The organism is Cryobacterium sp. TMT3-29-2 (assembly GCF_004564305.1).
Classification (GTDB): domain Bacteria; phylum Actinomycetota; class Actinomycetes; order Actinomycetales; family Microbacteriaceae; genus Cryobacterium; species Cryobacterium sinapicolor.
Genome location: NZ_SOGK01000036.1, coordinates 1 through 57,196 on the forward strand (window position 1 = coordinate 1; position 57,196 = coordinate 57,196).

Below are 57,196 nucleotides of genomic sequence, written 5' to 3' on the forward strand. Positions count from 1 at the left end.
CACTGGAGCATCATCCGAACCGGCACCCAGTACTGGCTCCGGCCACCGGGCGAGGTCGCCCCGGAACAGACGCTGATCGCACTGCCCAGCAAGCGAGCGAAGCTGTAGGTTTCGGGGCTTATGGTTCGGTCCCGGGGCTCAGGGCTAGACGGGCTCGACCACCGGGGCTGAAACCACCGGAACGACAAAAGGCCCCCGATCGCTCGGGGGCCTTCCTGTCCGACTGGGTTGTTGGCAATCAACCCATGTTGTTCACTGTGCGCGAGGGGGGACTTGAACCCCCACGTCCTTTCGAACACTGGCACCTGAAGCCAGCGCGTCTGCCAATTCCGCCACTCGCGCGAACTTAGGAAGATTAGCACTTTCCGAGGGCCCTCCGCCATTCGAGGCAGGCAGGCCCCGCAAACACGGGTCTGCACGGCGTGGCGAACACCCTGAACCCACGCTGGATATGCGCCCGACGTGGCGACACAGACTCGCTCCCGTAGGATGACAACCCTCGCCGGGTATTGCCCGGCGGGTGAGTTAACACTTGAGACAAGTAACATGCTCATAGCCGAAAGGATCGGATCGGGAGACCTGTGGGCATTCTGGATAGTTTTGAAAAGGGTCTCGAACGCGCCGTCAACGGTGCCTTCGCCAAAACCTTCAAGTCGGGATTGCAGCCGGTGGAAATCACCTCGGCGCTGCGTCGCGAACTCGACACAAAAGCAGCGGTCGTGTCCCGCGATCGAATTCTCGCGCCCAATCGGTTCACGGTGCGGATGAGCCACGCCGACTTCCAGCGCATGTCAGCCCTTGGTCCAACCCTCCTTGATGAACTCACCGAACTCGTGCAGCAGCACGGTCGCGAGCAGCGCTACCAGTTCGCCGGCGGCGTCTCGATCACCCTCTCCGCGGATCGAGGCCTCAGTGAGGGAATGGTCCAGATCGACTCCAGCACCATCAAGGGCAGTGTCGCCTGGATCCCCGTGATCGAGGTCAACGGCAAGCGTTACCCCCTCACGCAGTCGCACACTGTCATCGGCCGCGGCAGTGACGCCGACATCACCATCGACGACTCCGGCACCTCCCGCCGCCACGTCGAAATCCTCTGGGACGGCTCCCGCGCCCAGGTGCGCGACCTCGGCTCGACCAACGGTTCCCAGCTGAACGGCTCGCCGGTCACCCAAGCCATCCTCGAACCCGATTCCGTCGTCACCATCGGCCGCACTCGCATCGTCTTCCGGGTCATCGCGCAGGCCTCCTCGTCGTCCGAGCCCGTCACCGAGCGTCGTCGCGACGGCGGTCGTGAACGCCACGACATGGACGGCTTCTGGGGGCCCACCGCATGAGCGTCAGCGAACTCACCCTGCTGGTGCTGCGCCTCGGCTTCCTGCTGTTGCTGTGGCTCTTCATCTTCGGCATCGTCTACGCCCTGCGCAGCGACCTGTTCGGCCAGCGCGCGCGCAAGATGCAGGCTGATGTTGCGGCTCCGGCCGGCGCGCCCGCCGCGTTCCCGAGCGGCGCACCTGTTCCATCCGCCACCCAGCCGCCTGCCGCCTCGGCCTCCGCACCGACGGAGCAGTTCACGGCCCGGCCGAGCCCGGTGTCCACCGCCGTGGACGACAAGGCCACCAGCCAGAACGCGACCCGCCTCGTGATCACCTCCGGCCCGAAGGCCGGCACCGAGTTCCCGCTCACGGGCGACTCGATCACGATCGGCCGGTCCGGCGACTCGAGCCTCGTCATCCGTGACGACTACACGTCCACCCACCACGCGCGTCTGATGCTCTGGCATGACAAGTGGATGATCCAGGATCTCGATTCGACCAACGGCACCTTCCTGGACGGCAACCGCCTGGTCGTGCCGACCCCGGTCCCCCTGAACACCACCGTCAAGATCGGCGCAACCAGCTTCGAGCTCCGGCGGTAGCTCATGGCGACAGTCAGTCACAGCGCGGCCACGTCCCACGTTGGAAAGATTCGGTCCAACAACCAGGACTCCGGCTACTCCGGACACCATCTTTTCCTGGTAGCCGACGGCATGGGCGGCCACGCCGGAGGCGACGTCGCCTCGGCGATCGCCACCAAGCGCATCATCGAGGCTGACCGAGACTTCCAGTCCCCGCAAGACGCCGAGTTCGCTCTGCAGGCGGCGCTGATCGCGGCGAATTCACAGCTCGCCGAGACCGTGTTCGAGCACGCCGAACTCACCGGCATGGGCACCACCGTCAGTGCGCTGATCGTGCTGGAAGACGAGGTGGCGATTGCCCACATCGGCGACTCCCGCATCTACCTGCTCCGCGAGGGTGAACTCTCGCAGATCACCATCGACCACACCTTCGTCCAACGGCTCGTCGACAGCGGCCGCATCACGGAGGCGGAAGCCATGGTGCATCCGCGCCGCTCCGTGCTCATGCGCGTGCTGGGCGACGTCGAATCGTCGCCGGAGATCGACACCTCCATCCTCGCGACCTTCCCCGGTGACCGCTGGCTGATCTGTTCCGACGGGCTCAGCGGCGTGGTTTCGAATTCGGGAATCGCCGCGGCCCTCCTCAGCCCTCTCAACGCCCTGGGCGTCGCCGATCGCCTGGTCAAGGAAAGTCTCGACGGCGGGGCCCCCGACAACGTCACCATCGTCGTCGTCGACATCGGCTCGCCCGCCGAACGCACCGACCTGCCGACCGTGGTCGGGTCGGCATCCGCTCCCCTGGCCTTCGGCGAAGAGCCCACCCGCGGCCGGGCACTGCGCATGTCCAGCCTGCGCCTGCACCCCGTGCGGGAGACGCACTTCGAACCTGACTCCCAGGACTACCTCTCGGAGCTGATCGAGGAAGACAACCGCCGTGCCCGCCGCCGCAAGCTCACCTGGCTGGTCGGCATCATTCTGCTGGTCCTGACCATTGTCGGCGCCGGCTTCCTGGGCTATCGGTGGACCCAGTCCCGCTACTTCGTGGGGGTCGAGGGCAGCACGGTCGCCATCTACCAGGGTGTCCAACAGGACCTCGGACCCGTCTCCCTGTCCTCCGTCTTCGAGGACACCGACCTGGAGCTGTCCGAGCTGCGGGTCTACGACCGGCAGCAGGTCGAACAAACCATCAGCGCAACCTCCCTCGCGGACGCGTTGCTCATCGTCGAACGGCTCCAAGATGCCAGCATCCAGTAACCGGTCCACGACGACGGATGCGCCGCCTCGCACAGGTCGCGTGCGCCGCCTGCACCTGCCGCAGAAGCTGCGCAACCTCGAGTTGTTCCTGCTGCTCATCGCCTGCGGCATCAACGCCGCCAGCGTGGTGCTCGTTCAGCTCGGCGCACTCGGACGCATCGACACGACTCTGGTGTTCCTCGGCGCGGGCCTGTCGGCCCTGGTGCTGGCCATGCACGTGGTGCTGCGCGTCGTGGCCCGGGAGGCCGACCCGTTCATCTTGCCGATCGCCACCCTGCTCAACGGCCTCGGCATCGCCATGATCTACCGCATCGACCTGGCCAACGGAGAGTCCGGCTGGGCCAGCGCCTCCGTGCGTCAGACCGTGTGGAGCGCCCTGGCCATCGGCTGCGCGATCGCGGTCATCTTGATCATCCGCAACCATCGGGTGCTGTTCCGCTACACCTACATCGCGGGTTTCGTCGGTGTGGCCCTACTCCTGCTCCCGCTCGTGCCCGGCCTCGGCCGCGAGGTCAGCGGGGCGCGCGTGTGGATCGGCGTCGGCTCCTTCGCCACCTTCCAGCCGGGCGAGATCGCGAAGATCGCCCTGGCCGTCTTCTTCGCCGGCTACCTCGTGCGCAACCGCGACAGCCTCTCCATGGTGGGCAAGAAATTCCTCGGCATGCGATTCCCCCGCCTGCGCGACCTCGGCCCGATCCTCGTGGTCTGGGCGCTGTCCATGTCGGTGATCATCTTCCAACGCGACCTCGGCACCGCCCTGCTCTACTTCGGCCTGTTCCTGGTCATGCTCTACCTGGCCACCGGCCGCCTCAGCTGGGTGCTGCTGGGCATGTCCCTCTTCCTCGGCGGCGCCCTCATCGCCAGCCAGACCCTGGACTACGTCAACGGCCGGTTCCGGAACTGGCTCGACGCGCTCAACCCGGATGTCTACGGGGCCGACGGCGGCAGCTACCAGCTGGTGCAGGGTCTCTTCGGCCTCGCCAAGGGCGGCCTCCTCGGCACGGGCCTGGGCCAAGGGCGTCCCGAGATCACCCCGGTTCCGCAGAGCGACTACATCATCGCCAGCCTCGGCGAGGAACTCGGCCTGGCCGGAGTCTTCGCGATCCTCGCGCTCTACCTGCTCCTCGTCGCGCGCGGCTTCCGCATCGGCTTCGCCGGCAATGACGACTTCGGCAAGCTGCTCGGCGTGGGCCTCTCCTTCGTCATCGCCCTGCAGTGCTTCATCGTGATCGGCGGCGTCACCCGGGTGATTCCCCTCACCGGTCTGACCACACCCTTCCTCGCCGCCGGCGGGTCCTCCCTCGTCGCGAACTGGATCATCGTGGCCCTGCTCCTGCGCCTATCCGACACGGTGCGCAACCAACCCAGGCTGGTGGTCTGATGAATCGTGAACTCAAACGGGTGAGCATCGTGGTGCTGCTCATGTTCGTGGCACTGCTCGCCTCGACCACGATCGTGCAGGTCTTCCAGGCGGACAGCCTGTCCGCGGATGCCCGTAACACCCGCACGCTCTACGACAGCTACTCCGTTGAACGCGGACCGATCCTCGTCGCGGGCCAGCCGATCGCCCAGTCGATGCCCGCCGGCGATGAATACAAGTTCCAGCGCACCTACAGCAACGGACCGCTCTACGCCCCGGTCACCGGATTCATTCCGCTCAACGGTGCGCCCACCGGGCTGGAGCACGCCCTCAATGGCGTTTTGAGCGGAACCTCCGACGCCCAGTTCTTCGACAAGATGAACGCCCTGATCACCGGCCAGAACCCCACGGGAGCCTCCGTGGAGGTCACCATCGACCCGGTCGCGCAGCAGGCCGCCTGGGATGCCCTCGGCGACCTCACCGGCTCCGTCGTCGTCTCCGAGCCGGCGACCGGTCGCATCCTCGCCATGGTCTCCAAGCCCAGCTACGACCCGAACCTGCTCACCGTGCACGACAACCAGCAGGTCACCGACAACTACCAGGCGCTGTTGAACGACGAGAACGACCCGCTGATCAGCCGGGCCACCAAGACCCTCAACCCTCCCGGCTCGGTGTTCAAGCTGGTCGTGATGACGGCCGCCCTGGAATCAGGCAAATTCACCCCGGATAGCACCTTCCCCAACCCGGCCACCTACCAACTGCCCGGATCGTCGGCGATCGTGATCAACTCCGGCGGCGGCACCTGCGGCGGCGGCGACACGGTGACCCTCGCCACCGCACTGCGTCTCTCCTGCAATATCCCGATGGCCGAACTGGGTCTGCAGCTGGGGAACGAGGCCATCCGCGACACGGCCGAGAAGTTCGGCTTCAACACCGACTACTCCGTCCCCCTGGACGTGTCCCAGAGCGTGTACCCCACGGTTCTCGACGACGCCCAGACGGCATTGTCGGCCTTCGGCCAGACGGATGTCCGCGCGACGGCCCTCCAAATGGCGATGGTTTCCTCCGCCATCGCCAACGGCGGCCAGCTGATGACGCCCAACCTCGTCGACAAGGTGACCGCGCCGGATCTGAGTCCGATTCAGGTCTTCGAGCCGGAGGCGATGGAACGCGTGATGAGTGCGGAAACGGCGGCGACACTGACCCAAATGATGGTCAATGGAGTCCAGGACGGCGCCGCCAGCAATGCAACAATAGATGGGGTCAAGGTGGCAGGTAAAACAGGCACGGCGGAGAACGCCGAGGACGAGCCTTACACTTTGTGGTTCACCGGATTCGCTCCTGCGGAGGATCCGAAATATGCGATCACCGTTCTCGTTGAAGATGGCGGGGGACTTGGCCAGACGGGGTACGGCAATCTGCTTGCCGCACCTATTGCAAAGGATGTACTAGAGGCGGTGCTGAACAAATGAGACCCACATCAGGGCTCACCTTCGGGGGACGATACGAGCTGCAGTCCCGGATCGCCATTGGCGGTATGGGCGAGGTTTGGAAGTCCGTCGACCTCGTAATCGGCCGCACGGTCGCCATCAAGATCCTGAAGGACGAGTACCTCGGTGACCCTGGGTTCCTCGAGCGTTTCCGCGCCGAGGCCCGTCACGCCGCGCTCGTCAACCACGAAGGCATCGCCAACGTGTTCGACTACGGCGAAGAAGACGGCAGTGCCTTCCTCGTGATGGAACTCGTACCCGGTGAGGCGCTCTCCACCATCCTCGAGCGCGAGCATGTCCTCCCCGCCGACACGGTGCTGGACATCGTCTCCCAGACGGCCGCCGCGCTGCACGCAGCGCACGCCGCGGGACTCGTGCACCGCGACATCAAGCCGGGAAACCTGTTGATCACGCCCGAAGGCCGGGTCAAGATCACCGACTTCGGCATCGCCCGCATCGCCGACCAGGTTCCGCTCACCGCGACCGGCCAGGTCATGGGCACCGTGCAGTACCTCTCCCCCGAGCAGGCCAGCGGCCGCTCCGCGTCGCCGACCACCGACATCTACTCCCTCGGCATCGTCGCCTACGAAAGCCTCGCCGGCCGCCGCCCGTTCACGGGCGAGTCCCAGGTCGCGATCGCCATGGCGCAGATCAACGAGACCGCCCCCGACCTGCCCGAAACGGTGTCGGAGCCGGTGCGCAACCTGGTGATCTCCTGCCTCGCCAAGAACCCCGCGGACCGCCCGGCCTCCGCCGCGCACCTGTCCCGTGCCGCCGCAGCCCTCCGCCGCGGCGACATCGCGGCGGCTGCGGCATCCGTGCCTGCCATCATGAACGGCGTCACGCCCACTTCCGCGACCATGCTGATGCCCGGCGCCGGCGGAATGCAGGCCACGACCGTGCTCCCCACCGGAGCACCAGTGACACGGACCGCCACGACGGAGACGGACACCGAGGAGAAGAAGCGCAGCCCGTGGACCTGGCCACTGATCGGCCTGATCGCCCTGCTCGCGCTCGTGCTCACCGGCACCCTGATCGCCCTGTTCACACAGGACAACACGACGCCGGCCCCGACTACGACCCCGACCACATCGGCGCCGGCGGCACCGAGCCAGACCACGACGCCCACCCCGGCCGTGACCCCCACGCCGACGCCGACCCCCACCAGCAACACCGTCGAGGTCAGCCTGGCTGATTTCCAGGGACTGACCAGCGCGGAGGCCCGCGACAAACTGGCCACCATGGAATTCGTGGCAGATGTCCAGACCGGGAACGCGGCCACCACCCCGGACCAGATCGCCGACACCGTCTACGACGTGAACCCCACCGGCCCGGTGACGAAGGGCTCCACGATCACGGTCACGGTGTACGGCGCCGCCGCCACCCCCGACGACCCGACAGCCGCTCCCACCGTCGCGCCGGCGTCAGTCGCCTCCGGCGCCGAGGTGACGGCCACCTGGGCAGCGCAGACCTGCCCCAGCGGCCAGACCCTCTCCGGCTACGAGGTCGTGGCCGACGGCGCCGCCGAATCCCCCGGCCCGGTCGGCCCGGACGCCACCTCGGCCAAGATCACCGCGGGTCCCGCTGCCGGAACCTTCACGGTCAAGTTCCGCTACTTCTGCGGCCAGGTGGAGTCCGCCTACTCGGAGTCCAGCAACATCGTCACCGTGACGCCGGCGGCGTAACGGAGGCCCGGACGGTTTCCGCTAAAATACGAAGAACTGTGTGCGCGAGCTGGGAGTACTGCTTTGACTGATGAAGGCCGTCTGCTCGCTGGTCGTTACCGGGTGGGCGCTCTCCTCGGGCGTGGCGGCATGTCCGATGTGCACATCGGCACGGATTCACGGCTCGGCCGCACGGTCGCGATCAAGCTGCTCAAGTCATCGCTCGCAGCCGACCCGGCCTTCCGCACCCGCTTCCGCCAGGAGGCGCAGGCGGCCGCCCGCATGGCTCACCCCACCATCGTGCGCGTCTTCGACGCGGGCGAGGAGTCCGTCTCCGAGGGCGGCCACGAGTCCCAGATCCCGTTCATCGTGATGGAATACGTCGACGGGCGTCTGCTCAAAGACATCATCAGCGAGGGCCCGGTGCAGGCCGACGAGGCCGTGCGCATCATCGACGGCGTTCTGACCGCCCTCGAATACTCACACCGGGCGGGCGTCGTGCACCGCGACATCAAGCCGGGCAACATTATGATCACCAAGACCGGCCAGGTCAAGGTGATGGACTTCGGCATCGCCCGGGCCATCTCCGACTCCTCGACGACCGTGGCGCAGACCACGGCCATCCTCGGCACGGCCTCCTACTTCTCCCCCGAGCAGGCCAAGGGCGAATCAGTGGATGCCCGCACCGACCTGTACTCCACGGGCGTTGTCCTGTTCGAGATGCTCGCCGGGCGCCCGCCGTTCCGCGGCGACTCGGCCGTTGCCGTCGCCTATCAGCACGTCAGCGAGTCCCCGGTCAAACCGAGCTCGATCAACTCCAAGGTGTCCCCCGCCCTCGATGCCGTCGTGCTGCACTCCCTGGCGAAAGACCGCTTCGATCGATACCAGAGCGCCGTCGAGTTCCGTGGCGACGTCGACTTGGCCGGGTCAGGGCAGATTCCGAACTATCAGGCGGTCGATGATTCCAGCGCCGGGCTGTTCGCGGCTCCCCAGCCGGCGGTATCCGGGTCCGAGCTTGCACTCAAGCAGCTCACCGAGGACGAGACAATGGTTCGCACGCAGCGTCGCCCACCCGTGATCTGGATCTGGGCCGGCATCCTCAGCGTCGTCGTCATCGTGCTCTCCGTCATGATCTGGGCCTTCAGCCTCACCCCGAGCAGTGATCTGCCCGACAATTCCCGCCGGGTGCCGTCGGTCACCGGATTCAGCTATGAGAACGCACAGAATTCACTCCTGGACCAGGACCTCGCCGCGATCCGCGCCGAGGAGGCCAGCGCCACTGTACCCAAGGACCAGGTGATCCGCACAGATCCGCCGGCGGGCACAATCGCCCAGCCGACCGACCTGATCGAGGTCTACGTCTCCACCGGCGCGCAGCCGGTCGACGTTCCGGATGTCACGAACCTGCCTCTCGCCGACGCCCAGACCGCGGTCTCGGACCTCGGCCTCACCCCGGGGTCCGTCACGCGGGAGAACTCCCCCACCATCGCCGCCGGTCTGGTGCTCCGTACCGACCCGGCCGCCGCGACGACGGAGAAGACCGGCGTCACAGTGAACTTCATCGTCTCCAGCGGACTCGTCCCCCTCCCCGACCTTGAGGGTCAGCTCCTGAACGCGGCAATCGACATGCTCGCCGCTGCCGACGTGCAGCTGTTTCCCGTGCCCACGCCCGATGCCACCTGTCCCCAGCAGGACGGCCAGCCGGTGACCCAGCAGTCCCTGGCTCCGGGCGACGTGCCCCAGAAGTCCGAGGTCACGCTGGTCTACTGCACCGGCCCGGCTGCCGACTGAGACCCCGCCCTACGGCTCAGGGCCAAGCCCACAGCTCAGCTCAGCTTGAGCATGGGAGTGAGGCTCTTGGCCGTCTCCGGTGCGCCAGGCAGCCCGGCCAGCACCAACCAGTTCGCCACCATCAGGTAGCCGCCCTCGGTCAGCACCGACTCGGGGTGGAATTGCACACCCAGAATGGGTGCGCTCACGTGCCGAAGCCCCATGATCACTCCGCCCCGTGTGCGCGAGGTGACGATCAGGTCGCTCGGCACGGTACCGTCCACGACCGCAAGCGAGTGGTACCGCGTGGCCGTGAACGGCTGCGGCACGCCGGCGTAGAAGTCGCTGCCATCGTGAGTGATCACGCTGGTCTTGCCGTGCATGAGTTCCTCGGCGTTGGTGACCGTGCCGCCGAAGGCTTCCGCGATCGCCTGGTGCCCCAGGCAGACGCCGAACAGAGGCAGCCCGGATTCGAGGGCGGCCCGCACGATCGGAATGGAGACGCCTGCATCGGACGGTTTGCCGGGGCCGGGCGAGATGAGCACGCCGTCGAATTCCGCGATGCGGTCCGCGGCTTCCTCCGGCTCGAAGGCGTCGTTACGCAGCACGACCGTTTCGGCGCCGAGCTCCATCAGGTAGCCGTTAAGCGTGTAGACGAAACTGTCGTAGTTATCGATGACGAGGATACGGGTCATGGGCTTCCCACCGTGACTTCCTGATTGTTGACAATGGCATCCACCCATGGGAACACCCAGGTGGCAAGCGTGAACAGCACGACGGCGATCAACAGGAACACCAGCACGACCCGGAGCCAGATCGGTCCGGGTAGAATCCGCCAGAGAGCAGCGTACATCCGAGCCTCCTAGCCCTGAGCCTGAGCGTTGATGACGGCCGCGACTTCGGCCGGTGGGCCGGCGGATGTCGGCTGCCACGCCTCGAGCACACCGTACGCGATGATGCGCTCGGCCGTGGACAGCAGGGGGTTGCAGCTGGTGAGGGTGATGAACCTGTCCACAGGCGCGGCGTCCGGATCGTGCGGCACCGGCGCGAGTACGGCGACCTCGGTCGGTGCGACGTACTCGAGGTCGCGGAACCGGTAGGTGTAGTAGCCGTCGGCGGTCTGAACGTAGATCGCGTCGCCCAGCCGCAGTTCATTGATCAGGTGCATGCCGCCGCCGTTGGCACTGCGGTGCGCAGCCACGGCGAAGTTGCCGACCTCACCGGGCATCTGGGTGCCGGGGTAGTGGCCGACTCCGAGCCGGGAGCTGCTGAGCACGTCGTTGCCGATACCCTCGGCGATGGACCGGTGATAGTCCGTCCCGAATCGCGGCACGTAGAGCACGGCGAAGGATTTGGCGTTGGAGGGTGCCTCACCGACGACCGGCTCGCCGAAGTCGACCGGGGCCGATTTCGACGGCTCGGTGGCCTCCGGGGCCGCCGGGGCCTGATCGCGGCTGGAGCGGTCCTCGTCGATCCAGGTCTGGCTGATCTCTGCCGCCGCCTCGGACTGCTGACCGGCCATGACCATGTCATTCCACCAGAGTTGCCAGACCAGAAAGGCGAGCACGAGGGCTCCGGCGGTGATGAGCAACTCACCGAAGACCCCCACGACACTGACCCGCGGACGCCGCCGGCGGCGGAGAGCGCGGCGGGTCGCCCCTGCGGGAGGCTGATCTGCTCGCTCGGACATGGTGTCGATTCTAATCGGGGAGGTGCGTCGCCTCTGCCGGGCGCCTGCCGATAGATCCAGCCAATGACGCTAGAATCGCAGGCATGTCACGCTCGAATCCCCGCAGCAAGCCCGCCCGCACCGAGGTCGCCCGCTCCGGCGAGGCCGGGCCGAACGCCGTGTGGTTCAAACCGGTGATGTTCGGTTTCATGCTGATCGGGCTGGCCTGGATCATCGTCTTCTACGTGAGCCAGGGAACGCTGCCCGTCGCCGGCTTCGGTTCGTGGAACATCCTGGTCGGCTTCGGGATCGCCTTCGTGGGCTTCCTGATGACCACCCGCTGGCGCTGATCCGGCCCCGGTCCAGGCCCGTCCCACTCCCCCACGCCGGGATAATGACAACGGTGTAATTATCCCCATGTGGACAAACCTGTGGATAACTTCTCGGCCGGCAACCGTGGCAACTCGTTGAATCCAGGCTCGGCAACCCGCTAGACGCACCTGATAGGGTGCTGTCTGAAACCAAGCGGGGGCACCGGCCGAGACGCGGCCGAGATGTGTTTCCGCCGTGTGAGAAGAGGCGTAACGCATGAAGGCATCAGCAGAACTGGGCTCCAACCTCCAGTCCGTCCTCGTCGATCTGATCGAGCTGCACGTGCAGGGCAAGCAGGCGCACTGGAGCGTCGTGGGCAAGAACTTCCGCGACCTGCACCTGCAGCTCGACGAGATCATCGATGACGCCCGGCTGTTCTCCGACGTGTTGGCGGAGCGGATGCGCGCCCTTGATTCCCTTCCGGACGGCCGAAGCGAGACCGTGACCGCAACCACCCACCTCCCCAAGTTCCCGGACGGAGAGGTCGACACCACGGAGACCGTCGACCTGGTCACCGTCCGCCTCAACGCGACCGTGGACAACATCCGTGCCGTGCACGACGCGGTCGACGAGGAGGACCCGACGAGCGCCGACCTCCTGCACGGCTTCATCGAGAAGCTGGAGCAGTACGCGTGGATGGTCAGCGCCGAGAACCGTACCCCGCGCAAGCCCACGGCCAAGGCCCCGACCAAGCCCGTCGGCAAGGCTTGAGCCGGAAGCTTCGACCCCTGTTCCACCATCCGCTGAGCGAGCCCTGGCCTTGTCGCCACCAAACCAGGAGGTTGATGTGACGCGAACCGAGGGTTCGGAGCCGGTCTGGCTGACTGTGCCCGGCAACCGCCCGGCGGAGGTCGGTCTGGGTGACGTCGCAACGGCCGCCTACGCCGTGAACGGAGACGCCGGGCGAGCCCTGGAACTTTCCCGCGCGCTCGGCGGCTCCGTTCCCCGGCCGGGATCAGGGCAGACGCTCCGGCTGTTCGAAACCCTGGCGTCCCTGGCCGCCGCGGACCTCACGGCGGCACGGGTGGCCGAGGCGCACCTGGACGCCCTCGCCATCCTCGACCAGGCCGGACTGGATCCGGCCGGGCTCGTCCCGGTCGACGGCGCCGAATCGAGCTGGGGTGTCTTCGCCGCCGAAGCCGCGAAGGTCCGTCTCAACGCGAAACCGGCCGGCGGCGAAGGATGGCGGCTCGACGGCACGAAACCCTGGTGCTCGCTCGCCGGCTCACTCAGCCACGCCCTGGTCACGGCGCACACCTCGGCCACCACTCGACGGCTGTTCGTGGTCGACCTGACCGACCCCGGGATCACCGCGCGTACGGACGAGTGGGTGGGCCGAGGTCTCCCGGCCGTACCGAGCGGACCGGTCGATTTCCTGGACGCGGTGGCCCGGCCGGTCGGCGACGACGGCTGGTACCTCCACCGACCGGGCTTCGCCTGGGGCGGGATCGGTGTCGCGGCCTGCTGGTGGGGTGGCGCCATCGGCCTGGCCAGGGGGGTCTGGGCGTCCGTGCTCGACCGCGAGCCCGATCAGATCGCGCTCGCTCACCTGGGTGCCCTTGACCTCGCGCTGACCTCGGCCGGGACCTCCCTGGCTGCCGCCGCCGCGGCGATCGACGCCGGTGACGCCGTCGGCGAGGAAGGCGCACTCCTCGCGGCGCGGGTGCGCGGCCAGGTCGCGCGCACGGTCGACGAGGTGATCAGGCGCACGGGCCACGCGCTCGGCCCCGCCCCGCTCGCCTTCGACGCCCGGCACGCCGCGCGTGTCTCCGATCTGCAGCTCTACGTTCGTCAACACCACGCCGAACGGGACGACGCGGCACTCGGCCGCCGACTGCGCGAGACGGGTGTGTCCCCGTGGTGAGTTTCGCCCACACGGATGACGGCACGGCCGAGAACGTGTGGGCGGTGGCGCATCGCTCGCCGGAGCTGCCCGCGCAGCCACTGCGCATCGGCGACATGCGCCGGCTCATCGTGGTCGCCGCTCACCCCGACGACGAGACGCTCGGAGCCGGCGGGCTGATCGCCCGGGCGGGGCGGGCCGGCGTTCCGGTGACGGTGGTGGTGCTCACCAACGGCGAAGCCTCCCATCCCGCGTCCAGTACCCACGACCCCGAGCGGCTCGCGGCACTGCGCCGGATCGAGGTGTCAGCTGCCGTCGCCGCACTGGCGCCCGAGGCACTGGTGCGCCTGGTCGATCTCCCCGACGGGGCCCTCACCGAACGCCTGGCGGAGGCGTCCCGGGCGATTTCCGCCGAGATCGGGCCCGGCGGGCCGGGAACCTGGTTGGTTGCCCCCTGGAGCCGCGACGGCCATCCGGACCATGCGGCCGCGGCCGCGGCCGCGGCAGCCCGCCATGCTTCCCTCATCGGAGGTGTCAGCCGCTTCGAATACCCGATCTGGGCCTGGCACTGGTCCACGCCCGCGGACCCGATCTGGTCGGACGGCGCGCTGCGCACCCTGGACCTGACACCCGAAGACCGGCTGCGCAAAGCCCAGGCGATGGCCCTGCACCGCAGCCAGGTGCAGCCGCTCTCCGGCCTGCCCGGCGACGAAGCGATCATCCAGGCGAGCTTCGGTGCGCACTTCGAACGCGGGCACGAGACCTTCATCGAGATCGAGACGGAGACGACATCGAGCCTGGCCGGGGACTTCTTCGAGGAGTTCTACGCCGGCAACCGTGATCCCTGGGGATTCGAGACCCGGTGGTACGAGGAGCGCAAGCGATCCCAGACCCTGGCGGCGCTGCCTCGCCAACGCTTCGGGGCGGCACTGGAACTGGGCTGCTCGATCGGGGTGCTGACGGCTGGTCTGGCCGACCGGTGCGACACTGTCGTCGCCGTTGACATCGCCGAGCAACCGCTCCTGGTGGCCCGCGCCCGGCTGGCCGATCACCCCGGCGTCACCTTCGCCCGACTGACCCTGCCCGCCGAATGGCCGGACGGCTCCTTCGACCTGATCGTGATCTCCGAGGTCGGCTACTACTTCTCTGCGGCGGAATTGCGCACGGTGCTCGCGCGATGCCGCGACAGCCTGGCCGCGGGCGGTGTGATTGTGGCCTGCCATTGGCGGCATCCCGTATCGGAGTATCCATTGACCGGCGACCAGGTGCACGCGGAGATCGGCGGGCTGGCCGGGTTCGAGTGCACGGTGGAGCATCGGGAAAGGGATTTCCTGCTCGAGGTGTTCGAGGCCGCGCCGGCTCAGTCGGTCGCTCAGCGTGAAGGCCTCGTGCCGTGACCGGGCCAGGCGGGGTCGACCGGGTCATCGTCGTGGTCCCGGCCCGCAATGAGGAGGAGCTTCTCCCGAGATGTCTGTCGGCGCTGGCCGTGGCCGTCGGGGAAGTCGGCGGCGTGGCCGTCCAGGTGCCGCCCGTCATCGACGTCGTGATCGTACTCGACCGGTGCAGTGACGGCACGGCCGACGTCGCCTCGGGCTGGCCGATGTTCGCGAGCCTCAGCACGAACGGCGGGGCCGTCGGTGTTGCCCGCCGCGCCGGGGTGCGGCACCTGCTGCCATCGTCGGACCAGTTCACCTCGGCGACCTGGATCGCTTCCACGGATGCCGATTCCGCCGTGCCCCCCAACTGGCTATCCGCGCAACTCGCTTTCGCCCGCAACTCCGTCGATCTCGTGCTGGGAACCGTGGTCCCCGACGACGGGTTGTCCGACGGAGTCAGGCAACGGTGGGACGCCCAGCACCGACTGGTCGAGGGGCACACCCATATTCACGGTGCGAACCTCGGAGTGCGCGCGAACCGGTATCTGCAGGCCGGAGGATTCGCCCGCGTCGACGAGCACGAGGATGTGCGCCTGGTTTCGGCCCTACGCGATCTCAGGGTGAGCGAGATCCGCACCGAGCTGATCCCCGTGCTCACCTCCGGTCGTCTTGCCGGGCGTACTCCGGCGGGCTTTGCCGGCTATCTGCGCGAGCAGGAGGCCGAGGCGCTTCCCTAGGTCAGGAACATCGCCCCGCTGAGGACCACCAGCAACGCCCCGAAGGCAGTGATCAGGGTGGTTTGCAGTCGCTGTTGCTTGATACGGCGGGTCTGCACGAAGATCAGGCCGATCACCGCCCCGGCGACCAGACCGCCCACGTGCGCCTGCCAGGCCACGTTCAGCCCCGGCAGGAAGCCGATCACCAGGTTGATGCCCACCAGGATCAGAAGCTGGGTCGCATTGCCGCCCAGGCGCCTCTGGATGACCAGGAACGCGCCCATCAGACCGAAGATTGCGCCGGAGGCACCGACCACGGGGATCCGAGGGTCGGACAGGAACAGGACGCCCAGGGAGCCGGCGAGACCGCTCAGTAGATAGAGGGCGAGGAAACGGCCACGGCCGAGTATCCCCTCCAGGATCTGCCCGAAGATCCAGAGCGTGTACATGTTCAGCAGCACGTGGAAGATGGAGCCGTGCACGAGCACGCTCGTCAGCATGCGCCAGGGCTCGAAGCTCCCGGGATAGGAGTAGACGCCCGCGTACCAAAGCACGCTGGTGAAACCGTCCCCCAGAACGAACTGCAGCAGGTAGACCGCCAACGTGACGGCGACGATCGACGTGGTCACCGGATGGGAGCTGTTCTTCAGCCGGGTCAGGACGGCCGGCTTGGTGCGCGGGGCATTCTTCCGCTGCTCGTTCATGCACTCGGGGCAGATCACGCCGACGGCACCCTGCGTCTGGCAGTCCGGGCAGATCGTGTGGCCGCAGCGCTGGCAGAGGATGAAGCTCTGCCTGCCCGGATGCCGGTAGCAGAAGTTAGCGGCAGTTCCGGGCAGGTCTGTCATCAGAAACGGAGCCTAGACCTGCTCGACGGTGACGCTCTCGATGACAACTTCGGTCAGCGGACGGTCGCGGCCGTCCGTGGGCACGGTCGCGAGCTTCGCGACGATCGCACGGGAGCCCTCGTCTTCGACGGCGCCGAAGATGGTGTGCTTGCCCTGCAACCACGTGGTCGGCACGACGGTGATGAAGAACTGCGAACCGTTGGTTCCGTGTCCGCCCTGGATGCCGGCATTCGCCATGGCCAGCACGTACGGCTGCGTGAAGTCGAGGTCGGGGTTGATTTCATCGTCGAACTGGTAGCCCGGTCCCCCGGTGCCCTGGCCGAGCGGGTCGCCGGCCTGGATCATGAAGTCCTTGATGATGCGGTGGAAGACCGTGCCGTCATAGAGGGGAGCGGTGGAGGTCTGACCGGTGGCCGGGTGCTTCCACTCGATCTCGCCGGTTGCGAGACCGACGAAGTTCTTGACGGTCTTCGGCGCGTGATTGCCGAAGAGGTTGACCTTGATCGGTCCCAGGGTGGTATTGAGCGTTGCGACAGCGGTGTGCTTAGACATGGTCACAATTCTTGCACAGCCGGATTGGTCGATTCCGATCGACACCGGCTCTACCCAGAGCCCTCCCAGACGATTGCGTGGCAAGATGGACAGTGTTCGCCACATGACATCGATGGAGGGTCCAGATGAGCCTGTCACGCAAGCGCCGCAAGGAACTTACACGGCTGCGTAAGAGCGCAGACGAATTATGGAACAACCAGCAGGAAGTGCTTGAGCGTGCGAACGCCATTGCACGGGAGGCCAGCCGTCAGGCCGGCATCCTCACCCGCGAAGAAGTAGCACCGCGCGTGCGTGAAAGCTACGAGCACCTCGTGCGCCCCGGAGTGCAGGCCACTCAGGAACTCGCCGAAGGTGTGCGCCACCAGGTCGTCGACCGGGTGCTGCCCGGAATCGGCAGCGGCATAGGCACGGCCATCGGCTCCGTGATGAGCGTCGGCGACATCGCCCGCGATGCCCGCGTGCGCGCGGCACTGAACCGGATCCGGTTCCAGAAGCCCGTCGTGATGGAGAAGAAGGGCCCCGGCGCCGGAACGTACATCGCGCTCGGTGTCGCCCTGGCAGCCGTCGCGGGCGTGGCATACGCGGTCTGGCAGACTTTCCGCGCCGACGACGAGTTATGGGTAGCTGAAGACGAGCCCGCCGTGGCGTCGTCGGTCGAAGACTAGACCTCAGCCAGAGAAGGGGAGGGCTCGCATCCAGTGGATGCGAGCCCTCCTCTTTTTCGTGCTGGGCCGAGGTTTGGGGACGCTGGAGGGAGCTGTGGCCGATGAGAGCCCCTGTGCCCGCTCAGGGGGCCCTGGGGGCCGGGGGCTAGAACTTGTGGCTGGGTTGCCAGGAACGGCTTGTGGAGGCGCTCCGCGCCTCCGAGCCACGGAGAGCCCCTCCGCTCGCTCCTTCGTCGCTCACTGCGCGTTCGATTCGCGGCGTTTTAATAAATGAAGAACGCCCGGCCCCAAAAAGCGGGGCCGGGCGTTCTTCATTTGTGGAGCCACGGGGAATCGAACCCCGGACCTCCTGCTTGCAAAGCAGGCGCTCTACCAATTGAGCTATGGCCCCGCATGATCAGCGGAGCGTGTACTGCACTGTTGAAAGTGTTCTTGCGTGGGGATACCGGGATTTGAACCTGGGACCTCTTCGTTATCAGCGAAGCGCTCTAACCAACTGAGCTATATCCCCCTAATGGGCAGGTTAGAGACTACCCGATGCGGCGGGATTCTCCCAATCGAGCCGTGAAGCGACCCGGTCGAGAGAATCCGACGACTAGTTGTTGGTGAAGCCGACGAGCAGACCCCCGGTGATCTTCACGCTCAGGTTGTAGAGGACCGCGTAAACGGCCCCCAGTGCGGTGATGACGACCGTGTTCAAGATGGCCACCACGAAGGCGAAGCCCATCACGTTGCCGATCGACAGGATGCTGGCCAGGTCGGAGGAGGCACCGGCGATATCGGTGTACAGGTCGTCGACCTTGCCGAAGATGCCCGTTCCGTTCAGGATCGTGAAGATCAGGAACGTGGCGACGATCGTGACGATGGCCAGACACAGCGCGATCAGGAAGGACAGTTTGACGGCCGACCAGAAATCCACGTAGACGAGCTTGAGCCGCACCTGCTTGGTCGCGGCCGGCTTGCGGCTGGATTTCTTGGCGAGCTTTTCAGCGACACTACTCATTTACAGGTTCTTCCTCTCCCAAGGCGCTTTCGGGTTCGGCCGCGAGAATCTCGGCCACCAGATTGCGCTCGGTGTTTTTCGCAATGGCGATGATTCTGTCTTCATCCGCAAACTTAGCGAAGACAACGCCCATTGTGTCTCGTCCCTTGGCCGGGACTTCGGAGACGTCAGAGCGTACCACCTTGCCGCTGGCAAGGACCACGAGCACTTCGTCTTCCTCATCGACGATCAGCGAACCCACTAGGTCGCCTCGGTCGTCGTTGAGCTTGGCCACCTTGATGCCCAGGCCGCCGCGGTTCTGCAGGCGATACTGGTCGGCGGCGGTGCGCTTGGCGTAGCCGCCCTCGGTCACGACGAACACATAACCATCGTCAGAGACCACGGATGCGTCCAGCAGGCTGTCCTCGCCGCGGAAATGCATGCCGATGACCCCGGAGGTGCTGCGTCCCATCGGGCGCAACGCCTCATCCGACGCCGTGAACCGGATCGACATCCCCTTTTTGGAGACCAGCAGCAGGTCGGAGTCGTTTTCGACCAGCAGGGCGGAAACGAGTTCGTCGCTCTCGCGCAGCTTGATCGCGATGATGCCGCCCGTGCGGTTCGTATCGTATTCGCTGAGCGCGGTCTTCTTGATCAGACCGTCGCGGGTCGCGAGCGTCAGGTACTGGGCCACGCCGTAGTCACGGATGTCCAGGATCTGGGCGATTTCCTCGCCCGGCTGCAGCGCGAGCAGGTTAGCGACGTGCTGGCCCTTCGCGTCGCGGCCGGATTCCTGCGCCTCATAGGCCTTGGCCCGGTAGACCCGTCCGGTGTTCGTGAAGAACAGCAGCCAGTGATGCGTGGTCGTGACGAAGAAGTGCTCGACCACGTCGTCCGCCCGCAACTGGGCGCCCTTGACGCCCTTGCCGCCGCGGTGCTGGTTACGGTAGTTGTCGCTGCGCGTGCGCTTGATGTAACCGCCGCGGGTGACCGTGACCACCATCTCCTCTTCGGGGATGAGGTCTTCGATCGACATGTCGCCATCGAAGCCGAACATGATCTCGGTACGTCGGTCGTCGCCGAACTTATCGGTGATCTCGGTGAGCTCATCGCTGATGATGGTGCGCTGACGCTCCGGGCTGGCCAGGATCGACTGGAACTCGACGATCAGCAGTTCCAGCTCGGCAGCCTGGTCGATGATCTTCTGACGTTCCAGGGCGGCCAGGCGGCGCAGCTGCATGGTCAGGATCGCGTCGGCCTGGAGCTTGTCCACCTCGAGTAGATCCATCAGACCGGTGCGGGCGTCGTCGACGGTGGGGGAGCGACGGATGAGGGCGATCACCTCGTCGAGGGCGTCGAGCGCCTTGAGGTAGCCGCGCAAGATGTGCGCATCCGCTTCGGCCTTCTTCAGGCGGAACTGGGTGCGCCGGACGATGACCTCGACCTGGTGGGCCACCCACGCGGAGATGAAGCCGTCGAGGGACAGGGTGCGCGGCACCCCGTCGACGATGGCCAGCATGTTCGCGCCGAAGTTCTCCTGCAGCTGGGTGTGCTTGTAGAGGTTGTTCAGAACAACCTTCGCCACCGCGTCGCGCTTGAGAACGATGACGAGGCGCTGGCCCGTGCGGCCGCTGGTCTCGTCACGGATGTCGGCGATGCCGCCGACCTTGGCGTCCTTGACCAGATCGGCGATCTTGATCGCGAGATTGTCGGGGTTGACCTGGTAGGGGAGCTCGGTGATCACCAGGCAGGTGCGGCCCTGGAGTTCCTCGATACTCACCACGGCACGCATGGTGATCGAGCCGCGGCCGGTGCGATAGGCATCCTGAATGCCCTTGATGCCGAGAATCTGAGCGCCGGTGGGGAAGTCGGGGCCCTTGATGCGCTGGATCAGGGCTTCGAGCAGCTCGTCACGTGTGGCGTCGGGGTTCTGCAGGTACCAGAGGGCTCCGGCGGCCACCTCCCGCAGGTTGTGCGGCGGGATGTTGGTGGCCATGCCCACGGCGATTCCGACCGAGCCGTTGACCAGCAGGTTCGGAAAACGGGAGGGCAGCACGGTGGGCTCGAGCGTGCGGCCGTCGTAGTTGTCCTGGAAGTCGACGGTGTCCTCGTCGATGTCGCGCACCATCTCGAGCGCGAGCGGGGCCATCTTCGTCTCGGTGTACCGCGGGGCCGCGGCGCCGTCGTTGCCGGGGGAGCCGAAGTTGCCCTGGCCGAGGGCCAGCGGGTACCGCAGGCTCCAGGGCTGAACCAGGCGCACGAGCGCGTCGTAGATCGAGGAATCGCCGTGCGGGTGGAATTGTCCCATCACGTCGCCGACCACTCGGGCGCACTTGGAGAAGGCCTTGTCGGGTCGGTAGCCGCCGTCGAACATGGCGTAGATGACGCGGCGGTGCACGGGCTTCATGCCGTCACGCACATCGGGCAGAGCGCGACCGACGATGACGCTCATGGCGTAGTCGAGGTAGGAGCGCTGCATTTCCAGCTGCAGGTCGACCTGGTCGATCTTGCCGTGCTGCACGAGATGAGCGGCCTTGGCCGCGGTGTCCGCGGCCTGGGATGCGGCGTCCATCTCGGTCCCGTCTGCGCCGCCCATGGAGCCGCCCGGGTTGGAGCCGCCGGTGTTGGTGTCGCCGGTGTTGGTGTCGTCAGATGTCAAGGAAACGCACGTCCTTCGCGTTCTTCTGGATGAAGTTGCGGCGGGACTCGACGTCCTCGCCCATCAGGGTGGAGAAGATTTCATCGGCGGCGGCAGCGTCGTCGAGGGTGACCTGCAGCAGGGTGCGGGATTCGGGAGCCATCGTGGTTTCCCACAGTTCCTTGTAGTCCATCTCGCCCAGACCCTTGTAGCGCTGGATCCCGTTGTCCTTGGGGATGCGCTTGCCGGCCGCGGCACCGTCTTCCAGCAGCGCGTCCCGCTCCCGGTCGGAATAGACATACTCGTGTGCGGAGTTCGCCCACTTGAGGCGGTACAGCGGCGGCTGAGCCAGGTACACGTACCCCAAATCGATCAAAGGACGCATATACCGGAACAGCAATGTGAGCAGCAGGGTCGTGATGTGCTGCCCGTCGACATCGGCGTCGGCCATCAAAACGATCTTGTGATACCGCACCTTGTCGGGGTTGAACTCCTCACCCATGCCGGCGCCGAACGCCGTGATCATGGCCTGCACCTCGGCGTTGCCGAGCGCCCGGTCGAGCCGGGCTTTCTCCACGTTCAGGATCTTGCCGCGTAGCGGCAGGATGGCCTGGAACTCGGGGTTGCGGCCCTGCACCGCGGAACCGCCGGCCGAGTCGCCCTCCACAATGAAGATTTCAGAAAGGGACGGGTCCTTGCTCTGGCAGTCCTTGAGCTTGCCGGGCATGCCGCCACCCTCGAGAAGTCCCTTTCGCCGAGCCGTCTCGCGAGCCTTGCGGGCGGCCATCCGGGCGTTGGATGCCTGCAGCGCCTTGCGGATGATCTCCCGCGCCGGATTGGGGTTGCGGTTGAACCAATCAGAGAGCTGATCGTTGGCGACCTTCTGCACGAAAGATTTCGCCTCCGTGTTGCCCAGCTTGGTCTTCGTCTGGCCCTCGAACTGAGGTTCGGCGAGTTTGATCGAGACCACGGCGGTCAGACCCTCGCGCACGTCATCACCGGTGAGGTTGTCGTCTTTATCTTTCAGGATGCCCTTCTCCCGGGCGTACTTGTTGACGAGCGTGGTGAGCGCGGCGCGGAAACCCTCTTCATGGGTCCCACCCTCGTGGGTGTTGATCGTGTTCGCGTAGGTGTGCACGCTCTCGGTGTACGCAGTGGTCCACTGCATGGCCACCTCGAGCGCCATCTTGCGTTCGTGGTCCTCCCACTCGAAGGAAATGATGTCGTCGTTGACCAGGTCGGCCTTCTTCGCCTTGTTAAGGTATTCGACATAGTCGACGAGGCCGTTCTCGTACAGGAAGTTCTTGGTGACCGGCTTCCCCTCGTCGTCGAGATTCTCCGGACGCTCGTCGGTGAGCGTAAGGCTGAGTCCCTTGTTCAGGAAGCCCATCTGCTGGAAACGGGCCCGCAGGGTCTCAAAGTCGAAGACCGTGGTCTCGAAGGTCTCGGAGCTCGGCCAGAACGTGATGGTGGTGCCGGTTTCATCCGAAACCTCGTCCATGGTCAGGGGAGCGTTGGGCACGCCGTCGTGGAAGCTCTGACGCCAGACGTGGCCCTGACGACGCACCTCGACCTCGAGGCGGCTCGACAAGGCGTTGACGACCGAGCTGCCCACGCCGTGCAGCCCGCCGGACACCGAGTAACCGCCACCACCGAACTTGCCGCCGGCGTGCAACACGGTGAGCACGACCTCAACGGTCGAGCGGCCCTCCGCCTTGTGAATGTCGACCGGGATTCCGCGGCCGTTGTCGGCGACGCGAACGGCGCCATCCGCCAGGATCCTGATGTCGATGGTGTCGCAATGACCGGCGAGGGCCTCGTCGACGGAGTTGTCCACGATTTCGTAGACGAGGTGGTGGAGGCCGCGCGGTCCGGTTGACCCGATGTACATTCCGGGTCGTTTACGAACGGCTTCAAGTCCCTCGAGAACCTGGATATCGTCTGCGCCGTATCCGTGCTCCGGCTCGATCTGTGGGTCAACTGACATCTGTAATGGGGCTCCTGACCGTCGCGCGGGCGACCCTTTAGCCTACCAAACGAGCCAAGCCGTGCGGGCCAAATCGGGCATCTGCGGCGTTTAATGCACCGGGTTGACCTGTTTTGGCCAGTTACCCGTAGGTATCGCGTGGACCGCGCCCTGGGATTGATCTGGGGCCCTTTTTCCAGGAGGGGGCGTTAGGTCCCTGAAAACGGATCGACTCGATCCCGGCATCCGGAAACTTCACCGCGATGTGGGTCATGATCTCCACCCGCATCATGCGCAGCTGCGTCGCCCAGGCCGTCGACTCGCACTGCACCGTCAGAACACCGTCGTCGATTCCGGCCGGAGTGGAGTGTTTCGACGTCTCCTCGCCGGCCAGCAGGGTCCAGGAGGCCAGCAGTTCGGATTGAGCCAGCGGCGAGTTCCAGCCCAACTGTAAAGTGAGCGAGTCGATCGTGTCGCTCAGCCCTCGCGGATCCCGCCCCGCACCGAACGGAACGCTCGAGCCGATGTCAACGCCGGTACGACGGCGGGAACGACTGCGCTTGGCGTTCGGATCACCGAACACGTCCTTGAAACGCAGGTAGACCCGGGAGGCCTCACTCGGCTCAGCCATCGACGACCACCCCGGCGTGGATGCGGATGGTGCGCGCGGTAAGCTCCTCCGGCACGTCTTCGAGCACGGCCGCGGTGATCAGGACCTGTTCGAAGCCGGTGATGGCAGCCGCCAGGCGGCGCCGGCGACTCAGATCCAGTTCGGCAAAGACGTCGTCGAGGATCAGGACCGGGTCGCCCGTCGTCGAATCCCGGCGCAATAGCTCAGCCGAGGCCAGTTTCAGGGCAAGGGCGAACGACCAGGATTCGCCGTGGCTGGCGTAGCCCTTGGCCGGCAGGGAATTGAGCACGAACACCAGGTCGTCCCGGTGCGGCCCGACGAGGGTCATTCCTCGGTCGAGTTCCTTGCGGCGCAGACCGGCCAGCGCAGCTCGGAACGAGTCCGCGGTGGTTGAGCCTGTCAAAACCGAGCCCGTCGAAACCGGCCCTGCAGAAACCGTGCGTGTCGACGTCACGGCCTCAAGGGCCGCGTCCGCGTCGGCACCCAGGATGCTGAGCGACGGAACCAGCATCGGCCCATGGTCTTCTCCCGCGACCGCCCGGTACGCGGTGCCCAGTGGTTCACCGAGCAGGCGCACGAGGTCGGCCCGCTCATCGATGAGCTCGGAACCGAGAGCCACGAGCCGGTCGTCCCAGATTTCCAAGGTTCCGAGCTGGGTGGTGCGCAGACCGGACGCCCGCGCCGACTTCAGGAGGGTGTTCCGCTGGCGTAGCACCCGGTCATAGTCGGCCAGGACTCCGGCAAGCCGAGGGGTCCGCAGCACGAGCAGCTGATCGAGGAAGCGACGACGCCCGGACGGGTCGCCTCGAATCAGGGCGAGGTCTTCCGGGGCGAACAGCACGCTGGAGAAGAAGCGGGTGAGTTCCCGGGTCTTGATCACCGATCGATTGACCTGGGCCCGGTTCAGGCCCGAACGATTGATCTGCACCTCGGTCAGGATTTCGCGCCCGTTGTACTCGAGTGTGGCTCGGATGATGCCGGCGTCCTGCCCAGCCCGGATCATGGCCGACGTGGTGGAGACCCGGTGCGAGCCGAGGGTGCTGAGAAATCCCAACGCCTCGACAAGATTGGTCTTGCCCTGGCCGTTGCGGCCCACGATCAGATTGGGTCCCGGCGCGAACGACACCTCGACCTGCGCATAGTTGCGGAAGTCGGTCAGCGAGAGGTGTTGGACCCGCACCCGGGTCAGTCGACCGTTTTGACGGCGTGGCCGCCGAACTGATTGCGCAGGGCTGCGACGGCCTTCATCGCGGGGGAGTCATCCTGCCGCGAGACGAACCGCGCGAAGATGGCTGCGCTGATGGTCGGGACGGGAACGGCGTTGTTGATGGCCTCTTCAATGGTCCAACGACCCTCACCGGAGTCCTCGACGAAACCCTCAATGTTCTGTAGTTTGGGGTCGTCTTCCAGAGCGTTCACGAGCAGTTCGAGCAGCCAGGACCGCACCACGGTGCCGCGCTGCCAGGCCGTGAACACCCCGGGAACGTCAGTGATCAGATCGCTGCGTTTCTCGAGCAGTTCATAGCCCTCGGCGTATGACTGCATGAGCGCATATTCGATGCCGTTGTGAACCATTTTCGCGTAGTGCCCAGCGCCGACCGCTCCGGCATGCACGAAGCTCTCTTCGCGCGGGCCCTCGGGGCGCAGGGCGTCGAAGACGGGCATGGCGCGTTCGACTTGCTCGGCGGAACCTCCGACCATCAGCCCGAATCCATTAGTCAGCCCCCACACACCGCCGGATACCCCGGCGTCGATGTAGTGCACACCCGTCGCCGCCAGGAGCGCGGAGTGGGCGAAATCGTCGGTGAATCGGGAGTTTCCGCCGTCGATCACCAGGTCACCGGCGGATAGCACGGTGGCCAGTTCGGCGATCACAGCAGCCGTAACGGCACCGGCCGGCACCATCACCCAGACGAGCCGCGGGGTCGGCAGGGCGGCGAGCAGTTCGGCGGTGCCGGCAACATCGGAAACTTCGGGATTCCGGTCGTACCCGGTGACCTCGACGCCGTTGCCGCGAAGGCGGTCGCGCATGTTCGCGCCCATTTTGCCGAGGCCAATGATGCCGATGTGCATTGCTGTCCTTCCGAGACTTCTCTAGCGCAACAGCAGGTTGGGCTGGAGCAGGTACTTGTAGCTGTCGGCACCCGGCTGATCCCGTGACGTCTGGCTGGTGATCAGGACCGGACCCGGCTTATTGGGATTCTCGGTCTTCGTGAACGAGATCCGTACGAATTCCGAATGCACCGCACCGAGCCCGTCGAGCAAAAACTGGGGTTTCAACGAAACGACAGTGTCCGTGCCGGACAGGATCGCGTCGATGGTCTCGGAGGCCTGCGCCTGCTCCGAGCCGACGGCTTCGAGAGTAAGTCCGTCGGCGGTGAAGGTGAACCGCAGGGCCGCCTCGCGCTCGAGGACCAGCTGTACTCGGCGGGTCGCCTCGATCAGGTCCGCGGTGTTCATGACGGCGTAGTTATCCACGTTCTCAGGGAACAGGCGTCGAACGGGGGGGTAGTTGCCCTTGATCAACAAAGAAGTAACGGTTTTCTTATCGGCGGTGAACGCGATGAGCTCCCGGTCGTCGGTGTTGGTGATCGCGATGGAAATCGTGCCACTGTGGCCGAACGTCTTGCCGACTTCCTGCAGGGTGCGGGCCGGTACCAGGGCGGTGATGGTGTCGGTGGACGTCGTGCTGCCCTTGTCCCAATCGATGTCGCGAACAGCGACGCGGTAGCGGTCCGTGGCCACGAGGCTGAGGCTGTTCTCGGTGATCTGGAGCTGAACACCGGTGATCACGGGCGTGACGTCGTCACGGGAAGCGGCTACGGCTACCTGGGCGACGGCAGCAGAGAATTCCTCGGCCGGGACGAGACCGGACTGTGCGCTGACTTGCGGAATGCTCGGGTATTCCTCAACCGGCATGGACAGCAGGGTGAAGCTTGCGCTGCCGCAGCTGACCGTGATCCGGGATTCATTGGTCGAGAAGCGCACCGGTGCGTTTGGCATTCGGCTGGCGATGTCGGCCAGGAGTCGTCCGGAGACGAGCACTTTGCCGATTTCTTCGACGTCGGCGGCTATCTCGGTTTGTGCCGAGACCTCGTAGTCGAACGACGAGAGGATCAGCCCGGTGGCCGTCGCCTCGATCAGCACACCACTCAAAATGGGCAGCGTTGTGCGCTGGGGGAGGAGCTTGACAGCGAAAGAGACGGCTTCACTGAAGACGTCCCGGTTGGCCTGAAATCTCACGAAGTCACTCCTGTTCGGTTAGAGACCTGGATACGGCCTCAATGGTAGTCGTGTTTCACGGAGCAACTTTTTGCAACCGCCCGGCACTAAAGGTTGTCGGATGGAGAGAGATAGAAGTTAATTGTTAATCTTCTTAACCGGTGTGGAAACTGTGGATAACTTTGCGGATCCCGCTCAACGATTGGGAACTACAAACTTGTAACTTGTTGGCAGCCTGTGAGCGTTAATCGCCCTTCGGTGACGTGCCCGCTTCGGGTCCGAGAGAGTTTGCACAACCTCGAGCCGAGTTTCTACAGGTTGTGCCCAGTTGTGTAAACAATTTCCACAGGGTTATCCACAGGTGTGAAAACTGAAGAACAACCGCTATTTGTAGCGGTGATTCTGCTTGATGCGGTTCGTGAGCTCGGTAACCTGGTTGTAGATCGACCGGCGTTCCTTCATCAGCTCGCTGATCTTCTTGTTCGCGTACATCACCGTGGTGTGATCCCGGTTGCCGAACAATTGGCCGATCTTGGGCAGGGAGAGATTGGTCAGCTCGCGGCACAGGTACATGGCGATCTGGCGTGCCGTGGCGATGGCCTGCGATCGGGACGACCCGTAGAGGTCGTCCACGGAGAGCTTGAAGTAGTCGGCGGTGTTGGTGATGATGTCCACCGGCGCGATCACATTGTCCTCGTCGAGGGTGATCAGGTCCTTCAACACCGTTTGCACCAGGTCCATGTCAACGGGCGTTCGGTTGAGGCTGGCGAAGGCGGTCACCCGGATCAGGGTTCCTTCGAGTTCGCGGATGTTCGAGGAGACCTTCGAAGCCATGAATTCCAGGATGTCGTGCGGAACCTGGAGCTTTTCGCTCTGCGCTTTCTTGCGCAGGATGGCGATGCGCGTCTCCAAGTCGGGTGCCTGGACATCCGTGATGAGGCCCCACTCGAACCGTGACCGCATGCGGTCCTCAAAACCGGTGAGGTGCTTGGGCGGCAGGTCACTGGTGATGACCACCTGTTTGTTGTGATCATGCAGGGTGTTGAAGGTGTGGAAGAAGGCTTCCTGCGTCTCCGCCTTGCCCTGCAGGAACTGGATGTCGTCGATCATCAGGATGTCGATGTTGCGGTAGCGGGACTGGAACGCGGAACCGCGGTTGTTCGCGATCGAGTTGATGAAGTCGTTGGTGAATTCCTCGGAACTGACATAGCGAACCCGGATGCCGGGGTACAGGCTCATCGCATAATGACCGATGGCATGCAGGAGGTGGGTTTTGCCGAGGCCGGATGATCCGTACACGAAGAGAGGATTGTAGGCCTTTGCCGGCGCCTCGGCCACAGCGACCGCGGCGGCGTGCGCGAAACGATTGGACTGGCCGATCACGAAGTTGTCAAAGCTGTACTTCGAGTTCAATCGGGTGTCATGGGGCCGTTCGGGCGAACTGCTCTCGAAAACCGACTGCGGGGCGGCCGGGGTTTCCACATCGGGGGGAGAACTCGACTCGTGCACCGGCCGGATGGATTCCTTCTCCAGCTCGGGATTGACGACCACATAGAAGGTGGATACCGCGGAGGCCTCGTCCAGGTGGCCCATTGCGGTGAGCAGCGGCACTCGCATGCGCTGGTTGAGCATGCTCGCCGTGAACTCGTTGGGCACCTCGAGATAGAACGTTCCGGCAGCGATTCCCTTGGGCTCGACCAGGTTGAGAAAGCCGTACAGCATTGGTGTGATGCTGTCGTCGGATTCCAGGCTGGTCAGTACCGACCGCCAGGTCTCCGTAATGGGCTGTTCTTCGGTGGCCATCGTTTTCTCCGCTTTTCTCTCATTGTTGCCTTCTACAACGACGGAGATCGAGGACTGGGCTCGTCTCTGAACGCGTGATCCAGCCAAAGCATCCACAAGGTTATCCACCGCCTGTGGGCAAATAAGCCCCAATTCACAGGGTTTGTTGAAAACCTGTGGATAACTTGTCCTCACGGTAGTCAATCACCGCCAGTACGGACAAATTCGTTTGCATTTCGTGCGCGTGTCGATGCCCGAGCTGGGTCAAATTGTGTGTACAACCAACGATTTTGGGAGGTCGAGTTTGACCCACACCTGCCAAAGCCGTAGTTTTAATCAGTTGACCCCAGCCCGAGGGCTACCTCACTCTTTCCCGGCCGCTCAGTTTGGCCTACGGAGATTTAACACGTGGAGACAAAACAATGAGCAAGAGAACGTTTCAGCCGAACAATCGCCGTCGCGCCAAAGTGCACGGCTTCCGCCTTCGCATGAAGACCCGTGCCGGCCGCGCGATTCTCGGTGCTCGCCGTCGCAAGGGTCGCATCGAACTCTCCGCCTAAGCACTCTCGTGCTCGCGGGGACCAATCGCATCACCACCGGTGACGACTACAAGTTTGTCGTGCGCCGGGGTGCGCGAGTCGTCGGCCCGCACTTGGTGACCTACCTGCGGCGGAACCCCGATGGGGTTTCGGCGCGGTTCGGGTTCATCGTGGCGAAAAATGTGGGCGATGCCGTGAGGCGCAATCGGGTCCGACGTCGTTTGAAGGCGGCGAGTTTCGCATTGCTCCCTGTCACGCGGCCGGGTACGGATGTTGTCATCCGCGCCCTGCCGTCGGCGACGGATGCACCGTGGTCGACTCTGCACGCAGAGTTGTCCGAGGCGTTGGAGAGATTTCAGCGCACCTCACGTTCCTCCGGTGCTGGAAAGGCCCAGGCAACGGTCCGATTGGATCGATGAATGATGATCACATTCTTGACGGTGCTGCTACTCCTCCCGCGCAATGCGGGGGTACTCGTACTGCGTGCCTACAGGGCCGTGATTTCCCCGCTCTACGGTGATGTCTGCCGGTATTATCCTTCCTGTTCGGCGTATGCACTCGGCGCCGTGCAGGAATACGGCCTTGTCGTTGGATCGGTCCGGGCCGCGCTCCGGCTGGGCCGATGCCATCCGTGGGCCGAAGGCGGGATTGATGACGTTCCCCTCAAACGGAAGCGTCGATACGCCCTGACGCCGTTTGGTTTTGTTATCGCAGCGAGCCACGGAAAGGGCTGACGCAAAGATGGACCTCCTAGGTACGATTCTCTGGCCGTTGAAATGGGTCGTCGAGGCACTGCTCGTCGCATTCCACTCACTCTTCTCCGTCTTGGGGATGGACTACGACGCCGGCCTGACATGGGTGCTGTCCATCGTCGGTCTCGTGATCGTCGTGCGGGCCGCACTGATCCCCATCTTCGTGCGGCAGATCAAGAGCCAACGCAAGATGCTGGAGGTTGCCCCTCAGCTCAAGAAGATCCAGGACAAGTACAAGGGCAAGAAGGACCAGTTCTCGCGTGAGGCCATGTCCCGCGAGACCATGGACCTCTACAAGCGCACGGGCACGAATCCGCTGAGCTCCTGCCTGCCCCTGCTACTGCAGATGCCGATCTTCTTCGCCCTGTTCTCGGTACTCAACGACGCACAGCGCAGCCAGGCGGGGGTCGGCCCGCTCAATGACTCTCTTGCAAAGAGCTTCGGCAACGCCACCCTCTTCGGGGACGCGCCGCTGCACGATTCGTTTGCCTCCCAGTGGACGAAAATGGTTGCTGGTCAGGACTTCAATGCCGTCGTAATGTGGATTGCGGCCGTCATGGTGATTCTGATGACCGCCTCACAATTCATCACGCAGCTGCAGATCGTCTCCAAGAACATGTCGCCGGAGACCAAGGCCAGCCCCATGTTCAAGCAGCAGCGCATCATGCTCTACTTGTTGCCTCTCGTTTTCGCCTTCTCCGGGGTGGCCTTCCCCCTCGGCGTCATGTTCTACTGGCTCACCTCGAATATCTGGACGATGATCCAGCAGTTCCTGGTCATCAGGAACATGCCTACGCCCGGCAGTGAGGCCGCCAAGGCCCGCGAAGAGCGTCTGGCCCGCAAGGGTAAGCTCATCGCCACGGATGGTGACGTGATTGTGGTTGACGAGCCCAAGAAGCCTCAACGTCAACAGCCGGTCGCAAAGAACCGTGCCAAGAAGCAATCCGGCCCCAAAAAATAGAAGAGACCCAACGTGACTGAGAACACTGACGTGATCGCCGCACCTGGTCCGGCGGACGATTCCCCCACGCTCGACCAGCTCGAGCAGGAGGGCGACATCGCCGCGGATTACATCGAGGAATTCCTCGACATCTGCGACCTTGACGGGGACATCGACATTGACGCGCGCAACGGACGGGCCTACCTGTCCGTCAACTCTTCCGATATCGCGAACCTGCGCCTGCTCTCCAAGCCGGACACGGTCAACGCTCTTCAGGAGCTGACGCGTCTTGCCGTGCAGAGCAAGACCGGTTCCTTCTCCCGGTTGATCTTGGACATCGGGGGCTCGCGCGACGCCCGACAGGCCGAGCTGGCCTCATTGGTGGCGCGTGCCGTGGAACGCATTCAGGGCGGTGCCGCCGAGGCGGCTCTGCCGGCCATGTCCTCCTACGAGCGCAAACTCGTGCACGACCTGGTGTCCGAAGCGGGCTTCGTTTCCGAATCCCAGGGCGAGGGCCGAGACCGTCACACGGTCATCTCCGCCGCTTAGAACCTCGGATTACCGTGACTGAAACGCTTGAGGCGGAGCCTGCCGTTGCCGCGGAGCTTTTTGGGGACAGGATCGACGTCGCGCGCGCCTTCGTGGGGAACCTGGCCGCTCAGGGTGAGGATCTGGGACTGATCGGGCCCCTTGAGCTTCCGCGCCTATGGAGTCGACATATCCTCAATTGTGCGATCGTGGCGCCGCTGCTTCGGCCGGGGCTCGTCGGCGACGTCGGCTCGGGTGCAGGACTTCCCGGCCTGGTGCTGGCGATCACCCGGCCGGACGTCACCTTCGTGCTCATCGAGCCCATGGAACGCAGGGTCGCCTGGCTCACCGGTCAAGTGGCTGCACTCGGACTCACCAACGCCACGGTGCTCAGGGCGCGCGCGGAAGATGTGCGGCTGCCCAACCGCCTCGACCAGGTCACCGCCCGTGCGGTGAGTGCATTCCGCACGCTGATCCCGCTGACGGCGCCGCTTCTGAAGCCGGGTGGAGAGCTGGTTTTGATGAAGGGTGCCGGGGCCCCGGCGGAGGTCGAGGCCGCAGCGAAGGCCATCCGTAAGTTTCGGCTCAACAATGTCCAGGTGATCACCCTCGGCGAGGGTGTGCTGAACGATGTGACGCGGGTCATAAGGGCTACAGTGGATTAGTCTCCGGTGTCTGCTTTCGGTCGGTGCTGAGGCACAACCGGAGTCCCTGCGGGATGGCTCATCCATCGTCGAACGCGAAGGTTTCACGTGAAACAACCTGGCGAAGACCAGCAATCAAGCAAATCGACTGCGGTGTTTGATGACACGACTCCGCTTGCCCGTGAGATCTCCGACCTGACGCGGCGTCGACAGCGTATCGCCTCCGACAAGCTGCCGAAGCCGGAGAAGACACGCGTCATCACCATATCCAACCAAAAGGGCGGCGTCGGCAAGACCACGACTGCGGTCAACCTGGCGGCAGCGTTGGCACGGCAGGGCGCGCGCGTTCTGGTGATCGACCTGGACCCTCAGGGGAACGCCTCCACGGCGCTGGGCGTCGAGCACCGCGCCGAGACCCTCAGCGTGTACGACGTGATAGTCAACGACCTGGAGATGGCGGGTGTTGTCCAGGCCAGCCCGGAGTTCGGCTCGTTGTTCTGTGTGCCGGCCACCATTCACCTTGCGGGTGCGGAAATCGAATTGGTCTCCCTGGTTGCCCGTGAGCAGCGTCTCAATCGCGCCCTGGAACAGCACCTCAAGTCGATGGATGACCCGTATGATTATGTCTTCATCGACTGCCCGCCGTCTCTGGGGCTCCTTACGATCAATGCGTTCGTCGCCGCCCGCGAGGTTCTGATTCCGATTCAATGCGAGTACTACGCTCTTGAGGGGCTCAGCCAGCTACTGAAGAACATTGAGTTGATCGAGAAGCACCTGAATCCGGATCTCGCGGTCTCCACGATCCTGCTCACGATGTATGACAGCCGCACCAATCTGGCCAATCACGTGGCCCAGGACGTGCGTGAGCACTTTCCCAAACAGGTGCTGAACACCCTCATTCCCCGCTCTGTGCGCGTTTCCGAGGCTCCGAGCTACGGTCAGAGCGTCATCAGTTACGATCTCAACTCGGCCGGTTCGCTCTCATACCTCGAAGCGGCAGCAGAGATCGCCCGCCGAGGCGCCCCCAAGACAGGAGTTGAGCTCTAATGGCTGCTAAGCGGACTGGCCTCGGCCGAGGGATCGGTGCACTCATCCCCATTCAGGACGACCCGACACAGGCACGTCCAGTCGACGTGTTCTTCCCCTACGCCGATTCGGTGCGCCCGAACGAGACCGGTGGACTGCTCCCGGTTCCCGGTGCGCGCCTGGCTCACCTCAATCCCAGCGACATCGTGCCGAACCACGTTCAACCGCGGAACAACTTCGACGAGTCCGACCTAGCCGAGCTGGTGCACAGCATCCAGGAAGTCGGTGTCCTGCAGCCCATCGTGGTGCGATCAATCGTGGAGCAGCCAGGTAAGTACGAACTGGTGATGGGGGAGCGTCGGCTCCGCGCTACCAAGGTCGCCGGCCTCGACACTATTCCGGCGATCATCCGTGAAACAGCGGATGTCGACATGTTGCGTGATGCGCTCCTGGAGAACCTGCACCGCGCCCAGCTCAACCCGCTGGAAGAGGCGTCGGCCTATCAGCAGCTGCTGGCTGACTTCGGCATCACCCAGGAGGAACTGGCGCTGAAGATCGGACGGTCGCGGCCGCAGATCACGAACACCATCCGTCTGTTGAAGCTCCCCGATGCCGTGCAGCTGCGCGTCGCCGCGGGCGTACTGTCAGCCGGGCATGCCCGGGCGATTCTTTCCGTTGGCGATCAGGCGGGCATGCTCAAGCTGGCCGACAAGATCGTTGACGAGGATCTCTCCGTTCGCGCGGCGGAGGCCGCGGCCTCGACCCAGCCGCGTGTCGCGCCGGTCAGGCCGACCGGTGGACGTCGACAGGGACACCTCGACGAGATTGCCGAGCACCTCGGCGATCGTCTCGATACCCGCGTGAAGATCCATCTCGGGGCAAGAAAAGGCCAGATCAAGGTTGATTTTGCCACGATTAGTGACTTGAATCGGATCCTCGGTGTGATCGGCGAGCCCGGCTTCGGAGCCAGCTAACTCAACCGTGCACAGCACTGCCACCCGGCAGCCCGGTGGTCGAGCCTGAACACCCTGGCACCGCCTCCAGACCCGTGTTTCACGTGAAACATTGTTGGGCGGGGTCGCGATGTTCGACCGGATCTTCTCCCCGAATGGTCAAACCCCGGTGGTCGAGGCAGTCGAAATTCACGGTTCGGCCGGGCGACCTTGTCGAGACACTAGTGTCCTGAGCCCAGTCGCATCCCTTGTCTCGGTGGTCGGGCCTGTCGAGACCCGCTACTTACTATCTCGCAAGTAGTCTTACGCGTCGCCGCATTGCCACTTTCATTTTGAAGCCAGGAGGGGATTGACGTCATCATCGATTCCACCTGTCGGAATACGACGAAAAGCAGCTAATTAGACGTCGTCAGGACGCATCCTAAGCCTCAGTGCGGCTGGCCGGAATTCCTAAATTCGGCCCTTTTTGAAGCGAAATTCTCCGCAATCTGGGTGGGGTCACCCTCAACCGTCGCCACACATCGAATTCCGAGTGCAGACCTCGGGCCGAGACGATTAGTCCGAAGTGGCGATCATTTGCCACCCACCGGACACCTCTTGCAACCAGGTCAGTTTCCGTGATGCGCACGATGCTGAGGTCTCGGGGTTTCGGGGTATCGACAGGCTCGCCCAGCGCGCTCCTGCCGGCCCCGGTTCATATAGTTGCATCCCGCCCGTGCTGTTCGAGTCTGTTGGGACTCGATCTCATGGGCCTGCAGTCCGTTCGGGCTGAGATCTGTGAGATCAACTGCGGTGGTCGTTCCTCTCGATACTCTTTATTCAGAGGACGCGATGCTTTCCCGCGCCCCTGAGCCGGAAGTAGATTCCGGGGGTCCAAGCATCGAGTGATTTCGGGGTGATGTCGCTGGCGCAGGTCCGGCCGTGTTCAGAGTTCAGTGCGGGCGTCGAAGGCCGATCCGAACCAGGTCCGCCCGGGGCTCGACGACCCACCTGCATGGGTCGCAGCTCGTGCGAATATGCGGCTCTCAACTGCGGAAACGCACATGTATCGGCGACATGTCACGGTCGCCCGCCACCATTTCAGTTCACGAGCCCGTCGTGACCCGCTCTGAATCCTCCTGCGCTAGTCGGGCTTCTCGAGGCCGGCTGAGCGTTACTCCTGCGGTGGTCAATTTTATCTGGACGAGCTGTTCGTCACGCCGCCCGGTGATCGAACTTGTCTGGACCGTACGGGCTTCAAGTATGTGTTTCACGTGAAACATCATCGAGCTTTCGCCCTAGGCGTGCGCGACTCGACACAGTGCGGGCGCATTAGCGCCGAGCGTGACACCCTCCAAAACCTCACCTAGTTACTGTGACGTAACGGTTGACAGGCCTCCATTCTCGAAAGCCGTCTATAGGGGCGCGCCCTGTTGGCTACGCCGCCGCCCGGCTGTGACGCGGGTGGCTGCCCGTGCTCGTGATGGTGATTTGTCGGCAGGCCAGGCTCACAGACCGAAACTGCCGTGCAGTTCAGTCCTTCGTGCTAGGCAATGTAGCCGGTTACTCTGGGTGAACTGCACTAAGTGGCCGTTTCACGTGAAACAAAGGCGAGACGTGTCGGTCATGAGGGGCAATCCATCGCCTGGTGAGCGTGGTGTGGTCCCGCTGGATGTATTCGTGCGGCTCGGATACATTCGTTCTGGAGCAGAGTTCCGTCCCGCCCGATCAATGGACGACACATCTCCGCTTTACTGTCGGAATGTCGGCCCGATAGTGAGGCCCAGGTTCGCCAGCAAAAATCGATCCGCTGCGATCGCTACGAGAATGGTGAATTGGAACAGGCTGTAGGAATGGCCAGATCGGTGGGGGAGAGAGGGACCATTCAGCATCGGCATCCGCTTTTCATGCGTCGTAACGGAGCGTGGTGGGTGTGAGGCGGTATCCGCGTGGCTAGTGCTGACAATGTTTCACGTGAAACGATGGGTCGATATACATCGCCTGAACGCGGCCGGTCGGCGGTGGGGGAGGCGACATGGGTCGTCGTCCGAATGCTCGAGGGGGTGCCCACGATGGTCCAGGCGGCTTGCGCGCGGTAAGTGCGTATCTCATGAGTAGACCGATTGATCAGGCCTGTGTGATGTTCTGTGTGTTGGGATCCCTCGGTCGCGCCGTGCGGCTCAATTGAGGAAGTTTCGCGGTGCGCCCCTCCATGAGAGACCGACGCTTCCGGCGGCCCTATCCTTGAACCTGTTTCTCTCGCGCAAACGCATCTTCGATCATCGGGTACTCCTCCACGTAGAGGAGGCGCACTGGGTGACGTGTGCGCGTGTATTCTGCGCCCCCCCGGCGTTGTGTTGAGATAGGCGGCGTTCGATGTTCCAGGTGCTGCCGACGTAGTAGGAGTTGTCTGCGCATTCGAGGATGTACATATAGGGCATGTCGTTGATGCTGGCATGGCGTTGAGGTTGTGTGGATTTGTGGGAAGGTCTGTGGCTTGGGGGCGTGTGGGGAGGAGGTGGGGATGGGAGTGTGGTGGGTTTCGTCACAGGTTCTGCGATATGCGACGCAGTGGATGTACTCGGCAATTGTGGGCTTGGGGGTCTCGACAGGCTCGACCACCGGTGGCCCGAGGTGCGTGTGTGGGTGGGAGTCTCGACAGGCTCGACTACCGGTGGCCCGAGCACCGGCGGGGCCGAGCACCGGCGGGGCCGAGCACTGGCGGGACGGTGCACCGGCGGCTCGAGCGGGCGTGGGGTCTCGCCAGGATCGACGACCGGTGGCTCGGCCAGCGGGCGGCCGGGCGGACTGGCGGTAGGGGCGAGCGCAAAGTGTTAGGTGGGGGAGCTCGACACGCTCGACCAGTGCGAGGTTAGATCGTGTTTCACGTGAAACATGGCCTCGGAAAAGGGATCAGGAGTCGGCGATGGCCGCACGGGCGAGGGCGTCGTAGACGGCGCCGAGTGACTGGCCGGAAGCCTCGATGCACTGGGGCACCAGGGAGGTCTCCGTCAGGCCGGGGAGCACATTCGCTTCCAAAAACCACGGTACACCGTCCGGGTCCACGATCAGATCTATCCGCGAGAGATGACGCAGGCCGAGCAACTCGTGGATGGCGACCGCGGTCGCCGCGACAAGGTCTGCGATCTTGGCGTGGATCCGGGCCGGCGTGTAGAAGAGCGTGTCACCGGCGTTGTACCGCGCCTCGAAGCTGTAGACACCGTCGATGGGCACGATCTCCACGGCGGGCAGGGCCACGGGGCCGTCTCCGATATCGATGACGGTGACCGCAAGTTCGGTGCCTGCCACCTTCTCCTCCACCAGGGCGACGGAGGCGTAGGTGTAGGCGTCGACCATGGCGCGGGGCAGCCCGGTGGGGGAGTCGATGATGCTGACGCCCTGCGCCGAGCCGCCCTCGGCCGGCTTCACTACGAGGGGCGTGGGCAGGGCATTGAGAAGGTGCTTGAGCACACTGGCGGCACCGAGATCCCGGAACGTTTCGGTGGAGAGGGCGATCGAGTCGGGGGTGGCGTACCCGGCCCGGCGCACGAGCTCCTTGGCGATCGGCTTCGACCAGGCGAGGCGGGCAGGGCCACCGCGCGAGCCGACGTGAGGAATACCGGTGGTTTCCAGTAGGTCCAGCAGTGCGCCGTCCTCACCGGTGGCCCCGTGCACGACCGGCCAGATGACGTCGGGCTTTCGGTCGGTCAGATCGGACAGCAGGCCGGACTGCGGGTCCAGCACGGTGACGGTGTGGCCCAGGCTCGTCAGGGCATCCGCCACTCGGCGACCGGAACGCAGTGAGATGTCGCGTTCGTGCGAGATCCCACCCGCAAGAACAACGATGTCAAGTGGCAAAAAATTGCTCATGATCAGGGATTTTCCTTGCTCTGGCTGGTGTGGATGGCGCGGGACAAACTACGAAATGTCGGGAGGTGGGGAGTTGAAGCGGCCGTCTTCACGCAGCGGGTTCAGGGAACCGGTGCCGGCGAAGGTCTCGAGCAGGTCGAGCTCGTCGCGGAGGACGGTCGCGAGACGACGGACCCCGACCCGGATGTGCTCTGGAGTGGGGTAGCAGAACGAGAGGCGCATATTGCGGTGCCCGTCCCCATCGGCGAAGAAGGCGGTGCCCGGCGTGTAGGCCACGAGTTCCTTGACCGCGCGCGGCAGCATGGCCTTCGAGTCCAGACCCTCCGGCAGAGTGACCCAGACGTAGAAGCCACCGTTGGGATTTGTCCAGGTGAGATCGGGCAGGTAGTCATCGAGGGCGCCCAGAAGTGCGTTCTTTCGCTCGTGATAGACCCCGCGGAAGGTGTTGATCTGTCCCTTCCAATCGGCCGTCGCCAGGTACTCGGAAATGACCAGCTGACTGAATGAGCTGGGGGAGAGCACCGCGGCCTCATTGGCGAGCACCAGCTTCTCCCGGATGGCGTGCGGTGCCAGGGCCCAACCCACCCGGAAGCCCGGAGCGAGGGTCTTGGAAAACGTGCCCAGGTAGACGACGCCGTCGTCCTCGACCGAGCGCATCGCATCCGGTGCCGGCTGGTCGAAGTAGAGCAACCCGTAGGGGTTGTCCTCCAGCACCAGGATGTCGTTCGCCCGGGCGATCTCGAGTATCTCGAGGCGACGGGCCCAGCTGAGGGTTACCCCGGCCGGATTGTGGAAGTTCGGGATCGTGTAAAGGATCTTGATCGTCTTGCCGGCGTTCTGCAGACGCTGGATGTGCTGGCGGAGCGCCTCGGGGATCAGGCCGTGCTCGTCCATGGCCACATGGTCCACCTCGGCCTGGTAGGACTTGAAGATGACCATGGCGGTGACGTAGCTGGGGCCCTCCGAGAGCACCACGTCGCCGGGGTCGAGGAAGAGCTTGCTGACAAGTTCGAGAGCATGCTGCGACCCGGTCGTCACGACGACATCATCGGCGTGCGCACGGATGCCTTCGAGCGCCATGACCTCAAGGATCTGCTCCCGCAGAACGGGAACGCCCTGACCGGAGCCGTATTGGAGGGCCACAGGGCCTTGCTGGCGCATCACCCGGTCCATGGCATTGATGACCAGGTCGGGCGGCAGGGCGGCCACGAAGGGCATACCGCCGGCCAAGGAGACGACTTCAGGGCGGGAGGCGACGGCAAAGAGGGCCCTGACCTCGGAGGCGCGCAACCCTGCGGCCCGCTCGGCGTAGTGGTGGTACCACGGGTCGAGGTTGTTGCCGGTCTGGGGGGAGCGCTGCGCTGTCACGTCACTTCCGATCTGGTCAGGGTTCAATCGTATGGGGTCGGTGCTACCCGTCCCGAATCCCGAAAAACCCGCCCGGCGTGAGCCGGGCGGGTCAGGGCCTCCGCGGAGACAGGGATGCTTAGGCCAGGTAGGCGGCCAGATCCTTCTCGAGGGCAACCTTGGGCTTGGCGCCGATGACGGTCTTGACGACCTCGCCCTTCTGGAACACCTTCATCGCCGGGATGGAGGTGATCTGGTACTTGGCGGCCAGCGCCGGGAAGTCGTCGACGTTCAGCTTGACGATGTCGAGCTTGTCGGCGTTCTCGGTGGCGATCTGGTCGAGGATCGGGCTGACGGCGCGACACGGGCCGCACCATTCCGCCCAGAAGTCCACCAGCACGGTCTTCTCGTTGTTGATGACTTCCTGGTCGAAGGTGACGTCAGTGACGGCGCGTGCAGACATGTGGTTACTCCTTGAGTGAGGGGTGTGGTGGGTTCGGTTACGGGTTACGCGAGTGCGAGTGCGGGTTACGGGTTACGGGTTACGGGTTACGCGAGTGCGGGTTCGCTGGCACTGGCCAGCAGTTCCTCGGGAAGCGAGGCCAGGTAGTGTTCCGCGTCGAGGGCAGCGACGGTTCCGGATGCTGCGGCGGTCACGGCCTGGCGGTAGGTAGGGTCGATGACGTCACCGGCGGCGAAAACCCCGGTCTGGCTGGTTTTGGAGCTGCGGCCGGCGACGGCGATGGTGCCCTCGGGGGTCAGGTCGAGTTTGTCGTGCACGAGATGGGTGCGCGGGTCGTTGCCGATGGCCACGAAGATTCCGCCGAGGGGGAGCGAAGTCTCGACGCCTGAGACGGTGTTGCGCAGGACCAGGCCGTCGACGGCATCCGTGCCCGTGATGCCGACCACCTGGGAATTCCAGACGAATTCGATCTTGGGGTTGGCGAACGCACGCTCCTGCATGATTTTGGAGGCCCGCAGGGTGTCTTTCCGGTGCACGACGTAGACCTTGCTGGCGAAGCGGGTGAGGAAGGTGGCCTCCTCCATGGCGGAGTCGCCGCCGCCGATGACGGCGATGGTCTTCTCCTTGAAGAAGAACCCATCGCAGGTGGCGCACCAGGACACGCCGCGGCCGGACAGGCGCTCTTCGTCGTCCAGGCCGAGTTTGCGGTAGGCGGAGCCGGTGGCGAAGATCACGGCGAGGGCTTCGTGCTTCTCGCCGCTGCCCAGGGTGATCGTCTTGGTGTCGCCGGACAACTCGAGCTCGGTGACGTCGTCGTAGACGACCTCGGTGCCGAACCGCTCGGCCTGCTCCTGCATCTTGGCCATCAGCTCGGGGCCCTGAACACCGTCGGGGAAGCCCGGGTAGTTCTCCACCTCGGTCGTGTTCATCAGCTCGCCGCCGGCCTCGACCGAACTGGCGATCAGAAGCGGCTTCAGGTTCGCCCGGGCGGCATAGATCGCGGCCGTGAAACCGGCCGGTCCGGAGCCGATGATGATGATCTGACGCACGCGTAAACTCCTTCAGATTGTGGGGGAAGCGAGCCCGATTGCCTCGCTGCCGAATACAACACATCCTAATCGGATGCTATTCCGTGCCGGCTGGGGACCGATCAGCGACGGACTGATCAGCGGCGACGGATGCGGTCGACCAGCGGGTCGATGAAGCCGCGGAGCTCGTTGGTACGCATGAGGACCAGCAGTCCGACGTACACAGCTGACATGACCAGGCCGATGATCACCATGGAGAGGATGGCCGGGAGCTTCCCGGACAGCGCGAATCCGGCCTCCTGGATGCCGCCGAGCGCGAGCAGGAGGAGAACGCCGGCCGTGATCGCCGGCACGGCCGCGACGGAGTACGTGACCAGGCTGCGCAGGATGCGCCGGCCGTCGATGCCGCCCAGCCGCCCGCGCAGCAGCCACGCGGCCAGCAGGGCCTGCGCGATGCCGGACACGGTCACCGTGAGTGCGACGCCCGCGGCGATCCAGGCGCTCGGCAGGAGTGCGCAGGCCAGCACGCCGGTGATGACCAGCGTCACCTGGAACAGGGTGAAGAAAAACGGCGTGCGGGTGTCGCCGAGTGCGTAGAAGGTGCGCTGCACGACGAACAGGACGCAGAACGCAACGAGGCCGAGCACGTAGGCGATGATGACGTTGCCGATGCTCTGCACCTGGTCGTACGGGGCGACGAAGACCCGGGCGAACGGGTAGGCGCAGACGGCGATGACGGCGGACGCGAGCACGATGATGAGGGTGGTGCCGCGGATGGCGGAGGAGGCATCCGTTCTGACCAGAGCCAGCTTCCCCACTGAGGCGTGCTCGCTCATCCGGGTGAAGTAGGCGGTGGCGACCGACACGGTGATCACCGAATGCGGAAGCATGAAGATGAGCCAGGCCGTGTTGAGCGCGGCAACCGAGGCATCGGAGTCGCCGGCGAGGGTGACCACCCGCGTCTCCACTATGCCCGCCAGCGTGGTCAGCAGCAGCATCCCGAAGGTCCAGCTCGCCATCCGTCCCGCCACACCGAGACCGACGCCGCGGAAGCGGAAGTCGGGGCGGAAGCGCAGGCCGATGCGGTGCCAGAAATAGAACAGCACGACCGCCTGCAGCACGACTCCCAGCGTTGCGCTCCCGGCCAGCACGGCTATCATCGCGGGCGTGAACTCGGTGGCCAGCCGGGCGCCGTTCGGGTCGGCGCCGTAGAGCGCGGAGAATATGAGCAGGCCCGCGATGGCAACGACGTTGTTGAGCACGGGGACCCAGGTGAACGGTCCGAAGGACTTGCGGGCGTTGAGAACCTCACCCAGCACTGTGTAGAGGCCGTAGAAGAAAATCTGCGGCAGGCACCAGAACGCGAACGCCGTGGCGAGGGCCAGCGATTCCGGCTTCATGTTGGACCCGTAGAGCAGGGTCAGCACGGGAGCGAGTGCGGTGGCTGCGATGGTCGTCGCGGCGAGGATGACCAGGGACAGCGTGAGGAGCTTGTTGATGTAGGCCGTGCCGCCGTCGGCATGCAGGCTGGCGCGCACGATCTGCGGCACCAGGACGGCCGTCAGAACACCACCGGCCACGATGACGTAGATCGTGTTCGGTAGTTGATTCGCCACGGCGAAAGCGTTGGTGCTCTGACCGACCTGGCCGATCACTCCGGCGAGCACGATCAGCTTCACGAAGCCGAGGATGCGCGAAACGATGGTTCCGGAGGCCAGGAACGCGCTCGCCCGGCCGATGCTGTCGGTCTTAGGCACGGGGCTCCGTCGGGGCGTCTGAGGCACTGGCGGGGCTCAGCGGGGTGGGCGCCGCGTCTGCGGGCATGGGTTCGGGTTCTTCGGGTTCTTCGGGTTCTTCGGTGGCTCCGGTGGCGGGTTCCGTGACGCTTCCCGGGTCTGTTTCAGGCGTGTCCTCGATCACCGGTTCGCTGCGTTCGCGCCGGCGGCGCAGGATGTTGCGCCATACGCCGAAGCCGAAGAACAGAACCACGAACGCGGCAAAGAGGAGGGAGCCGAGGCCCTCCCAGTCCGCGCGCACGTTGATCGGAATGAGGGCCGGCTCCGAGATGACCGTTCCAGCCGGGGTGAGCAGGGTCACGCGCAGGGTAACGGCTCCGTTTCCCACTGCGGCCGTCACCGGAATGGTCACGGTGCGGGCGGACTGGGCCTCGATGGTGGACTCCACCGCGTCGCCGACCAGGAGTCGTCCGTTGGAGGGGACGACCCGCACCATCACCGTCACCGCCTGGTTCAGGGCGTTGTCCAGGGTCACCGGGATGTCGACCTGGCTGCCGACCACGTTGATGGGACCTTTGGTTGCGACCGTGATGGAGCCCAGCAGTGTCGAGGATTCCGCCAGGCTGGTGCCAACGGCATCCATCCAGCCGGCCTTCTGGCTCGCCCAGGAGTTGGACAGGAGGGCCATCAGGTCCAGTCGCTGCGTGCCTGTGACGACGGCCGAGTCGGACAGCGTTGAGGAGAAGGCGGTGACCGCGGTCTCGCGCTTGAGGAGTTCGCCGGCCAGGGCCACGCGATCGGCCGGTTCGGCCTGACTGTCGAAGTCCACGTCTTCGGCGGGGACGGATGCCCGCAGCTCCGTCAGCGTGGACGGCGCGAACCACGGGAGCCCGGCCAGAGCGTCGATGGTCTCGGTGAGTCGGTCCGCGCTGGGCGGCCAGCCGCGGGCGAAAGTGGCCAGGAGGGTGCGGGCGGTTCCGGGACGCTCGGCCGAGACGACCGCCAGCTGCGAGCTGACCCGCGACATGGCTTCTCGCCACGCGTCATCCGTTGATGCGGACGCGGCGGTACGCAGCGCGGTAGCGAGAGGGTCGTCGACGACCAGGCCCAGCCCGTTGCCGGTACCGAGAGCAAGGGGGGCGTTGGGGGTGAAGTCACCGGCAGCACCGGATACGTTCGAACCGCCGAGGATCGTCGTGGTGAGGCCACTGGCCGTGAAGAGATCGAGGTCGGTATTCGCGACGGCGCCCTCGGTCGGCCAGCCGATGTCTGTGGCGCTATATTCCCAGGCGAGCAACTCTTCCATGGACGGTGGTGTGCCGTCGGTCGGTGGTGTGGCCGGGTCCGCCGAGGGCACGGTCGTTTCAGACCCTGACTGGGTACCGGGGTCGGCGGTCGGTGACCCCGCCTGGTCCGTCAGGGTGAACAGGGCCGGGTCGATCGCCTGGTCGAACGTGGTCGGAGTGAGCAGCAGCTCGGCTCCGGCCTGAGATTGCAGGGCGAGGTCGGCATCTGCATAGCTGAGCGGGAATATATCGTTCGGAGCCTGGTCCAGCCGGTTCAGCCACGCGATCGCGCTGGGCGGTGCCGCCGAGCCGAGGATTCGGATGGAGGCGATGATCAACGGGTCGATGGCGATGGTGACCGCTCGACCGACCACGCCGTCGAGCTGGCGGCTGAGAACACCGGTCGGAGCCGTGAACGTCTCGAGGGCCTTCGACGTGATCAGGCCGGCCGATTGAGCCGGGACCGTGATCGGCATGATCAGCGACACGTTGACGGGGGTGACCTCTTCATCGGAGTACCAGACGAAGGTGCCCCGGCCCTCGGCGCGAACCCTGTCGCCCGTACTCAGGGTGGCCGCGATGCCGCGGGCTCCCCAGGCGTTGCCGCTGGTGAGGCCCACGGCGTCGGCCGGAACCGCAATGGTGAAGATCTCGGTGCTGTCCGGCTGGATGGACGCGGTCATGGGCTGGCTCAGCATGAGGTCGCCGGATTTTCTGTTCTTCTCGGGATCGAGCCAGTTGTTGAGGGCGTTGCGGCTGATCAGGGCCCGCTCCGCGAGGAAAAGGTCGATAGTCCCGGGAGAGATGGTGTCCGGGGTCGCGTTCTGGACGGTGACGGTGACGGTCAGGTCCTGGCCGGCCTTCAGGGGCTCCAGAGTTGTGGGGGCCACGTGCAGGGTGACCGCATTGGCGGACACGGCGGCGGGGGGCTGCGCGGCCGTGAAAGCGGGCGCCGTGACGGATGCGGATGCGGGCAGACCGGCGGCGGCGACCGGCACAGCCCCGGCCAGAAGTCCGATCAGGAGGACGCCGAGCGGCCTCCTCGTGCGTGACCAGACGCCGCGGATCGCTCCGGGGAGCGCGGGCCGATGCTTAAGAACAGACTCGGCCACCATGTAGGGGATTCTACGGCTTCGACGCCGGGATCACGCCGCACCGGGGCAGCCGACGCAGGTCCAGCAACTAACATGGAGGCATGCAGAGCGTTGCGACAGCCCTCAAGCGGCTGGGCGACCTGGCTGCCACCCCGACCGTTTCCCGCCTGGCGACCGCGTTCCTGAAGGCCGGGTATGAACTGGCCCTCGTCGGCGGACCGGTCCGCGACGCCTTCCTCGACCGGCCGATCAACGACCTCGATTTCACCACCGATGCCACGCCGGACCAGATCCTGCAGATCGTGAAGCCGATCTCGGATGCCCACTGGGACATCGGCCGTGCTTTCGGCACGATCGGGGCCCAGGTCGCCGGCGAGAAGGTGGAGATCACGACTTACCGCTCTGACAGCTACGACGGTCAGACGCGCAAACCCGAAGTCGTCTTCGGCCACCGCCTGGAGGACGATCTGCTGCGCCGTGATTTCACGGTGAACGCGTTGGCTCTGCGGCTGCCGGGGCTGACTTTGGTTGACCCTGCGAACGGCATCGACGACCTCCTGGCCGGCGTTCTGCGCACGCCGATCTCCCCGGAGATCTCCTTCGGCGACGATCCTCTCCGCATGATGCGGGCGGCCCGGTTCACCGCCCAGCTCGGATTCTCCCTCCATGTCGACACCGCGGAAGCGATGGAAGCGATGGCCGATCGCATCCTTAACATCTCGGCCGAACGCATCGGCGATGAGCTCACGAAGCTGCTGCGCGCGGACAACCCGCATGTCGGGATCGAGCTGCTGGTGGACTCCGGTCTCTGCACCCGGGTGCTGCCGGAGATCCCCGCCCTACGGCTCGAGGTTGACGAGCACCACCACCACAAGGATGTCTATCAGCACACTCTGACGGTGCTGGACCAGGCCATCGGCTACGAGAGGTCCCGCGGCGGCTTCGACGGCCCCGACCTGATCGTGCGCCTGGCGGCGCTGCTGCACGACATCGGCAAGCCCGCGACGCGCAAGCTCGAGCCGGGCGGCGTGGTCAGCTTCTACCACCACGACCTGGTCGGTGCGAAGCTGGCGAAGAAGCGGCTGCGGGCGCTGCGGTTCGACAACGAGACTACCGCCGCCGTGGCACGCCTGATCGAGCTCCACCTGCGCTTCTTCGGCTACACCGAGGGTGCCTGGACTGACTCGGCGGTGCGGCGCTACGTGCGGGACGCCGGCGACCAGCTGGAGCGCTTGCACATCCTGACCCGCGCGGACGTCACCACCCGCAACCGCCGCAAGGCGGACCGGCTCGGCTTCGCCTACGACGACCTGGAACAGCGCATCAAGGAGCTGAACGAGCAGGAGGAGATGGCGGCGGTGCGCCCCGATCTCGACGGTGAGCAGATCATGGCCGTCCTCGGCGTGGGTCCGGGCCGCGAGGTCGGCGAGGCCTACCGCTACCTGCTCGAGCAAAGGCTGGATGACGGGCCGCTCGGCGAAGACGAGGCCACCCGCCGCTTGACCGTCTGGTGGGCCGAGCGCGCTCAGTAGGTGTGTTCTGCGGGCTCCTCGGCGCTGCTGTTCCGACGACGCTCGCTGTTTGTGCCGAGAGTAGCCACGCGGGTGGCGACTCTCGGTTGAACCGGCGACATTCGAGAAGCAGTGGAACTGCGCGAGCGGATGTTGGACTATCCCTCCACAGGTCGTCCGCCGCCGATCTGGGCCACAGGAGCCCCCATTGCGATCGGAGCAAGGGGGCCGCCCCACCAGCATGGGGCCATGAATCCCGACTCCTCGCATGACTGGCGGCCACTGCACCTCGGTCGTGACGCTCGGCTTCTCGGCAACGATGGGCGCCCTGTCCAGCGGTTGGTCGACTCCGGTCAAGCGGTTCGCCTGCGGCGTGGCGTTACCGTCGACGCGACCGGCTGGGACACGATCAGTGATCGGGATCGGTACTTCCTGCGTATGCGCGCTGTGGGGGCCACCAGGAAGTCTCAGCCCGTCTATTCCCACCAATCGGCTGCTGTTCTGTGGGGCCTGCCCATCATCGGACGATGGCCTGACGAGGTCCACCTCATGGCGGCCGGTAAATCCGGCGTGCACTCGAAGAACGGGGTGACCTGGCACCACGACCGACTGCCCGACGAGGATGTCGTGGAGATCGATGGGATGTTTGTCACGAGTCTCCTGCGCACCCTGATCGATATTGCGCGAACGGTGGGATTCCTGTCAGCAGTCGCCGCGCTCGATCTGGGAACGAAACCTCAGTTCATCCTGCCGAATGGCCGGGCTGCGTTCGGGATCGACCGCGACGGCCTGCTCGATCGACTCGACTCCGACGGCCCCACGCGTGGGGCACGAACCGCTCGGATCGCCATTGTCTTCTGCGACAATCGTTCGGGTTCGGTGGGCGAGTCCCTCAGCCGGGGACAGATTCACCTGTGCGGATTCCCGCCCCCTGAACTGCAAGTCTCCTTCGTGCACGACGATAGGCAGGAAGACATCACGGACTTCCGGTGGGTACAGAAACAGGAGACCCGCACGCTCCGCCTCCTCGGCGAATTCGACGGCAAAGTCAAATACACGAGGGATGCCTTCATGGGCGGGCGGACCATTGAAGAAGTCGTTTGGTCGGAAAAGCTCCGCGAGGACCGGCTCCGCGGGACCGGGCACGGAATGGCGCGATGGATCTGGGCGGTAGCGCTGCACCGGGAGAGCCTGCACAGGCTCCTTCTGGCCGCCGGGTTGCGTCCCGAACCAGGGAAACGTCTTGTCGGAGAAGCGAATGTCGCCGGTCGTGCCCAGAATCGCCGGTAGAGCGGCGATGATCGGCACATTCGGCGACTCTCGCGGCGGCGGCCGCCGCGGCAGAGAGTGTGCCAAACGGGTACGTGGGCGGGGGTGGTGGCGGAGGGCTGCCACTTCCGGTAGTCTTGGCAGGTTGTCTGTGCGCCGGATTCCCGGCCTCCGCTTTCGACACATGCACAACCCTCCTGTTGCAGAGATTCTGCAGCCGTTTAGTCCGAAGGAGGTGGGTTAGTCATGCATCAGTACGAGTTGATGGTTATCCTTGATCCCGAGATCGATGAGCGCACCGTAGCTCCCAGCCTTGACAAGTTCCTCAACGTTGTTCGCAACGATGGTGGAACCATTGACAAGGTTGACGTTTGGGGTCGCCGCCGTCTCGCCTACGAGATCAACAAGAAGTCCGAAGGCATCTACGCCGTTGTCGACTTCACCGCGAACGCTTCTGCCACGGCCGAGCTCGACCGCCAGCTGAAGCTGTCGGAAGCCGTCATGCGCACCAAGGTTCTTCGCGCAGAAGAGGGCATCGCCCAGGTTGCCGTCGCAAGCAAGCTTGCCGCCGAGAAGGCCGCCCGCAAGGCAGCCAACCCGAAGGTAATCGCTGCGAAGGCTGAAGCCGCCGCTGCCGCCCCGACCGCCAAGGTCGCCGCGTCCGTGAAGCCCGCATCGGCAGCTGCTGCCGCCGCGGTCAAGGCTGCTCCGGCCAAGGTCGAAGCCCCGGCTGCCGACGCTCCTGCCACGGCAGAAGCTGTCGCCGCCCCGGTCGAGTCCGCCGACAAGGCAAGCGACAAGTAGCCCGTGGCCGGCGAGACCGTAATTACCGTGGTGGGCAACCTCACCAGCGATCCGGAGCTGCGTTACACGCAGAACGGGCTGGCGGTTGCCAACTTCACCATCGCATCCACTCCGCGCAATTTCGATCGCGCGACCAGTGAGTGGAAAGATGGCGAGTCGCTCTTCCTGCGCGCGAGCGTTTGGCGTGAATTCGCCGAGCACGTGGCTGGTTCGCTGACCAAGGGTACCCGTGTCATCGCTTCCGGGCGTCTCAAGCAGCGTTCGTATGAGACGAAGGAAGGCGAGAAGCGAACGAGCATGGAGCTCGAGATCGACGAAATCGGTCCTTCGCTGAAATACGCCACCGCTCAGCTCACTCGAGCGCAGTCATCGTCTTCTCCTCGTGGCGGCGGCGCACCTGCCGTTGCCGGAAACGACGAGCCCTGGGCTGCCAGCGCCCCCGCCGCGAACACCGGCGGAGATGTCTGGAACACTCCGGGAAACTTCAGCGACGAGACACCCTTCTAAGCCGAGCCTTTCAGGCTGTCGGCTGAAAAACACTTCTTTTAGAAAGTAAGGAAATCATGGCTGGAAAGTCGAGCGGCGACCGCCGCAAGCCGCTCCGCGGTGCAAAGGGTGGCAAGAACGCCGCTCCCGCGAAGTCGATCCGGGTTGGTGTCATCGATTACAAGGATGTCCCCACCCTCCGCAAGTTCATCTCCGAGCGTGGAAAGATCCGCGCCCGTCGCATCACCGGTGTTTCCGTTCAGGAGCAGCGTCTCATCGCCCGCGCCGTTAAGAACGCTCGCGAAATGGCGCTGCTGCCCTACGCCGGTTCAGGCAGGTAGGACACCTCATGTCAAAAATCATTCTGACGCACGAGGTCTCCGGCCTCGGTGCACCCGGTGACATCGTCGAGGTCAAGAACGGGTACGCCCGTAACTACCTCTACCCGCAGGGATTCGCTGTTTCCTGGACTCGCGGTGGCGAGAAGCAGATTCAGCAGATCAAGGCCGCTCGCGTAGCCCGCGAGCACGCCACCCTCGAAGACGCGCAGGCCCTCAAGGCTGCACTCGAGAACGCCAAGGTCAAGCTGGTCGTCAAGGCCGGCGAAGGCGGACGTCTCTTCGGCTCCGTCAAGACCACGGATGTTGCGGATGCAGTTGCCGCAGCCGGTCTCGGCGCCCTTGACAAGCGCAAGATCGAGCTCAGCCCGATCAAGATGACCGGTGAGCACCAGGCAACGGTTCGTCTTCGTGACGAACTGAGCGCCACCATCACACTGCTGGTGGTAGCTGCCAAGTAAGCATCTCAGCTTCACGCTCGGGTAGCGGTGGGTTCCGAAAGGAACCCACCGCTACACCTGTTTAAGCAATGCCGCACACCCAACCGGGGGTGATTTTCGGCCTCGAACATGAGGGACTGTACACAGGTTTTCCCACACCTCGACAAGATTCAACACGTACTTTAGACAGGTTTTCTTCACACAGCTGTGAATAGATTTAATAGCTGATCAAACGTATATTCTTCGAAAGAAAACTTAAGTTTTCCACAGTTGATTCCACAGCTTGTGCACAAGACACGCGGCGTTTCGCCCAGATTCTCCACAGGCTTATCCACAGGGTGGTTTGTTGTCCGCCGAGCCGGGTCCGTATGGTGGGCAGGCGGCCGCAATCGAGGTGTGCACAGGGTCCGGCAGCGATGTCGGAGGGCCCTGATAGAACTGCACCACGACTAAAGGAGGCACAAGTGTCGATCTCTCACTTGGGTCTGGCCGACAAGCGCGGGGTCGACTCGCGCGGAGGACTGGAAGCCCGGCACACCGAGCGAACGCTCCCGCACGACCTTCTCGCCGAGCAGAGCGCCCTCGGCGGAATGATGCTGAGCAAGGATGCCGTCGCCGATGTCGTCGAGACCGTGCGCGCCGCGGACTTCTACATTCCCAAGCACGAGATCATCTTCGATGCAATCCTGTCGCTCTATGCCCAGGGCGAGCCGACGGACGTCATCGCCGTCACCGACGAGCTCACCAAGCTCGGCGAACTGTCCCGGGCCGGCGGTGCCGACTACCTGCACACCCTCACGAGCCTCGTGCCGACCGCCGCGAACGCCGGCTTCTACTCCTCGATCGTTGCCGAGCGGGCCCTCCTCCGTCGCCTCGTCGAGGTCGGCACCCGCATCGCCCAGATGGGCTACTCCGGTGAGGGCGAGGTGCTCGACCTGGTGAACACCGCCCAGGCCGAGGTCTACGCCGTCACCGGCGGCAGCGAAACCGAGGACTATGTTCCACTCACCGACGCGGTCACGGCCGCGATCGAGGAGATCGAGGCCGCCAAGCTCAAAGACGGCCAGATGACCGGTGTTCCCACCGGCTTCGCCGACATGGACGAGCTCACCAACGGCTTCCACCCCGGACAGCTGATCATCGTGGCGGCGCGTCCCGCGCTGGGTAAGTCCACGCTCGCCCTCGACTTCGCCCGGGCAGCCTCCATCAAGCACGACATGCCCAGCATCTTCTTCTCCCTGGAAATGGGGCGCAGCGAAATTGCGATGCGTCTGCTCGCGGCCGAGGCATCCGTGCCCCTGCAGAGCATGCGCAAGGGCGCGGTCGACGCGCGCGACTGGACCACCATCGCCGCCACCCGCGGCCGCATCAACGATGCCCCGCTCTACATCGACGACAGCCCCAACATGACCCTGGTGGAGATCCGGGCCAAATGCCGCCGGCTGAAGCAGCGGGTTGGCCTCAAGATGGTCATCATCGACTACCTGCAGCTGATGACGTCGGGCAAGAAGGTCGAATCGCGCCAGCAGGAGGTCAGTGAGTTCTCCCGCGCGCTCAAGCTGATGGCCAAGGAACTCCAGGTTCCCGTCATCGCCCTCTCCCAGCTCAACCGTGGTCCCGAGCAGCGCGCCGACAAGATGCCGGCCATCTCCGACCTGCGCGAGTCTGGTTCGCTCGAGCAGGACGCCGACATGGTCATCCTCCTGCACCGCGAGAGCGCGTACGAGAAAGACAATCCGCGTGCCGGCGAGGCCGACCTGATCGTCGCCAAGCACCGGAACGGCCCCACCCGCACCGTCACGGTCGCGTTCCACGGCCACTATTCCCGCTTTGCGGACATGGTGCCGGGAGCCTAGCCGCGCCGCCGCCGCCCGGTCATATACACCGGGCGGCACCCGAACCGCACTACGCTACGAGCGGGGATGAAAGTGCCGCGCAAGCGTTCGGAACGGTCCGTTCTCGCTCGTGGCCGGTCGCCACGAAGGAGACATGCGCGTGAGAGTCGGCATCGGACGAGAACGTCTGCAGGGTGAGCGCCGGGTTGCGGCGACTCCCGAGACAGTGACCCAGCTCATGGCCCTCGGACTCGAGGTTCTGATCGAAACCGGTGCGGGCGACGCGTCCGGTCACAGTGACGCCGCCTACACGGATGCCGGTGGCACCGTCGTGCCGCACCTCACTCCGGGCGACCTCGACGTCTACTGTCACGTCCGCCCCCTCGACCGGGACTTCGCGGCCACTCTCCGCCCCGGCACGATCACGGTCGGCCTGGCCTCGCCGGCCTCCGAGCTGGCCACTGTGGCCGCCCTGGCCGCGGCCGGCGCCACGGCCTTCGCCCTCGAGCTGGTGCCGCGCATCTCCCGCGCGCAGTCGATGGACGCGCTCACTTCCCAGTCGCTCGTCTCCGGCTACCGGGTGGTGCTCGAGGCGGCCATCCGTTTCCCCCGTTTCTTCCCGCTCTACATGACCGCTGCCGGAACGATTCCGCCGGCCCGCGTGCTCGTGCTGGGCGCAGGCGTGGCCGGACTGCAGGCTATCGCCACGGCCAAGCGCCTCGGCGCCCGGGTGTCGGGCTACGACGTGCGACCGGCCTCGGCCGATGAGGTGACCTCCATGGGCGGTACCTTCGTGAACCTCGACCTGGATGCCGTGGAGGGCACGGGCGGCTACGCCCGCGAACTCAGCGAAGACCGTGCCGTGCGCCAGCGCGAACTTCTCGCGCCGTACGTGGCCGCCGCCGACGTGATGATCACCACGGCGGCCATCCCCGGCCGGGCGGCCCCGCTGCTCGTCACGCACGACATGGTGGCCGCGATGCGCCCGGGCTCGGTCGTGATCGACCTGGCCGCCGAAACCGGGGGGAACGTCGAGGGTGTTGTCGCCGGTGCGGACACCCTGGTGCCCACCCGGGCCGGTGACGGCTCCGTGACGCTGGTCGGTATGAAGGATGCTCCCTCCACGATGCCGGCGGATGCCTCCCGGCTTTTCGCCAAGAACGTGGCCAACTTGCTCGCCCTGATGACCGTCGATGGCCGGGTGACGCCCGACTTCACCGACGAGGTCGTCGCCGGGGCCTGCCTGACGCATGACGGCACGATCCGGCACGAACCGACGGCCGCCGCTGTGGCCGCCGCCGGGACAGGAGAACACTGATGGATCCGATCACCCTGCTGACCGTCGTCGTGCTGGCGGTCTTCGTCGGCTTCGAGGTCGTCTCGAAGGTCTCGAGCACGCTGCACACCCCGCTGATGAGTGGCGCGAACGCCATCCACGGCATCATCCTGATCGGCGCCATCATCGTTGCCGGACAGACCCTGGAGCCGTGGCTGCTCGCGGTCGCCCTGCTCGCGGTGGTGATGGCCACCGCCAACCTGGTCGGCGGCTTCGTCGTGACCGACCGGATGCTCAAGATGTTCGCCCCCCGCAAACCGGCCGGCGCCGAGACGAAGACCGACCCGAAGGACGCGACGAAATGAGCCTGCTCAGCCCCGAGTGGACCGGCCTGCTCTACCTGATCGCCGCGGTCTGCTTCATCCTCGCCCTGCGGGGGCTCTCCTCCCCGAAGACCGCCCGACGCGGCAACCTGATCGGGGCCGCCGGTGCACTGCTGGCCGTGATCACCGTCTTCCTCTCCGCCCGGATCGAGAACATCCCGGCCATCCTCATCGCCATCGCGGTGGGCTCGGCCATCGCCGCCCCCATCTCGCGGCGCGTGGAGATGACGCAGATGCCCCAGCTCGTGGCGCTGTTCAACGGCGTCGGCGGCGGCGCCGCGGCACTGGTCGCCCTGCTGGAACTCGGCAGCACCGACAGCCCGTGGAGCAAGGTCGCCGTGGTCTTCACGATGCTCATCGGGGCCGTCTCGTTCTCCGGTTCCGCGGTCACCGTCGGCAAGCTGCAGGGTCTGATCAGTTCCCGGCCGCTCATCTTCCCTGGCCTCGCAATCGTGATGGGCGGCGTGGTCCTGGCCGCCCTCGTCGCCGGCGGATTCGTCGTCGCCACCGGTGCGGCCGGCTGGGCCATCGCACTGCTCGTGCTGGGACTACTCGTCGGGGCGCTGCTCGTGCTCCCCGTCGGCGGGGCCGACGTGCCGATCGTGATCTCCCTGCTCAACGCCTTCACCGGCCTGGCCGTCGCGGCCTCAGGCATCGTGCTGGGCAACCTGCTCCTCGTGGTGGCCGGCACCCTCGTGGGTGCCAGCGGCACGATCCTGACCCGGGCGATGGCATCCGCCATGGGTCGCGGCGTGAACGGGATCCTGTTCGGAGCGTTCAAGGGCGGTTCCACCGCCGGGTCGACCGCCCAGAGCGACCGACCCGTGCGCAGCTCCAACGCGGAAGACGTCGCCGTGCTGCTCAACTACGCCCAGCGGGTGGTCATCGTGCCCGGCTACGGCCTCGCCGTGGCGCAGGGCCAGCACACCATCGCCGAACTCGCCACCACCCTCGAGGCGCGCGGCGTCGAGGTCGTCTTCGCAATCCACCCGGTGGCCGGGCGCATGCCGGGGCACATGAACGTACTCCTCGCGGAGGCGAACGTGCCCTACGAGGCGCTCAAGGAGATGGCCGAGGTCAACCCCGAATTCAAGAACACGGATGTCGCCCTCGTCGTCGGCGCCAACGACGTGGTCAACCCGGCCGCGAAGACATCGCCCGGCTCACCGATCTACGGCATGCCCATCCTCGACGTCGGCGAGGCCCGGCAGGTGGTGTTCCTCAAGAGGTCGATGCGTCCCGGTTTCGCCGGCATCGAGAACGAGCTGCTCTACGACCCGAAGACGACTCTGCTGTTCGGCGACGCCAAGGACTCACTGACGAAGGTGCTCGGCGCGGTCAACGCGCTCTGAGCCTCACGCCCGCCCGGGCCCGTGGCACAGGTCCGGGCGGTAAGCTGCAAGCAGGGATTCGACCCAGGCTTGGGCGAGCCGGGGCGAGGGAGAGCCATGACGAGCAGGTGGGCGCGTTTCGGTCGCGGCTGGCTGACCGCATCCGTCGCCGTCTTCGTCGCCGCCCTTTCCCACCTGGCTGCGGGCGGCAATGCCCCCGGCTGGTTGAGCGTGGGTCTGGCCCTCGCGTTTGCGGGGATCGCGTCCGTGCTGCTGGCCGGCAAAAGTCTCTCGCTACCGCGACTGTCCGTCTCCGTCGGGGTCAGCCAGCTGCTGCTGCACGTTCTGTTCGGTCTCGGCGGGGCCTCCGGCGTGACGATGACGAGCGCGTCCCATCACGGAGCCGTGACCCTCGCCGACGGGTCGGCCTCCCCTCTGATGCACTCGGCCGGCGTCATGCCGGGCGGCTGGATGTGGATCGCGCATGCCCTGGCCGCCGTCGTCACCATTGCCGCGCTGCGCCGCGGGGAGAAGACCTTCTGGGCTCTGCTCGAGGAGACGACGAACCGTCTCATCGCGGTCCTGATCGAACGCCTCGCCCCGGCCACGATCGGCGCGCAGGCGGCGACGGGTCGCCCTGCCTTCGGCCGGGTCTTCGTTCCGGCCGATCTTGGAGTGCTGCTCTCGAGTGTGCTTCGCCGCGGCCCGCCCCTGACCCCCCTGGCCCTCTGAGGCACAGATCCTGTGCGGCTGTGACCTCGGCGCCGTGACCCCTGTGACTCCCTGACGCCCCGACCGGATGGCTCCGCTCGCGCCCGGTGAGGCCTTCGGCGTCTGCGCGCCTACCCCGAGACGACCGGCACTGCTGTGCGCGGTTCTCCCGAGAAACCCCCGCTTCACCTCCACCCTCCACGAATCGGAGATTTCGATGACTTCTGCCCCACCCCGTCGCCCGGCTGCTGCCGTTTTGCTCACCGTGCTGGTGATAGCCCTGTCCGTTCTCAGCCCGGTAGCTCCGGCGGCGAACGCGCACGACTCGGTGCTGCTGACCGAGCCGGCCGACGGTGAGCAGGTCGACCCTGCTCCTACCGAGATCGCCATCACCTTCACGGACGCGATCCTCGAGCTCGGCGCAATCGTCATGGTCGTCGACGATGATCAGAAGAACTGGGCCGAAGGCGACATGCGGCTCGAGGGGTCGCAGGCCACGCAGCCGGTGGCGGCGGAGCTGCCCGACGGCGCCTACGACGTTCGCTGGCGTGTCGTCTCCGCCGACGGGCATCCAGTGTCGGGCGCCTTCGCATTCACCGTGGGCGACGTGGAGCCCGAGCCGGCGGCAACCGAGACTGCGACCCCGGCGCCGAACCCGTCGAGTGATACCGACGCGGCCACCGCACACTCGGAAGACAACGCCGACGCCGCAACGGGACTCCCACTGGTCGTGGTGGGTCTCATCGGCGCCCTGATCGGGCTCGCCGTCTTGGCCCTGCTCATGGTCTGGCGAGCCCGGCGCCGCCGCAACCCGTGAAGCACTTGAAGCACATGAGGCACCTGCAGCACCCGCACCGCACTGCTTCCCGAACACTCGACGAACCACAACAGGAGAAACTCCCATGAAGCTCAACACCGCTCCCACCCGCCTCGCCGTTGCCGCCGCCGCACTGATGCTCGCCCTCTCGGGCTGCGCCGGCGCGACCGAGACGCCCGCGGAGACGACCGGCAGCGCCACCGCGGCCGACACCCTGACCATGACGGATGCCTGGGTCAAGGCGAACGAGGACGGCATGACCGGCGCCTTCGGTCTGCTCGAGAACTCCGGCACCGAGGACATCACGGTCGTCTCGGCCGAGACGACCGCGGCCTCGATGATCGAACTGCACGAAACCGTCGCCAACGACGCCGGCGACATGGTCATGCAGGAGAATCCGGACGGCTTCGTGGTGCCCGCCGACGGCTCGATCGAGCTCGCCCCGGGCGGCAGCCACATCATGCTGATGGGGCTCACCGGCCCGCTGACGGCCGGCGATGAGGCGACCTTCACCCTGACCCTCGATGACGGGTCGAGCCTCGAGTTTTCAGCACCGGTCAAGGACTACACCGGCGCCAACGAAACGTACGAGGGCGACCCCGAGATGGATACGGACACCGACAACTAGTGAGTTCCAACGCACGGAACGATGTAAGCGAACAGCAAGAGTCGGCGGCCAAAACCGGCCATCGGCTCAGCCGGCGGCACCTCCTTCTGGGTGGTGCCGCCGCGGGGATCGGCGCCGCCGGTGCCATCGGCGTCGACGTCGTCGTCAAGGGCGGGATCGGCGCCTCCGCACCGCAGACGGTGCCGCTCTTCAGCGGCACCGCGGCCGTGCCCTTCTTCGGCGTGCACCAGGCCGGGGTCGACACCGAGCCGCAGTCCCGGGTCACGTTCGTCGCCCTCAACCTGCTCCCGGAGGTCGATCGGGCCGCACTCCGCCGGATGATGCGCATCCTGACCGACGACGCCGCCCGGCTCACCCAGGGCGAGGCGGCCCTGGCCGACTCCGAACCCGAACTGGCCGTCGTGCCGGCACGGCTGACGGTCACCTTCGGCTTCGGGCCCGGCCTCGTCGCCGTCGCCGGGGGAGAGGCTCCCGGCTGGCTGCGGCCC

General features: G+C 65.3%; 54 protein-coding genes, 3 tRNA genes and 1 pseudogene (1 of these 58 cut by a window edge). 35 read left to right on the forward strand and 23 right to left on the reverse strand.

Features of this window, described 5'->3' with window-relative positions; all coding sequences use genetic code 11:
- Positions 1–258: 258 nt before the first annotated feature.
- A tRNA-Leu gene (locus E3O67_RS04735) sits at positions 259–342 on the reverse strand.
- 239 nt (positions 343–581) lie between these two features.
- Between E3O67_RS04735 and E3O67_RS04740 the strand changes: the two genes are divergently transcribed.
- The 7 genes from E3O67_RS04740 (at position 582) to pknB (ending at position 9,453) form a co-directional block, all read left to right on the forward strand.
- Complete coding sequence (locus E3O67_RS04740; RefSeq protein WP_134427888.1) at positions 582–1,334, forward strand: DUF3662 and FHA domain-containing protein; 753 nt, start codon at positions 582–584, stop codon at positions 1,332–1,334.
- Positions 1,331–1,915: an FHA domain-containing protein gene (locus E3O67_RS04745; RefSeq protein WP_134427890.1), complete on the forward strand. Its 585-nt coding sequence runs from the start codon at positions 1,331–1,333 to the stop codon at positions 1,913–1,915. Before E3O67_RS04740 ends, E3O67_RS04745 begins: the two co-directional genes overlap by 4 nt.
- Positions 1,916–1,918: 3 nt before the next feature.
- Entirely contained in the window at positions 1,919–3,148 is a 1,230-nt protein-coding gene (locus tag E3O67_RS04750; protein ID WP_134427892.1) for a PP2C family serine/threonine-protein phosphatase, read from the forward strand.
- Complete coding sequence (locus E3O67_RS04755) at positions 3,132–4,529, forward strand: FtsW/RodA/SpoVE family cell cycle protein (protein WP_134427894.1); 1,398 nt, start codon at positions 3,132–3,134, stop codon at positions 4,527–4,529. Before E3O67_RS04750 ends, E3O67_RS04755 begins: the two co-directional genes overlap by 17 nt.
- Positions 4,529–5,980, forward strand: a complete 1,452-nt coding sequence (locus tag E3O67_RS04760; protein WP_134427896.1) for a penicillin-binding protein 2 — start codon at positions 4,529–4,531, stop codon at positions 5,978–5,980. Before E3O67_RS04755 ends, E3O67_RS04760 begins: the two co-directional genes overlap by 1 nt.
- A complete protein-coding gene (locus E3O67_RS04765; RefSeq protein ID WP_134427898.1) occupies positions 5,977–7,683 on the forward strand; it encodes a serine/threonine-protein kinase in 1,707 nt (568 codons plus the stop codon). The genes E3O67_RS04760 and E3O67_RS04765 overlap by 4 nt, the downstream gene beginning before the upstream one ends.
- A 63-nt stretch (positions 7,684–7,746) precedes the next feature.
- Positions 7,747–9,453, forward strand: a complete 1,707-nt coding sequence (gene pknB, locus E3O67_RS04770) for a Stk1 family PASTA domain-containing Ser/Thr kinase (protein WP_135102099.1) — start codon at positions 7,747–7,749, stop codon at positions 9,451–9,453.
- 35 nt (positions 9,454–9,488) lie between these two features.
- Here the strand turns inward: pknB and E3O67_RS04775 are convergent, their stop codons facing one another.
- From E3O67_RS04775 to E3O67_RS04780, 3 genes are read right to left on the reverse strand one after another with little or no spacing between them, the layout of a single operon-like run.
- Positions 9,489–10,127 (reverse strand): aminodeoxychorismate/anthranilate synthase component II, encoded by a 639-nt coding sequence (locus tag E3O67_RS04775; RefSeq protein ID WP_134427902.1) that lies wholly within the window; start codon positions 10,125–10,127, stop codon positions 9,489–9,491.
- Positions 10,124–10,285, reverse strand: coding sequence for a hypothetical protein (locus E3O67_RS16830; protein ID WP_166786910.1), 162 nt, complete (start codon positions 10,283–10,285; stop codon positions 10,124–10,126). The genes E3O67_RS04775 and E3O67_RS16830 overlap by 4 nt, the downstream gene beginning before the upstream one ends.
- A 9-nt stretch (positions 10,286–10,294) precedes the next feature.
- Positions 10,295–11,122: a class E sortase gene (locus tag E3O67_RS04780; RefSeq protein ID WP_135102101.1), complete on the reverse strand. Its 828-nt coding sequence runs from the start codon at positions 11,120–11,122 to the stop codon at positions 10,295–10,297.
- Between the two features lie 83 nt (positions 11,123–11,205).
- Here E3O67_RS04780 and E3O67_RS04785 point away from each other — a divergent pair, with 83 nt between their 5' ends.
- The 5 genes from E3O67_RS04785 to E3O67_RS04805 all read left to right on the forward strand — a co-directional run bounded on the left by E3O67_RS04785 (position 11,206) and on the right by E3O67_RS04805 (position 15,429).
- Positions 11,206–11,451, forward strand: a complete 246-nt coding sequence (locus tag E3O67_RS04785; RefSeq protein ID WP_104100630.1) for a cell division protein CrgA — start codon at positions 11,206–11,208, stop codon at positions 11,449–11,451.
- Positions 11,452–11,689: 238 nt separating this feature from the next.
- Positions 11,690–12,184: a Dps family protein gene (locus E3O67_RS04790; protein ID WP_134427906.1), complete on the forward strand. Its 495-nt coding sequence runs from the start codon at positions 11,690–11,692 to the stop codon at positions 12,182–12,184.
- A 76-nt stretch (positions 12,185–12,260) separates the two neighbouring features.
- Positions 12,261–13,337, forward strand: coding sequence for an acyl-CoA dehydrogenase (locus E3O67_RS04795; protein ID WP_174776793.1), 1,077 nt, complete (start codon positions 12,261–12,263; stop codon positions 13,335–13,337).
- A complete protein-coding gene (locus tag E3O67_RS04800; RefSeq protein ID WP_135102103.1) occupies positions 13,331–14,713 on the forward strand; it encodes a bifunctional PIG-L family deacetylase/class I SAM-dependent methyltransferase in 1,383 nt (460 codons plus the stop codon). The genes E3O67_RS04795 and E3O67_RS04800 overlap by 7 nt, the downstream gene beginning before the upstream one ends.
- Positions 14,710–15,429, forward strand: coding sequence for a glycosyltransferase family A protein (locus E3O67_RS04805; protein WP_135102105.1), 720 nt, complete (start codon positions 14,710–14,712; stop codon positions 15,427–15,429). Before E3O67_RS04800 ends, E3O67_RS04805 begins: the two co-directional genes overlap by 4 nt.
- Here the strand turns inward: E3O67_RS04805 and E3O67_RS04810 are convergent.
- Together E3O67_RS04810 and E3O67_RS04815 are read right to left on the reverse strand one after the other, a co-directional pair.
- The gene (locus E3O67_RS04810) at positions 15,426–16,256 is read right to left on the reverse strand and encodes a rhomboid family intramembrane serine protease (protein ID WP_135102107.1); all 831 of its coding nucleotides are present in this window, start codon (positions 16,254–16,256) and stop codon (positions 15,426–15,428) included. The two genes, E3O67_RS04805 and E3O67_RS04810, sit on opposite strands and share 4 nt — an antisense overlap.
- Positions 16,257–16,268: 12 nt before the next feature.
- Positions 16,269–16,808 carry a peptidylprolyl isomerase gene (locus E3O67_RS04815; protein ID WP_135102109.1) on the reverse strand — a complete coding sequence of 180 codons (540 nt, stop codon included), beginning with the start codon at positions 16,806–16,808 and terminating at the stop codon, positions 16,269–16,271.
- Positions 16,809–16,933: 125 nt separating this feature from the next.
- Between E3O67_RS04815 and E3O67_RS04820 the strand changes: the two genes are divergently transcribed.
- A complete protein-coding gene (locus E3O67_RS04820; protein WP_134427915.1) occupies positions 16,934–17,473 on the forward strand; it encodes a hypothetical protein in 540 nt (179 codons plus the stop codon).
- Between the two features lie 318 nt (positions 17,474–17,791).
- Here the strand turns inward: E3O67_RS04820 and E3O67_RS04825 are convergent.
- The 10 genes from E3O67_RS04825 to dnaA form a co-directional block, all read right to left on the reverse strand.
- A tRNA-Ala gene (locus E3O67_RS04825) sits at positions 17,792–17,864 on the reverse strand.
- Positions 17,865–17,910: 46 nt separating this feature from the next.
- Positions 17,911–17,984: transfer RNA gene (locus E3O67_RS04830), tRNA-Ile, on the reverse strand.
- Between the two features lie 84 nt (positions 17,985–18,068).
- Complete coding sequence (locus tag E3O67_RS04835; protein WP_134427917.1) at positions 18,069–18,476, reverse strand: DUF3566 domain-containing protein; 408 nt, start codon at positions 18,474–18,476, stop codon at positions 18,069–18,071.
- Positions 18,469–21,027, reverse strand: coding sequence for a DNA gyrase subunit A (gene gyrA, locus E3O67_RS04840; RefSeq protein WP_135102139.1), 2,559 nt, complete (start codon positions 21,025–21,027; stop codon positions 18,469–18,471). Before gyrA ends, E3O67_RS04835 begins: the two co-directional genes overlap by 8 nt.
- A 76-nt stretch (positions 21,028–21,103) precedes the next feature.
- Positions 21,104–23,080 carry a DNA topoisomerase (ATP-hydrolyzing) subunit B gene (gene gyrB, locus E3O67_RS04845; RefSeq protein WP_134427919.1) on the reverse strand — a complete coding sequence of 659 codons (1,977 nt, stop codon included), beginning with the start codon at positions 23,078–23,080 and terminating at the stop codon, positions 21,104–21,106.
- Between the two features lie 121 nt (positions 23,081–23,201).
- Positions 23,202–23,690, reverse strand: a complete 489-nt coding sequence (locus E3O67_RS04850; protein ID WP_134427921.1) for a DUF721 domain-containing protein — start codon at positions 23,688–23,690, stop codon at positions 23,202–23,204.
- Positions 23,683–24,870 (reverse strand): DNA replication/repair protein RecF, encoded by a 1,188-nt coding sequence (gene recF, locus E3O67_RS04855; protein ID WP_135102111.1) that lies wholly within the window; start codon positions 24,868–24,870, stop codon positions 23,683–23,685. The genes E3O67_RS04850 and recF overlap by 8 nt, the downstream gene beginning before the upstream one ends.
- Positions 24,871–24,875: 5 nt before the next feature.
- Positions 24,876–25,763: a phosphogluconate dehydrogenase (NAD(+)-dependent, decarboxylating) gene (gene gnd / locus E3O67_RS04860; RefSeq protein WP_134427925.1), complete on the reverse strand. Its 888-nt coding sequence runs from the start codon at positions 25,761–25,763 to the stop codon at positions 24,876–24,878.
- A 21-nt stretch (positions 25,764–25,784) separates the two neighbouring features.
- Entirely contained in the window at positions 25,785–26,933 is a 1,149-nt protein-coding gene (gene dnaN / locus E3O67_RS04865; RefSeq protein WP_135102113.1) for a DNA polymerase III subunit beta, read from the reverse strand.
- Positions 26,934–27,296: 363 nt separating this feature from the next.
- Complete coding sequence (gene dnaA, locus E3O67_RS04870; protein WP_104100645.1) at positions 27,297–28,715, reverse strand: chromosomal replication initiator protein DnaA; 1,419 nt, start codon at positions 28,713–28,715, stop codon at positions 27,297–27,299.
- A 401-nt stretch (positions 28,716–29,116) separates the two neighbouring features.
- Here dnaA and rpmH point away from each other — a divergent pair, with 401 nt between their 5' ends.
- From rpmH to E3O67_RS04910, 8 genes are all read left to right on the forward strand, one after another.
- Positions 29,117–29,254, forward strand: a complete 138-nt coding sequence (gene rpmH, locus E3O67_RS04875; RefSeq protein ID WP_104100646.1) for a 50S ribosomal protein L34 — start codon at positions 29,117–29,119, stop codon at positions 29,252–29,254.
- Between the two features lie 8 nt (positions 29,255–29,262).
- Positions 29,263–29,652: a ribonuclease P protein component gene (gene rnpA, locus E3O67_RS04880; protein WP_135102115.1), complete on the forward strand. Its 390-nt coding sequence runs from the start codon at positions 29,263–29,265 to the stop codon at positions 29,650–29,652.
- Between the two features lie 3 nt (positions 29,653–29,655).
- Positions 29,656–29,967, forward strand: coding sequence for a membrane protein insertion efficiency factor YidD (gene yidD / locus E3O67_RS04885; RefSeq protein ID WP_134428043.1), 312 nt, complete (start codon positions 29,656–29,658; stop codon positions 29,965–29,967).
- 7 nt (positions 29,968–29,974) lie between these two features.
- Complete coding sequence (gene yidC / locus E3O67_RS04890) at positions 29,975–30,946, forward strand: membrane protein insertase YidC (protein WP_134427931.1); 972 nt, start codon at positions 29,975–29,977, stop codon at positions 30,944–30,946.
- Positions 30,947–30,958: 12 nt separating this feature from the next.
- Positions 30,959–31,474 (forward strand): R3H domain-containing nucleic acid-binding protein, encoded by a 516-nt coding sequence (locus E3O67_RS04895; RefSeq protein WP_134427933.1) that lies wholly within the window; start codon positions 30,959–30,961, stop codon positions 31,472–31,474.
- Positions 31,475–31,482: 8 nt separating this feature from the next.
- Positions 31,483–32,118 (forward strand): 16S rRNA (guanine(527)-N(7))-methyltransferase RsmG, encoded by a 636-nt coding sequence (gene rsmG / locus E3O67_RS04900; protein WP_370260134.1) that lies wholly within the window; start codon positions 31,483–31,485, stop codon positions 32,116–32,118.
- An 87-nt stretch (positions 32,119–32,205) separates the two neighbouring features.
- Positions 32,206–33,144, forward strand: a complete 939-nt coding sequence (locus E3O67_RS04905; RefSeq protein ID WP_277613355.1) for a ParA family protein — start codon at positions 32,206–32,208, stop codon at positions 33,142–33,144.
- The gene (locus E3O67_RS04910) at positions 33,144–34,097 is read left to right on the forward strand and encodes a ParB/RepB/Spo0J family partition protein (RefSeq protein ID WP_135102119.1); all 954 of its coding nucleotides are present in this window, start codon (positions 33,144–33,146) and stop codon (positions 34,095–34,097) included. Before E3O67_RS04905 ends, E3O67_RS04910 begins: the two co-directional genes overlap by 1 nt.
- A 2,237-nt stretch (positions 34,098–36,334) precedes the next feature.
- Here the strand turns inward: E3O67_RS04910 and E3O67_RS17735 are convergent.
- The 7 genes from E3O67_RS17735 to E3O67_RS04945 all read right to left on the reverse strand — a co-directional run bounded on the left by E3O67_RS17735 (position 36,335) and on the right by E3O67_RS04945 (position 44,900).
- Positions 36,335–36,496: a GIY-YIG nuclease family protein gene (locus E3O67_RS17735; protein ID WP_198418954.1), complete on the reverse strand. Its 162-nt coding sequence runs from the start codon at positions 36,494–36,496 to the stop codon at positions 36,335–36,337.
- A 472-nt stretch (positions 36,497–36,968) separates the two neighbouring features.
- Complete coding sequence (locus E3O67_RS04920) at positions 36,969–37,925, reverse strand: ATP-grasp domain-containing protein (protein ID WP_134427941.1); 957 nt, start codon at positions 37,923–37,925, stop codon at positions 36,969–36,971.
- 48 nt (positions 37,926–37,973) lie between these two features.
- A complete protein-coding gene (locus E3O67_RS04925; RefSeq protein ID WP_135102121.1) occupies positions 37,974–39,293 on the reverse strand; it encodes a PLP-dependent aminotransferase family protein in 1,320 nt (439 codons plus the stop codon).
- A 118-nt stretch (positions 39,294–39,411) separates the two neighbouring features.
- Entirely contained in the window at positions 39,412–39,735 is a 324-nt protein-coding gene (gene trxA, locus E3O67_RS04930) for a thioredoxin (RefSeq protein ID WP_134427945.1), read from the reverse strand.
- An 86-nt stretch (positions 39,736–39,821) separates the two neighbouring features.
- Positions 39,822–40,784, reverse strand: coding sequence for a thioredoxin-disulfide reductase (gene trxB, locus E3O67_RS04935; RefSeq protein WP_134427947.1), 963 nt, complete (start codon positions 40,782–40,784; stop codon positions 39,822–39,824).
- Between the two features lie 116 nt (positions 40,785–40,900).
- Positions 40,901–42,520, reverse strand: coding sequence for a murein biosynthesis integral membrane protein MurJ (gene murJ, locus E3O67_RS04940; RefSeq protein ID WP_134427948.1), 1,620 nt, complete (start codon positions 42,518–42,520; stop codon positions 40,901–40,903).
- A complete protein-coding gene (locus E3O67_RS04945) occupies positions 42,513–44,900 on the reverse strand; it encodes a DUF6049 family protein (protein ID WP_135102123.1) in 2,388 nt (795 codons plus the stop codon). Before E3O67_RS04945 ends, murJ begins: the two co-directional genes overlap by 8 nt.
- A gap of 80 nt (positions 44,901–44,980) precedes the next feature.
- Here E3O67_RS04945 and E3O67_RS04950 point away from each other — a divergent pair, with 80 nt between their 5' ends.
- The 14 genes and pseudogenes from E3O67_RS04950 to E3O67_RS05015 form a co-directional block, all read left to right on the forward strand.
- Positions 44,981–46,411 (forward strand): CCA tRNA nucleotidyltransferase, encoded by a 1,431-nt coding sequence (locus E3O67_RS04950; protein ID WP_135102125.1) that lies wholly within the window; start codon positions 44,981–44,983, stop codon positions 46,409–46,411.
- A 228-nt stretch (positions 46,412–46,639) separates the two neighbouring features.
- On the forward strand, positions 46,640–47,680 hold the full coding sequence (locus E3O67_RS04955; RefSeq protein WP_134427954.1) for a hypothetical protein: 1,041 nt from the start codon (positions 46,640–46,642) through the stop codon (positions 47,678–47,680).
- Positions 47,681–47,905: 225 nt separating this feature from the next.
- Positions 47,906–48,274: pseudogene (gene rpsF, locus E3O67_RS04960) on the forward strand (30S ribosomal protein S6); the annotation flags it as partial.
- 192 nt (positions 48,275–48,466) lie between these two features.
- Positions 48,467–48,970 carry a single-stranded DNA-binding protein gene (locus E3O67_RS04965; protein ID WP_134427958.1) on the forward strand — a complete coding sequence of 168 codons (504 nt, stop codon included), beginning with the start codon at positions 48,467–48,469 and terminating at the stop codon, positions 48,968–48,970.
- 56 nt (positions 48,971–49,026) lie between these two features.
- Positions 49,027–49,290: a 30S ribosomal protein S18 gene (gene rpsR / locus E3O67_RS04970; protein ID WP_035835236.1), complete on the forward strand. Its 264-nt coding sequence runs from the start codon at positions 49,027–49,029 to the stop codon at positions 49,288–49,290.
- Positions 49,291–49,298: 8 nt separating this feature from the next.
- Positions 49,299–49,748, forward strand: a complete 450-nt coding sequence (rplI, locus tag E3O67_RS04975) for a 50S ribosomal protein L9 (RefSeq protein ID WP_134427960.1) — start codon at positions 49,299–49,301, stop codon at positions 49,746–49,748.
- Positions 49,749–50,191: 443 nt separating this feature from the next.
- Positions 50,192–51,583, forward strand: a complete 1,392-nt coding sequence (gene dnaB, locus E3O67_RS04980; protein ID WP_134427962.1) for a replicative DNA helicase — start codon at positions 50,192–50,194, stop codon at positions 51,581–51,583.
- A gap of 139 nt (positions 51,584–51,722) precedes the next feature.
- Positions 51,723–52,880: a Re/Si-specific NAD(P)(+) transhydrogenase subunit alpha gene (locus E3O67_RS04985; protein ID WP_135102141.1), complete on the forward strand. Its 1,158-nt coding sequence runs from the start codon at positions 51,723–51,725 to the stop codon at positions 52,878–52,880.
- Positions 52,880–53,203, forward strand: coding sequence for an NAD(P) transhydrogenase subunit alpha (locus E3O67_RS04990; protein WP_135102129.1), 324 nt, complete (start codon positions 52,880–52,882; stop codon positions 53,201–53,203). Before E3O67_RS04985 ends, E3O67_RS04990 begins: the two co-directional genes overlap by 1 nt.
- Positions 53,200–54,573 (forward strand): NAD(P)(+) transhydrogenase (Re/Si-specific) subunit beta, encoded by a 1,374-nt coding sequence (locus E3O67_RS04995; protein ID WP_134427966.1) that lies wholly within the window; start codon positions 53,200–53,202, stop codon positions 54,571–54,573. The genes E3O67_RS04990 and E3O67_RS04995 overlap by 4 nt, the downstream gene beginning before the upstream one ends.
- A gap of 96 nt (positions 54,574–54,669) precedes the next feature.
- Positions 54,670–55,284, forward strand: a complete 615-nt coding sequence (locus tag E3O67_RS05000) for a hypothetical protein (RefSeq protein ID WP_135102131.1) — start codon at positions 54,670–54,672, stop codon at positions 55,282–55,284.
- A gap of 196 nt (positions 55,285–55,480) precedes the next feature.
- Positions 55,481–56,080 carry a copper resistance protein CopC gene (locus E3O67_RS05005; protein ID WP_167726492.1) on the forward strand — a complete coding sequence of 200 codons (600 nt, stop codon included), beginning with the start codon at positions 55,481–55,483 and terminating at the stop codon, positions 56,078–56,080.
- An 85-nt stretch (positions 56,081–56,165) separates the two neighbouring features.
- A complete protein-coding gene (locus tag E3O67_RS05010; RefSeq protein ID WP_135102135.1) occupies positions 56,166–56,708 on the forward strand; it encodes a copper chaperone PCu(A)C in 543 nt (180 codons plus the stop codon).
- Positions 56,708–57,196, forward strand: partial view of a Dyp-type peroxidase gene (locus tag E3O67_RS05015; protein WP_134427974.1) — the start only. It continues 774 nt past the right edge of the window; only the first 489 of its 1,263 coding nucleotides appear in the window; the start codon lies at positions 56,708–56,710; its stop codon lies beyond the right edge, outside the window. Before E3O67_RS05010 ends, E3O67_RS05015 begins: the two co-directional genes overlap by 1 nt.

Excerpts from the sequence above, each read along its gene's own strand:
- E3O67_RS04745 (WP_134427890.1), top strand. The coding sequence starts at position 1,331 with ATGAGCGTCAGCGAACTCACCCTGCTGGTGCTGCGCCTCGGCTTCCTG.
- E3O67_RS04750 (WP_134427892.1), top strand. The coding sequence starts at position 1,919 with ATGGCGACAGTCAGTCACAGCGCGGCCACGTCCCACGTTGGAAAGATT.
- E3O67_RS04755 (WP_134427894.1), top strand. The coding sequence starts at position 3,132 with ATGCCAGCATCCAGTAACCGGTCCACGACGACGGATGCGCCGCCTCGC.
- E3O67_RS04760 (WP_134427896.1), top strand. The coding sequence starts at position 4,529 with ATGAATCGTGAACTCAAACGGGTGAGCATCGTGGTGCTGCTCATGTTC.
- E3O67_RS04765 (WP_134427898.1), top strand. The coding sequence starts at position 5,977 with ATGAGACCCACATCAGGGCTCACCTTCGGGGGACGATACGAGCTGCAG.
- E3O67_RS04775 (WP_134427902.1), bottom strand. The coding sequence starts at position 10,127 with ATGACCCGTATCCTCGTCATCGATAACTACGACAGTTTCGTCTACACG.
- E3O67_RS16830 (WP_166786910.1), bottom strand. The coding sequence starts at position 10,285 with ATGTACGCTGCTCTCTGGCGGATTCTACCCGGACCGATCTGGCTCCGG.
- E3O67_RS04780 (WP_135102101.1), bottom strand. The coding sequence starts at position 11,122 with ATGTCCGAGCGAGCAGATCAGCCTCCCGCAGGGGCGACCCGCCGCGCT.
- E3O67_RS04785 (WP_104100630.1), top strand. The coding sequence starts at position 11,206 with ATGTCACGCTCGAATCCCCGCAGCAAGCCCGCCCGCACCGAGGTCGCC.
- E3O67_RS04790 (WP_134427906.1), top strand. The coding sequence starts at position 11,690 with ATGAAGGCATCAGCAGAACTGGGCTCCAACCTCCAGTCCGTCCTCGTC.
- E3O67_RS04810 (WP_135102107.1), bottom strand. The coding sequence starts at position 16,256 with ATGACAGACCTGCCCGGAACTGCCGCTAACTTCTGCTACCGGCATCCG.
- E3O67_RS04815 (WP_135102109.1), bottom strand. The coding sequence starts at position 16,808 with ATGTCTAAGCACACCGCTGTCGCAACGCTCAATACCACCCTGGGACCG.
- E3O67_RS04820 (WP_134427915.1), top strand. The coding sequence starts at position 16,934 with ATGAGCCTGTCACGCAAGCGCCGCAAGGAACTTACACGGCTGCGTAAG.
- E3O67_RS04835 (WP_134427917.1), bottom strand. The coding sequence starts at position 18,476 with ATGAGTAGTGTCGCTGAAAAGCTCGCCAAGAAATCCAGCCGCAAGCCG.
- gyrA (WP_135102139.1), bottom strand. The coding sequence starts at position 21,027 with ATGGACGCCGCATCCCAGGCCGCGGACACCGCGGCCAAGGCCGCTCAT.
- gyrB (WP_134427919.1), bottom strand. The coding sequence starts at position 23,080 with ATGTCAGTTGACCCACAGATCGAGCCGGAGCACGGATACGGCGCAGAC.
- E3O67_RS04850 (WP_134427921.1), bottom strand. The coding sequence starts at position 23,690 with ATGGCTGAGCCGAGTGAGGCCTCCCGGGTCTACCTGCGTTTCAAGGAC.
- gnd (WP_134427925.1), bottom strand. The coding sequence starts at position 25,763 with ATGCACATCGGCATCATTGGCCTCGGCAAAATGGGCGCGAACATGCGC.
- dnaA (WP_104100645.1), bottom strand. The coding sequence starts at position 28,715 with ATGGCCACCGAAGAACAGCCCATTACGGAGACCTGGCGGTCGGTACTG.
- rpmH (WP_104100646.1), top strand. The coding sequence starts at position 29,117 with ATGAGCAAGAGAACGTTTCAGCCGAACAATCGCCGTCGCGCCAAAGTG.
- yidD (WP_134428043.1), top strand. The coding sequence starts at position 29,656 with ATGATCACATTCTTGACGGTGCTGCTACTCCTCCCGCGCAATGCGGGG.
- yidC (WP_134427931.1), top strand. The coding sequence starts at position 29,975 with ATGGACCTCCTAGGTACGATTCTCTGGCCGTTGAAATGGGTCGTCGAG.
- E3O67_RS04910 (WP_135102119.1), top strand. The coding sequence starts at position 33,144 with ATGGCTGCTAAGCGGACTGGCCTCGGCCGAGGGATCGGTGCACTCATC.
- E3O67_RS17735 (WP_198418954.1), bottom strand. The coding sequence starts at position 36,496 with ATGCCCTATATGTACATCCTCGAATGCGCAGACAACTCCTACTACGTC.
- E3O67_RS04920 (WP_134427941.1), bottom strand. The coding sequence starts at position 37,925 with ATGAGCAATTTTTTGCCACTTGACATCGTTGTTCTTGCGGGTGGGATC.
- trxA (WP_134427945.1), bottom strand. The coding sequence starts at position 39,735 with ATGTCTGCACGCGCCGTCACTGACGTCACCTTCGACCAGGAAGTCATC.
- E3O67_RS04945 (WP_135102123.1), bottom strand. The coding sequence starts at position 44,900 with ATGGTGGCCGAGTCTGTTCTTAAGCATCGGCCCGCGCTCCCCGGAGCG.
- E3O67_RS04950 (WP_135102125.1), top strand. The coding sequence starts at position 44,981 with ATGCAGAGCGTTGCGACAGCCCTCAAGCGGCTGGGCGACCTGGCTGCC.
- E3O67_RS04955 (WP_134427954.1), top strand. The coding sequence starts at position 46,640 with ATGAATCCCGACTCCTCGCATGACTGGCGGCCACTGCACCTCGGTCGT.
- rpsR (WP_035835236.1), top strand. The coding sequence starts at position 49,027 with ATGGCTGGAAAGTCGAGCGGCGACCGCCGCAAGCCGCTCCGCGGTGCA.
- rplI (WP_134427960.1), top strand. The coding sequence starts at position 49,299 with ATGTCAAAAATCATTCTGACGCACGAGGTCTCCGGCCTCGGTGCACCC.
- E3O67_RS04990 (WP_135102129.1), top strand. The coding sequence starts at position 52,880 with ATGGATCCGATCACCCTGCTGACCGTCGTCGTGCTGGCGGTCTTCGTC.
- E3O67_RS04995 (WP_134427966.1), top strand. The coding sequence starts at position 53,200 with ATGAGCCTGCTCAGCCCCGAGTGGACCGGCCTGCTCTACCTGATCGCC.
- E3O67_RS05000 (WP_135102131.1), top strand. The coding sequence starts at position 54,670 with ATGACGAGCAGGTGGGCGCGTTTCGGTCGCGGCTGGCTGACCGCATCC.
- E3O67_RS05005 (WP_167726492.1), top strand. The coding sequence starts at position 55,481 with ATGACTTCTGCCCCACCCCGTCGCCCGGCTGCTGCCGTTTTGCTCACC.
- E3O67_RS05010 (WP_135102135.1), top strand. The coding sequence starts at position 56,166 with ATGAAGCTCAACACCGCTCCCACCCGCCTCGCCGTTGCCGCCGCCGCA.